Raw genomic sequence first — 49,345 nt, forward strand, 5'->3', positions numbered from 1 at the left:
TGAGGTCCGCTTGCTCTCGCGAGGTCGCTTCTCTTTGTATGCGCCATTGTAGCACGTGTGTAGCCCTGGTCGTAAGGGCCATGATGACTTGACGTCATCCCCACCTTCCTCCAGTTTATCACTGGCAGTCTCCTTTGAGTTCCCGGCCGGACCGCTGGCAACAAAGGATAAGGGTTGCGCTCGTTGCGGGACTTAACCCAACATTTCACAACACGAGCTGACGACAGCCATGCAGCACCTGTCTCACAGTTCCCGAAGGCACCATCCCATCTCTGGAATGTTCTGTGGATGTCAAGACCAGGTAAGGTTCTTCGCGTTGCATCGAATTAAACCACATGCTCCACCGCTTGTGCGGGCCCCCGTCAATTCATTTGAGTTTTAACCTTGCGGCCGTACTCCCCAGGCGGTCGACTTAACGCGTTAGCTCCGGAAGCCACGCCTCAAGGGCACAACCTCCAAGTCGACATCGTTTACGGCGTGGACTACCAGGGTATCTAATCCTGTTTGCTCCCCACGCTTTCGCACCTGAGCGTCAGTCTTCGTCCAGGGGGCCGCCTTCGCCACCGGTATTCCTCCAGATCTCTACGCATTTCACCGCTACACCTGGAATTCTACCCCCCTCTACGAGACTCAAGCTTGCCAGTATCAGATGCAGTTCCCAGGTTGAGCCCGGGGATTTCACATCTGACTTAACAAACCGCCTGCGTGCGCTTTACGCCCAGTAATTCCGATTAACGCTTGCACCCTCCGTATTACCGCGGCTGCTGGCACGGAGTTAGCCGGTGCTTCTTCTGCGGGTAACGTCAATGAGCAAAGGTATTAACTTTACTCCCTTCCTCCCCGCTGAAAGTACTTTACAACCCGAAGGCCTTCTTCATACACGCGGCATGGCTGCATCAGGCTTGCGCCCATTGTGCAATATTCCCCACTGCTGCCTCCCGTAGGAGTCTGGACCGTGTCTCAGTTCCAGTGTGGCTGGTCATCCTCTCAGACCAGCTAGAGATCGTCGCCTAGGTGGGCCGTTACCCCGCCTACTAGCTAATCCCATCTGGGCACATCCGATGGCAAGAGGCCCGAAGGTCCCCCTCTTTGGTCTTGCGACGTTATGCGGTATTAGCTACCGTTTCCAGTAGTTATCCCCCTCCATCGGGCAGTTTCCCAGACATTACTCACCCGTCCGCCACTCGTCAGCAAAGAAGCAAGCTTCTTTCTGTTACCGTTCGACTTGCATGTGTTAGGCCTGCCGCCAGCGTTCAATCTGAGCCATGATCAAACTCTTCAATTTAAAAGTTTGATGCTCAAAGAATTAAACTTCGTAATGAATTACGTGTTCACTCTTGAGACTTGGTATTCATTTAGCGTCTTGCGACGTTAAGAATCCGTATCTTCGAGTGCCCACACAGATTGTCTGATAAATTGTTAAAGAGCAGTGCCGCTTCGCTTTTTCTCAGCGGCGCGGGGTGTGCATAATACACTTTCCCGCTACAGAGTCAAGCATTTTTTCGCTTTTCTCTGTCGAAGTTCTCAGGAGAACCCCGCTGACCCGGCGGCTTATTTGCCGTTGTTCCGTGTCAGTGGTGGCGCATTATAGGGAGTTATTCCGGCCTGACAAGCGAAAAATATAAAAACTTTATCGTTCGCTCAATTTTCAGGCAAAACACCCCGAGCATGGTCTTTTCCGTCTAACTTATAGACAGAAACGAGCCCCGAAGGACTCGTTTTATCATTTACTGGACGGCGACAATGCGGTCTTCATTAACTTCCAGGCGAATGACTTTGCCAGGAACCAATTCACCAGACAGTATTTGCTGCGCCAGCGGGTTTTCGATCTGTTGCTGGATAGCACGTTTCAGAGGACGTGCACCATAAACCGGATCGTAACCATTCTCGCTCAGCAGTTTCAGTGCCTCGTCAGAAATGTGGATTTCATAACCACGTTCTTCCAGACGTTTGTACAGACGTTTCAACTGGATCTGGGCAATCGAAGCGATATGTTGTTCACCCAACGGGTGGAAGACCACAACTTCATCAATACGGTTTATGAATTCCGGACGGAAGTTATGGCTAACCACGCCGAGCACCAGCTCTTTCATGCGCGCATAATCCAGTTCACCGAAACGTTCCTGGATCAGATCGGAGCCGAGGTTAGAGGTCATAATGACCACCGTATTACGGAAATCGACCGTTCTCCCCTGCCCATCAGTCAGACGTCCGTCATCCAGAACCTGCAACAGAATGTTGAATACATCCGGATGCGCTTTTTCCACTTCATCCAGCAGAATGACGGAATAAGGACGACGACGCACCGCTTCAGTCAGGTAGCCACCTTCTTCATAACCCACATATCCCGGAGGTGCACCAACCAGACGAGACACCGAGTGTTTCTCCATAAACTCGGACATATCGATACGAACCATCGCCTCGTCACTGTCGAACATAAAATTCGCCAGCGCCTTACAGAGTTCGGTTTTACCTACACCCGTTGGACCGAGGAACAAGAACGAACCAATCGGGCGATTAGGATCCGCAAGCCCCGCACGGCTACGACGAATGGCGTTAGATACCGCATCAACGGCTTCGTTTTGGCCAATAACACGATGGTGCAGTTCTTGCTCCATACGCAGCAGTTTTTCGCGCTCACTTTCCATCATGCGAGAAACAGGAATGCCCGTCCAACGCGCCAACACTTCAGCAATTTCTGCGTCAGTCACTTTATTACGCAACAGACGCATGGTTTTGCCTTCGAGCTGTGTAGCCGCTTCCAGTTGTTTTTCGAGCTCCGGAATTTTGCCGTATTGCAGTTCGGACATCCGCGCCAGATCACCTACACGGCGCGCCTGTTCAATGGCGATTTTCGCCTGTTCCAGTTCGGCTTTAATGGTCTGGGTGCCAGAGAGTGACGCTTTCTCTGCTTTCCACTCCTCTTCTAACTCAGAGTACTGGCGTTCTTTGTCACTCAGTTCTTCATTGAGCATATCCAGACGTTTTTTACTGGCTTCATCAGACTCTTTCATTAACGCCTGTTGTTCCAGCTTAAGCTGGATAATTCGACGATCGAGTCGGTCAAGCTCTTCCGGTTTTGAGTCAATCTGCATACGGATACTGGATGCCGCTTCATCGATCAGGTCGATGGCTTTATCTGGCAACTGACGGTCAGCAATGTAGCGATGAGACAACGTCGCCGCTGCAACAATTGCCGGGTCAGTAATTTGCACATGGTGGTGCAGCTCGTAACGTTCTTTCAGGCCACGCAGAATAGCAATGGTGTCTTCCACCGTTGGCTCGGCAACAAACACTTTCTGGAAACGACGTTCCAGCGCCGCATCTTTTTCAATGTACTGGCGATATTCATCAAGGGTGGTCGCGCCCACGCAGTGCAGTTCACCACGGGCCAGTGCCGGTTTCAGCATATTCCCGGCGTCCATTGCGCCATCGGCTTTACCTGCGCCCACCATGGTGTGCAGCTCATCGATAAACAGAATGACGTTGCCTTCCTGTTTCGACAGATCGTTCAGCACGCCTTTCAGACGTTCTTCAAACTCACCACGATATTTCGCCCCAGCCACCAGCGCGCCCATATCCAGCGCCAGTACGCGGCGGCCTTTCAGCCCTTCCGGTACTTCGCCATTGATAATACGCTGCGCCAAACCTTCAACGATGGCGGTTTTACCGACACCAGGTTCACCGATCAGTACCGGGTTATTTTTAGTACGGCGTTGCAGTACCTGAATGGTACGACGAATTTCTTCATCACGACCAATTACCGGATCGAGTTTACCTTGTTCGGCACGTTCGGTAAGGTCAATGGTATATTTTTTCAAAGCCTGACGTTGGTCTTCGGCTCCTTGATCATTCACGCTTTCACCTCCACGCATTTGTTCAATCGCTTGAGTAATGTTGGCGGTGGTCGCCCCTGCTGCTTTCAGGATGTCGGCCAGCGTGCCGCGAGACTCAAGTGCCGCCAGAACAAACAGTTCTGACGAGATAAAGTTATCACCACGTTTTTGCGCCAGCTTGTCGCAAAGATTAAGAACGCGCACCAGATCCTGTGAAGGCTGGACATCGCCCCCTGTACCTTCAACCTGCGGTAAACGATTTAATGCCTGATTGATATCTGTGCGCAATTGGCCAGCATTAATGCCAGCGGATGTTAATAAAGGACTAACCGAACCCCCTTCCTGATTCAGCAGGGCGCTCATTAAATGAAGTGGTTCGATGAATTGGTTGTCGTGCCCGAGTGCAAGTGATTGGGCATCGGCAAGAGCAAGCTGGAATTTGTTAGTAAGACGATCCAGACGCATAACTCCTCCCATAACGGATCAAAGTTGCTACTGGAGATTAAATGAGGTCATCCCTCAATTATTCAAGGTTATTGACCAGATTAATGTGAAAAGAAAATCACGCGTACCGGATCGTCTTGATTCTTTAGGTTATATCAGCCAAATGAAACTTGCCATACGACCCGTGCACTTGTCGCGACGATAAGAGAAGAAAGTCTCATTTTCAGTGTATGTACAGCGATTACCACCGAAAATTTGTTCAACACCGACGTTCGCCAGACGCTGCCGGGCAAGCAGATAAATATCCGCCAGATATTTATCACCACGCTGAATGAAAGCCTCGCTCGCTTTGGCATCTACTGCCATAAATGCCTCGCGAACCTCCGGCCCCACTTCAAAGGCGCGCGGACCAATTGCAGGTCCCAGCCAGGCAAGAATGTTTTCTGGCTTATCAGCAAAACAAGAAACTGTCTCCTCCAGCACACCAGCGCAAAGTCCACGCCAGCCAGCATGAGCAGCGGCGACTTCCGTTCCCGCACGGTTGCAAAACAGCACAGGCAGGCAGTCGGCAGTCATCACAGCGCAAACCGTGCCAGGTGTGTTGCTATAAGATGCATCCGCCCGTTTAGAGGCATAAGGTTCGCCAGTAAGCCTTAGAACATCTTTCCCATGTACCTGCTCAAGCCACACCGGTTTTGAAGGCAAATTGCCCGCAGCAAAAAGTCGCCTGCGATTCTCCTCAACGTGTTCCGGGTTATCACCACAATGGGCCCCCAGATTGAGAGAATCGTAAGGCGGTAAGCTAACGCCGCCAATACGGGTAGAGCTACAGGCCGCAACACCTTTTGGCAACGGCCACTGCGGGACAATCAACTTACTCATAACCAGTCCACTTCATCCTTATGCTCTTCGAAATCGGCGCGCATCACCTCAATCAGTTCAACCATATCTTGTGGGATAGGCGCGTGCCATTCCATTTCGATACCGGAAATCGGGTGATAGAGACGTAGCATCGTTGCGTGAAGCGCCTGACGATCAAACTTACGCAGCGTGGAGATAAACGCTTCCGACGCCCCCTTCGGCGGACGCGGGCGACCACCATAAACCGGATCACCCACCAGCGGATGAGTGATATGCGCCATATGCACGCGGATCTGATGCGTACGTCCTGTTTCGAGACGCAACCGCAGACGCGTGTGCACACGGAAGTGTTCCATGATGCGATAGTGAGTGACCGCTGGTTTGCCCATCGGATGCACCGCCATATGGGTGCGTTTGGTGGGATGGCGGCTGATTGGCTCGTCCACCGTGCCACCCGCAGTCATATGACCAATCGCTACGGCTTCGTACTCACGGGTAATTTCACGCCGTTGCAGAGACTCCACCAAACGCGTCTGAGCTGGAACCGTTTTTGCCACAACCATCAAACCCGTCGTGTCTTTATCCAGACGATGGACAATGCCCGCACGCGGAACATCTGCAATTGGCGGATAGTAATGAAGCAACGCATTCAACACCGTGCCATCAGGGTTACCCGCGCCAGGATGTACAACCAGGTCGCGCGGTTTATTAATAACAATGATGTCTTCATCTTCATAGACGATATCCAGTGGGATATCCTGCGGTTCAAAACGCGCTTCTTCTTCAATTTCGGCGTTGATGGCAACCTGCTCGCCACCCAATACTTTTTCTTTCGGCTTATCACAAACTTTGCCGTTAACCAGCACGCGCTGGTCGAGGATCCATTCTTTTATCCGCGAACGTGAATAATCCGGGAACATTTCGGCCAAAGCTTGATCTAAGCGTTGACCGAGTTGGTTTTCGGACACTGTTGCAGTGAGTTGTACTCGTTGTGCCATATATACTGCTTCTTCGTTTATCGTTGGGGTTTTACGGCTTTGCCGTTTAATATAGTGTGCTATTGTAGCTGGTCTTAACCGGGAGCAGGAACAGAGAATCTCCCGTAATACATTTTGAGGAAAGTCAAAACGTCATGACGCGCATGAAATATCTGGTGGCAGCCGCCACATTAAGCCTGTTTTTGGCGGGTTGCTCGGGTTCAAAGGAAGAAGTACCTGATAATCCGCCAAATGAAATTTACGCGACTGCACAACAAAAGCTGCAGGACGGTAACTGGAGACAGGCAATAACGCAACTGGAAGCGTTAGATAATCGCTATCCGTTTGGTCCGTATTCACAGCAGGTGCAGTTGGATCTCATCTACGCCTATTATAAAAACGCCGATCTGCCGTTAGCACAGGCTGCCATCGATCGTTTTATTCGCCTGAACCCGACCCATCCGAATATCGATTATGTCATGTATATGCGTGGCCTGACCAATATGGCACTGGATGACAGTGCGCTACAAGGATTCTTTGGCGTTGACCGTAGCGATCGCGATCCTCAACATGCTCGAGCTGCGTTTAGTGACTTTTCCAAATTAGTTCGCGGCTATCCGAACAGTCAGTACACCACCGATGCCACCAAACGTCTGGTGTTCCTGAAAGATCGCCTGGCGAAATATGAATACTCTGTTGCCGAGTACTATACAGAACGCGGCGCATGGGTTGCTGTCGTTAACCGTGTAGAAGGCATGCTGCGCGATTTCCCGGATACTCAGGCTACACGTGATGCTCTGCCACTAATGGAAAATGCTTACCGTCAGATGCAGATGAATGCACAAGCTGAAAAAGTCGCGAAAATCATCGCCGCAAACAGCAGCAATACATAACAGAATTCTGAAACACAAAACGGCAGCCCTTGAGCTCTAATGCCGATCAGTTAAGGATCAGTTGACCGATCCAGTGGCTGTGTAAGAATCCGGAAACGCTCACTCGTTTCCGGATTTTTTTATGCTCATTGGACAGGCACTTGATTTGGTATCCCGTTACGATTCTCTGCGTAACCCACTGACTTCTCTGGGGGATTACCTCGACCCCGAACTCATCTCTCGTTGCCTTGCCGAATCAGGTACTGTAACGCTACGCAAGCGCCGTCTTCCCCTCGAAATGATGGTCTGGTGTATTGTTGGCATGGCGCTTGAGCGTAAAGAACCTCTTCACCAGATTGTGAATCGCCTGGACATCATGCTACCGGGCAATCGCCCCTTCGTTGCCCCCAGTGCCGCTATTCAGGCCCGCCAGCGCCTGGGAAGTGAGGCTGTCCGCCGCGTGTTCACGAAAACAGCGCAGCTCTGGCATAACGCCACGCCGCATCCGCACTGGTGCGGCCTGACCCTGCTGGCCATCGATGGTGTGTTCTGGCGCACACCGGATACACCAGAGAACGATGCAGCCTTCCCCCGCCAGACACATGCCGGGAACCCGGCGCTCTACCCGCAGGTCAAAATGGTCTGCCAGATGGAACTGACCAGCCATCTGCTGACGGCTGCAGCCTTCGGCACGATGAAGAACAGCGAAAATGAGCTTGCTGAGCAACTTATAGAACAAACCGGCGATAACACCCTGACGTTAATGGATAAAGGTTATTACTCACTGGGACTGTTAAATGCCTGGAGCCAGGCGGGAGAACACCGCCACTGGATGATCCCTCTCAGAAAGGGAGCGCAATATGAAGAGATCAGAAAACTGGGTAAAGGCGATCATCTGGTGAAGCTGAAAACCAGCCCGCAGGCACGAAAAAAGTGGCCGGGACTGGGAAATGAGGTGACAGCCCGCCTGCTGACCGTGACGCGCAAAGGAAAAGTCTGCCATCTGCTGACGTCGATGACGGACGCCATGCGCTTCCCCGGAGGAGAAATGGCGGAGCTGTACAGTCATCGCTGGGAAATCGAACTGGGATACAGGGAGATAAAACAGACGATGCAACTGAGCAGGCTGACGCTGAGAAGTAAAAAGCCGGAGCTTGTGGAGCAAGAGCTGTGGGGTGTCTTACTGGCTTATAATCTGGTGAGATATCAGATGATTAAAATGGCGGAACATCTGAAAGGTTACTGGCCGAATCAACTGAGTTTCTCAGAATCATGCGGAATGGTGATGAGAATGCTGATGACATTGCAGGGCGCTTCACCGGGACGTATACCGGAGCTGATGCGCGATCTTGCAAGTATGGGACAACTAGTGAAATTACCGACAAGAAGGGAAAGGGCCTTCCCGAGAGTGGTAAAGGAGAGGCCCTGGAAATACCCCACAGCCCCGAAAAAGAGCCAGTCAGTTGCTTAACTGACTGGCATTACAGCCCTTGAGCTGCCGTTTTTTTATTCTGTAACGCGTGTAACTGAAGCGATTTAGTCGCGATCGATCTCATCAAATATGGCTCGCTTTGAGACATTCCTCAAGTAAAAAAACACTTCTTCCTGCGATTTCTCACAAAAAAACTTCGTTGACAAAAAGTGACAAAATTATGAGATTTCCATCACACATTTTGACATCAGGAACGGTATGCTGAATTCACCAAGACGGGAAGACAAGAGGTAAAATTTATGACAATGAACATTACCAGTAAACAAATGGAAATTACTCCGGCCATCCGCCAACATGTCGAAGACCGTCTCGCCAAACTGGAAAAATGGCAAACACATCTGATTAATCCACATATCATTCTGTCCAAAGAGCCACAAGGGTTCGTTGCTGACGCCACTATCAATACACCTAACGGCGTTCTTGTTGCCAGTGGTAAACATGAAGATATGTACACCGCAATTAACGAATTGATCAACAAGCTGGAACGGCAGCTCAATAAACTGCAGCACAAAGGCGAAGCACGTCGTGCCGCAACATCGGTGAAAGACGCCAACTTTGTCGAAGAAGTTGAAGAAGAGTAGTCCTTTATATTGAGTGTATCGCCAACGCGCCTTCGGGCGCGTTTTTTGTTGACAGCGTGAAAACAGTGCGGGTACTGTACTGAAGTCGCTTAAGGAAACAAATATGAAACACACTCTGTTCTTCTTCGCATTCTTTTTTACCTTCCCCTGAATGGGAGGCGTTTCGTCGTGTGAAACAGAATGCGAAGACGAACAATAAGGCCTCCCAAACCGGGGGGCCTTTTTTATTGATAACAAAAAAGGCAACACTATGACATCGGAAAACCCGTTACTGGCGCTGCGTGAGAAAATCAGCTCGCTGGATGAAAAATTACTGGCGCTACTGGCAGAGCGGCGCGAACTTGCTGTCGAGGTGGGAAAAGCCAAACTGCTCTCTCATCGCCCGGTACGTGATATCGATCGTGAACGCGATTTACTGGAAAAACTGATTACACTCGGTAAAACGCACCATCTGGATGCGCACTACATTACCCGTCTGTTCCAGCTTATCATTGAAGATTCCGTATTGACCCAGCAGGCACTGCTCCAGCAGCATCTCAATAAAATTAATCCGCACTCTGCCCGCATTGCTTTTCTTGGCCCGAAAGGTTCCTACTCACACCTTGCCGCCCGTCAGTATGCTGCCCGTCACTTCGAGCAATTTATTGAAAGTGGTTGTGCCAAATTTGCTGATATTTTTAATCAGGTGGAAACAGGTCAGGCCGACTATGCCGTCGTACCGATTGAAAATACCAGCTCCGGTGCCATTAACGATGTCTACGATCTGCTGCAACATACCAGCTTATCGATTGTTGGCGAGATGACGCTGACCATTGACCACTGCCTGCTGGTTTCTGGTACTACAGATTTATCCACCATCAACACGGTCTACAGCCATCCGCAGCCATTCCAGCAATGCAGTAAATTCCTTAATCGCTATCCGCACTGGAAGATTGAATATACCGAAAGTACGTCCGCGGCGATGGAAAAGGTTGCACAGGCAAAATCACCGCATGTTGCTGCATTGGGGAGCGAGGCAGGCGGCACTTTGTACGGCTTACAGGTGTTGGAGCGCATTGAGGCAAATCAGCGACAAAACTTCACCCGATTTGTCGTGCTGGCGCGTAAAGCCATTAACGTTTCAGACCAGGTTCCGGCAAAAACCACGCTGTTAATGGCCACCGGACAACAAGCCGGTGCACTGGTTGAAGCACTGCTGGTGCTGCGCAATCATAATCTGATCATGACCCGTCTGGAATCACGTCCGATTCACGGTAATCCGTGGGAAGAGATGTTTTATCTGGATATTCAGGCCAACCTTGAATCAGCAGAAATGCAAAAAGCATTGAAAGAGTTAGGTGAAATCACCCGTTCGATGAAGGTGTTGGGCTGTTACCCAAGCGAGAATGTGGTGCCTGTCGATCCTGCATGATGAAGCCGTGCCGGATGTGATACGTATCACCCGGCACAAAATTATTACTGCCGGTTGTCGTTTGCCTGACGCAATAACACACGGCTTTCACTCTGGAAGCGTTGCGCGTAATCACCGAACCAGTGCTCAACCTTGCGGAAACTGTCAATAAACGCCTGCTTATCGCCCTGCTCCAGCAACTCAATCGCCTCGCCAAAACGTTTATAGTAACGTTTGATCAGCGCCAGATTACGTTCTGACGACATGATGATGTCGGCATAAAGCTGCGGATCCTGGGCAAACAGTCGCCCGACCATCGCCAGTTCAAGGCGATAAATGGGCGAAGAGAGCGCCAGAAGTTGCTCAAGCTGAACATTTTCTTCTGCCAGATGCAGGCCATAAGCAAAAGTAGCAAAGTGGCGCAACGCCTGGATAAACGCCATATTCTGATCGTGCTCCACGGCGCTAATGCGATGTAACCGTGCGCCCCAGACCTGAATTTGCTCCAGAAACCATTGATACGCTTCCGGCTGGCGGCCATCACACCAGACAACGACCTGTTTCGCCAGGCTACCGCTGTCCGGGCCGAACATCGGGTGTAGCCCCAGCACCGGACCATCATGCGCCGCCAGCATGGCCTGCAACGGTCCATTTTTCACCGATGCCAGATCAACCAGAATACAGTCTTGCGGTAAACGCGGCAATTTTCCTATGACCTGCTCAGTAACATGAATCGGCACACTAACAATCACCATTCCGGCATCGGCAACAATCTCAGCCGCACGTTCCCAATCATGTTGTTCAAGGATCCGCACCTGATAACCCGAGAGTGTCAGCATCTTCTCGAACAATCGCCCCATCTGACCGCCACCGCCGACGATAACCACCGGGCGCAACGTAGGACAAAGCGTTTTAAAGCCTTTGTCGTTCTCGCTGGAGTAAGATTCACGCATCACCCGACGCAGGATGTCTTCAATGAGATCCGGCGGCACTCCGAGAGCTTCAGCCTCGGCGCGCCGCGAGGCCAGCATGGATGCCTCACGCTCCGGAACATAAATAGGCAACCCAAAACGGCTCTTCACCTCTCCGACTTCGGCAACCAGTTCCAGACGCTTCGCTAATAAATTCAGCAGCTCTTTATCGACTTCATCAATTTGATCGCGTAATGCGGTCAACTCAGCAACCATAATAAACCTCTTAAGCCACGCGTGCCGTCAACTGTCCGTTGAGATCATGATGAATCTCACGCAGCAAGGCATCTGTCATTTCCCAGCTAATGCAGGCATCGGTAACGGATACACCGTATTTCATTGCGCTGCGCGGTTGCTCGGAAGACTGATTGCCTTCGTGGATATTACTTTCGATCATCAGACCAATAATTGAGCGATTGCCATCTTTGATTTGGGCAACCACGGACTCTGCTACCGCAGGTTGGCGGCGATAATCTTTATTGGAATTACCGTGGCTGCAATCTACCATTAGTGAGGGACGCAGTCCCGCCTGTTCCATCTCTTTTTCACATTGCGCAATATCCGCAGGGCTATAATTCGGTGCTTTGCCGCCGCGCAGGATCACATGTCCGTCCGGATTACCTTGCGTTTGTAGCAACGCAACCTGCCCTGCCTGGTTAATACCGACAAAACGGTGTGGCTGGGCGGCAGCTCGCATGGCGTTAATTGCCGTTGCCAGACTGCCATCGGTGCCGTTTTTAAAACCAACCGGCATAGACAGGCCAGATGCCATTTCACGGTGTGTTTGCGATTCTGTGGTGCGAGCACCAATTGCAGACCAGCTAAACAGATCACCAAGATATTGCGGGCTGTTTGGATCTAACGCCTCCGTCGCCAACGGCAGCCCCATGTTCACCAGTTCAAGCAGCAACTTACGCGCAATTTGCAGCCCGGCTTCTACGTCAAAAGAGCCATCCATATGCGGATCGTTAATTAACCCTTTCCAGCCGACAGTAGTACGGGGTTTTTCAAAATAGACGCGCATCACCAGATAGAGGTTATCGCTAACCTCTTCGGCAAGAGCTTTAAATCGACGAGCATATTCCAGAGCCGTTTCAGGATCATGAATGGAACAAGGACCACACACTACCAGCAGACGAGGATCGCGCCCGGCGATAATATCTGAAATGGTTTTACGCGAATCGGCAATCTTGGCTTCTTGTTGCAGGCTTAATGGAAAAGCGGCCTTCAATTGTTCCGGGGTCATCAGAACCTGTTCATCGGTAATGTGTACGTTATTCAGCGCGTCTTTTTGCATGATGGTGATCCTGTTTATGCTCGTTTGCGATAGTTGATCCTCAGCGAGGATGACGTAACGATAACATAACAAGTAAAGATTTCAATCCAAATTTCGTAAATAATAGTTTACACATGCAGTTTTAATGCTTCTTAGACAATTAATTTCGTAAAAACAAATTTACACCACTATCAAAAACAATCCGCTATGCTTTGAAAAAGGAGAAAAAATGATGAAAAAATTTATCGGTCCCCTGTTGGCCTTAGTGATTAGCGGTTGCCAGATTGATCCTTATACTCACGCGCCAACCTTGACCAGTACCGACTGGTATGACGTTGGTATGGAAGATGCTATATCAGGCGTTGCCATAAAAGACGACGATACATTTAACGATTCACCAACAGATCGGGTGGTATACCTTAAAGGATATGCCGAAGGACAAAAGAAAACCTGCCAGCCTGATTTTACTTACGCCAGAGGGCTATCTGGTAAAAGCTTTCCCGCCAGTTGTGACACGGTGGAAAATGCCAGTCAACTGCATGAAGTATGGCAAAAAGGAGCCGATGAAAATGCCAGCACGATACGATTGAATTAATTTAAACCTCATCAATAAATTAATCATAAGATTTAACTTATTTGAATTTTAATTCTCGTTTTGATGACGAGTGCATAAAATAATGATATTTTAATGAGCATCCTAAAGAAAATTTTCGATGCGTTTCGAGCAACGGTGGTGAGGATCCCTGAATGCGCTTTTCTCACCGACCGATCTTACTACTGCTCTTTCTCCTGGCAGGATCGCCATTACTCGCTCAGGGTGCTTCTGACGTTACAAAAAATGTACGTTTGATGGTTTCCGGTATCGTCAGCTACACTCGCTGGCCTGCATTGACTGGCCCACCAAGGCTATGTATTTTTTCATCTTCACGTTTTAGCGCAGCCCTACAAGAGAACAACGCAACTTCTTTGCCTTATCTCCCCATCATCATTAACTCTAAACAAGAGGCACTGATTTCAAGCTGCGATGGCTTTTATTTTGGCAACGAGTCACCGACATTCCAGATAGAATTAATCGATGAATATCCGTCTAAGGCGTTATTATTAATAGCCGAACAAAATACCGAGTGCATTATTGGCAGCGCCTTTTGCCTGATCATCAACAATAATAATGTCAGATTTGCCGTAAACCTGGATGCCTTATCGCGTAGTGGTGTAAAGGTCAACCCGGATGTCTTAATGCTCGCACGGAAGAAAAATGATGGGTAACGATAATTCTCTTAATAAGCGCCCCACGTTTAAAAGAGCATTACGCAATATCAGCATGACCAGCGTATTTATCACTATGACGCTGATCTGGCTGCTGCTTTCCGTGACATCGGTGCTGACCCTGAAACAATACGCGCAAAAAAACCTGGCACTCACCGCAGCGACAATGACTTACAGTCTGGAAGCTGCTGTCGTTTTTGCCGATGGTCCGGCAGCCACAGAAACGTTAGCCGCGCTGGGTCAGCAGGGCCAATTTTCAACCGCAGAAGTGCGAGATAACCAGCAAAACATTCTGGCATCCTGGCATTACACCAGTAAGGCTCCGGGCGAGACATTCAGTAATTTCATTAGCCACTGGCTCTTCCCCGCTCCCGTCATTCAGCCGATTCGCCATAATGGCAAAATCATTGGAGAAGTACAGTTAACCGCTCGCGACAACTCAATCAGTCATTTTATCTGGTTATCGCTGGCTGTTCTGACGGGTTGCATTCTGCTGGCATCAGGCATTGCAATCACCCTTACCCGCCATTTGCATAACGGACTGGTGGAAGCGCTAAAAAACATCACTGACGTCGTTCATGATGTGCGCTCCAACCGCAATTTTTCCCGCCGTGTTTCGGAAGAACGAATCGCAGAATTTCACCGCTTTGCTCTCGACTTCAATAGCTTGCTGGATGAAATGGAAGAGTGGCAGCTCCGTTTGCAGGCAAAAAATGCCCAGCTTCTACGTACCGCGCTACATGATCCATTAACCGGGCTGGCGAACCGCGCTGCATTCCGCAACTGCATCAATACGTTAATGAGTGATTCTGCTGCACGAGAAACCTCAGCTTTACTTTTTCTTGATGGCGATAATTTCAAATATATCAATGACACATGAGGGCACGCGACGGGCGATCAGGTCTTGATCGAGATAGCCATACGGTTAATGGAATTTAGCGGAAAACGACATCAGTCATACCGCATAGGAGGCGACGAGTTCGCCATAGTTCTGTCTGGCGTACTGTCAGAATATGAAGTGCAGCGCATCTGTGCAGATCTCACACAAACCTTTCATCGCCCATTCAATCTCCATAACGGTCATCAGACCAGCATGACCTTAAGTATTGGATACGCCCTGACTCGTGAACACGATTCTGCCGAAAAATTACAAGAGCTGGCCGATCGTAATATGTATCAGGCCAAGCACCAGCGCGCCGAAACGCGGGTGAAATAACAAGGAAATATCTACATGATAAAGCAACTGGTAGCACCTCTGGTTTTCTCTTCTCTGATACTGGCAGGTTGCCAGGCTCCACAAGGCAAGTTTACCCCAGAGCAAGTCGCTGCTATGCAGTCTTATGGTTTTACTGAATCCGCCGGTGACTGGTCACTTGGCTTATCAGACACGATTCTGTTTGCTAAAAATGACTACAAACTACTTCCGGAAAGTCAGCAACAGATCCAAACCATGGCGGCGAAACTGGCTTCTACCGGGCTAACACATGCCCGTATGGATGGTCATACCGATAACTACGGTGAAGATAGCTACAATGAAGCCTTATCACTGAAGAGAGCGAATGTCGTCGCAGATGCCTGGGCTGAAGGTGGGCAAATTCCTCGCAGCAATCTATCTACTCAAGGCTTAGGGAAAAAATACCCCATCGCCAGCAACCAGACATCTCAGGGTCGGGCCGAGAACCGCCGCGTCGCTGTGGTGATAAGTGCGCCTTAAACTCAATTTCAGTAGATAAAAAAAGGGCCAGCCAATTGGCCAGCCCTTCTTAACAGGATGTCGCTTAAGCGAAATCTTAGTTAAGACGCTCTTTGATACGAGCAGCCTTACCAGTACGCTCACGCAGGTAGTACAGTTTAGCTTTACGAACAGCACCACGACGTTTGACAGAAATGCTGTCAACTACCGGAGAGTGAGTCTGGAAGACACGCTCAACGCCTTCGCCGTTGGAAATTTTACGAACAGTGAATGCAGAGTGCAGACCGCGGTTACGAATAGCGATAACCACGCCCTCGAATGCCTGCAGACGTTTTTTGGAACCTTCAACAACCCATACTTTCACTTCCACGGTATCACCCGGACGGAAGGAAGGTACGTCCTGCTTCATCTGCTCTTGTTCAAGTTGCTTAATAATGTTGCTCATAATTTAATCTCTTATCCTGGGTAAACTGATATCTCGGGGGCTTACGCCATCCCATCATGTTTATGTTGCTGTTGCGCGTGTTCGGTTTTGAACTCCGCCAGCAACCTTGCTTGCTCTTCAGTCAGAGCCAGGTTTTCCAGAAGTTCAGGTCTTCTAAGCCAGGTACGGCCCAGCGACTGTTTCAAACGCCAGCGACGTATCTCGGCATGGTTGCCCGACAGTAACACTGACGGAACTTCCATCCCTTCTAACACCTCAGGCCGCGTATAGTGCGGGCAATCCAGCAATCCTTCAGCAAAGGAATCTTCCGTTGCTGAGGCTTCATGTCCCAGTACCCCCGGAATAAACCGGGAGACAGAGTCAATCAACGTCATTGCTGGTAACTCACCACCACTCAGAACGTAATCCCCGATTGACCATTCTTCGTCAATTTCGGTTTGGATCACGCGCTCATCTATACCTTCGTAGCGACCGCACACCAGAATCAATTTTTGATTCGTTGCCAGTTCGCTGACGCCTGCTTGATCAAGCTTGCGCCCCTGCGGTGACAGATAGATCACCTTAGCGCCTTCACCCGCCGCGCTTTTTGCTGCATGAATGGCATCCCGTAAAGGTTGCACCATCATTAACATCCCCGGTCCGCCGCCGTAAGGACGATCGTCCACGGTACGGTGCCGGTCATGCGTGAAGTCACGAGGACTCCAGCTCTGGATGCTCAGCAGGCCATTTTTAACTGCCCGGCCAGTTACCCCGTAATCGGTAATTGCGCGGAACATTTCAGGAAACAGGCTAATTATGCCAATCCACATAGCGCCGTCTTTTACCGTTTATCCGGTGGTTTAAAAACCAGGATCCCAATCTACTTCGATTGAACGAGTAGTGAGATCGACTTTCTTGATAACCTGCCCATCGAGGAACGGTACGAGACGTTCCTTGATACCAAACGCATCTTTCAGGTTTGCCTTAATGACGAGAACGTCATTAGATCCGGTTTCCATCATGTCGACGACTTTACCGAGATCGTAGCCTTCAGTGGTCACTACCTGGCAGCCCATCAGGTCTTTCCAGTAGTAGTCACCCTCTTCAAGCTGAGGCAACTGCGAAGAATCTACGACAATTTCACAATTCGTCAGCAGGTTCGCCGCATCACGATCGTCAACGCCTTTCAGCTTGATGATCATGTCCTGATTGTGGTGCTTCCAGCTTTCCAACTGGACTTGCTGCCACTGACCCGCCTTCTGGATAAACCAGGGCTGATAGTCAAAAATGCTTTCGGCGTCTTCGGTGGAAGAAAACACTCTGAGCCACCCACGAATACCGTAAGACGAACCCATTTTTCCCAAAACGATGGGATCAACAGGTGCTTGCGCGGTGAGTTGTTTGCTCATCATGACCACCGTGACAGATTAAGCTGCTTTGTTTACTTCTTTGATCAGCGCAGCAACGCGATCAGAAATAGTTGCGCCCTGGCCAACCCAGTGAGCAATGCGATCCAGATCCAGGCGGGCGCCTTCTTCTTTTTCGCTAGCGATTGGGTTGAAGAAACCAACGCGCTCAATGAAGCGACCGTTGCGTGCATTACGGCTGTCAGCGACAACAACCTGGTAGAACGGACGCTTTTTAGCGCCGTGACGTGCTAAACGAATAGTTACCATAACATCCTCTTGTGTGAATAAAACAACCGGACCCCATCGAGGAACGGAGTCCGGTGTCATATTAAAAGCCCGAAAATTTTACTGATTTCTGGAGAAAATGCAATCAACAGTTAATAACTCTGTCGCATAAGGTCATTTAGCGACCAGGAAATCCCGGCGGCATCATCCCTTTCATGCTTCTCATCATCTTCGCCATTCCGCCCTTCTTCATCTTCTTCATCATGCGCTGCATGTCGTCGAACTGCTTCAGAAGACGGTTAACATCCTGTACCTGCATACCGCAACCGGCAGCGATACGACGTTTACGCGAACCTTTGATGATTTCTGGCTTAGCGCGCTCTTTCAGCGTCATCGAGTTGATGATGGCTTCCATACGCACCAGCACTTTATCGTCCATCTGCGACTTCACGTTCTCCGGGATCTGCCCCATACCCGGCAGTTTGCCCATCAGGCTGGCCATGCCGCCCATGTTTTTCATCTGGCGCAACTGTTCAAGGAAATCGTTGAGATCGAAGCCGTCGCCTTTTTTCAGCTTGCTGGCTAATTTCTCAGCCTGCGCGCGGTCAACTTTGCTTTCGATATCTTCGATCAGCGACAGAACATCGCCCATACCGAGAATACGGGAAGCGATGCGGTCCGGATGGAACGGTTCCAGCGCCTCTGTTTTCTCACCAACACCGAGGAATTTGATCGGTTTGCCAGTGATGTGACGAATCGAGAGCGCCGCACCGCCGCGGGCATCGCCGTCTACTTTGGTCAACACTACGCCGGTAAGCGGTAACGCTTCATTGAACGCTTTTGCCGTATTGGCGGCATCCTGACCGGTCATGGCGTCAACCACAAACAAGGTTTCAACCGGGTTAATCGAAGCGTGGACTTGTTTGATCTCGTCCATCATCGCTTCATCAACGTGCAAACGACCGGCAGTATCCACCAGCAACACGTCGTAGAATTTCAGTTTGGCTTCTTTCAGCGCCGCATTAACGATATCGACCGGCTTCTGACCAACATCTGAAGGGAAGAAATCGACGCCTACCTGTTCGGCCAGCGTCTCAAGCTGTTTGATTGCCGCCGGACGATAAACGTCGGCAGAAACCACCAGCACTTTCTTTTTGTGCTTCTCGCGCAGGAACTTACCGAGTTTACCAACGCTGGTTGTTTTACCGGCACCTTGCAGACCCGCCATCAGCACCACCGCAGGCGGTTGCGCAGCCAGGTTCAGGGTCTGGTTCTCTTCGCCCATCGCCGCAACCAGTTCGTTACGGACGATTTTGACGAACTCCTGCCCCGGCGTCAGGCTCTTGTTAACTTCATGACCAACCGCTTTCTCTTTTACGCGATTGATAAACTCACGCACTACCGGCAGAGCGACGTCCGCCTCCAGCAGCGCCATGCGCACTTCGCGCAGCGTATCTTTAACGTTGTCTTCAGTAAGGCGTCCACGGCCACTGATATTGCGCAGCGTGCGCGACAAACGATCGGTTAAATTATCAAACATTGTCTCTCGCCTGGGGTGGAAACGGTTGGCCGCAATCGCGACACATCATCAGTATTTTGCCGCAGTATAACATGAAGGCGTCTTTGTTGTTATGCAACGGTTGGAGCCGCGTTCACCTGACGCTATACTGCTTTTCTTTCTCATTGCTCAAACTGTCGACATTACTATGCCCGTTTTTGCTCTGCTCGCGCTCGTCGCCTACTCTGTCAGTCTCGCACTGATTATTCCCGGTCTGCTGCAAAAAAACGGCGGCTGGCGGCGAATGGCTATTATTTCTGCGGTCATCGCGCTGGTTTGCCACGCTATTGCTCTTGAAGCCCGCATACTGCCCGGCGGTGATAGCGGACAAAACCTTAGCCTGTTGAATGTCGGTTCGTTGGTCAGCCTGATGATCTGTACGGTGATGACCATTGTGGCCTCACGTAACCGTGGCTGGCTGCTGCTGCCGATTGTTTACGCCTTTGCGCTCATCAACCTGGCGCTGGCGACCTTCATGCCCAATGAATACATCACCCACCTGGAAGCAACACCCGGGATGCTGATGCACATTGGCTTATCGCTCTTTTCCTACGCCACGCTGATTATCGCTGCCCTGTACGCGCTGCAACTGGCATGGATTGATTACCAACTGAAGAACAAGAAGTTGGCGTTTAATCAGGAAATGCCTCCACTGATGAGTATTGAACGTAAAATGTTCCACATCACGCAAATTGGTGTGGTGCTATTGACGCTCACTCTCTGTACAGGCCTGTTCTACATGCACAACTTATTTAGCATGGAAAATATCGACAAGGCCGTGCTCTCTATTGTGGCGTGGTTTGTCTATATTGTGCTGCTGTGGGGGCATTATCATGAAGGATGGCGTGGACGCCGCGTTGTCTGGTTTAACGTCGCCGGCGCAGTCATTCTGACACTGGCCTATTTTGGCAGCCGAATTGTCCAGCAGTTAATCAGCTAAACCAGAAAAGGAGCTTCCCCTGGAACATATCTCTACTACCACGTTGATCATAATTTTGATCATCATGGTGGTCATTTCAGCCTATTTTTCCGGCTCCGAAACCGGAATGATGACACTCAACCGCTATCGCCTGCGACATATGGCGAAGCAGGGTAATCGCTCGGCTAAACGGGTCGAAAAATTACTGCGCAAACCTGACCGCCTGATAAGCCTGGTGTTAATCGGCAATAACCTGGTCAATATTCTCGCTTCCGCACTGGGCACCATTGTCGGAATGCGCTTGTACGGTGATGCAGGCGTGGCGATTGCGACCGGCGTGCTGACCTTCGTGGTGCTGGTTTTTGCCGAAGTATTGCCGAAAACCATTGCCGCGCTGTACCCGGAAAAAGTCGCCTATCCGAGTAGTTTTCTGCTGGCTCCGCTGCAAATTTTGATGATGCCACTGGTCTGGCTACTGAACGCCATCACCCGTATGCTGATGCGTATGATGGGTATCAAAACCGATATCGTAGTCAGCGGCTCTTTAAGCAAAGAGGAGTTGCGCACCATTGTGCACGAATCACGCTCACAAATTTCCCGCCGCAATCAGGATATGCTGCTATCGGTGCTCGATCTGGAAAAAATGACCGTTGATGACATCATGGTGCCGCGCAGTGAAATCATCGGCATCGATATCAACGACGACTGGAAATCGATTCTCCGTCAACTCTCCCACTCTCCTCACGGGCGCATCGTGCTGTACCGCGACTCTCTGGACGACGCCATTAGTATGCTGCGAGTACGTGAAGCCTGGCGGCTGATGTCGGAGAAAAAAGAGTTCACTAAAGAAACCATGCTGCGCGCTGCGGACGAAATTTATTTTGTTCCGGAAGGCACGCCGCTCAGTACACAATTAGTTAAATTTCAACGCAATAAAAAGAAAGTTGGTCTGGTCGTCAACGAATACGGAGATATTCAGGGGCTGGTCACAGTTGAAGATATTCTTGAAGAGATTGTCGGTGATTTCACCACGTCGATGTCACCAACGCTTGCCGAAGAGGTCACACCGCAAAACGACGGTTCGGTGATTATCGATGGCACCGCCAACGTGCGAGAAATTAACAAAGCCTTTAACTGGCATCTACCGGAAGATGATGCCCGCACGGTTAATGGCGTTATTCTGGAGGCGCTGGAAGAGATCCCTGTCGCAGGCACCCGCGTGCGTATTGGCGAGTACGATATAGATATCCTCGACGTTCAGGACAATATGATTAAGCAGGTAAAAGTTTTTCCTGTAAAACCGCTACGTGAAAGCGTGGCGGAGTAACGAAAACGGCCCGGCATTCATATGCAGGGCCGTAACTCATTACGAAGGCAGAAATTAAGCTTAAGCTTTCGCTTTCGCGACAGTAACCATCGCCGCACGAATCGTACGACCGTTCAGCGTATAACCCTTCTGCATGATGCCCAGTACGTTACCCGGCGCAACGTCATCAGATTCCACCATTGCGATGGCCTGATGCACGTTTGGATCCAGCGGTACGTTCGTTTCGGCAATGACATCAACGCCAAATTTACGTACTACATCCAGCATCGACTTCAGCGTCAGCTCAATACCTTCAACCATCGCAGACATATCCGGGTTAGCTTTATCAGCCACTTCCAGCGCACGATCCAGACTATCAATCACCGGCAGCAATTCGTTGATGAATTTCTCCAGCGCAAATTTATGCGCTTTTTCGATATCCAGTTCAGTACGACGACGCAGGTTTTCCATTTCCGCTTTTACGCGCAAAATACCGTCCCGTTCACGGGTCTGGGCTTCAGCCAGCTGAGCTTCGAGATTCGCAATTTTTTCATCGCGCGGATCCACCTGCTCAGCAGAAGCTTCTGGCTCAACTGCCTCAATCTCTTCGTGCTGATCCATGATAATTTCTTCCGGGGCTTGCCCCTCAGGCGTTTTCTGTTCTTTACTACTCATGAATTTCTCCGCGTTTTTTTCGCATTCATCTCGCTAACTTGGCTTATTATGGGGATCAGTTTCAGGGTTTCAAGGGAAGCACTCACATTGTCATCAATCTTCACAACAAGGACCTCGGAAAAATGAATAATCATTTCAAGTGTATTGGCATTGTGGGACACCCACGGCACCCTACTGCACTGACAACACATGAAATGCTCTACCGCTGGTTGTGCACAAAAGGTTACGAGGTCATCGTTGAGCAGCAAATCGCTCATGAACTGCAACTGAAGAATGTGAAAACTGGCACACTCGCGGAGATTGGACAACTGGCTGATCTCGCGGTAGTTGTTGGTGGCGACGGTAATATGCTGGGCGCGGCGCGCACGCTCGCCCGCTACGACATTAAAGTCATTGGCATCAACCGTGGCAACCTGGGTTTCCTGACTGACCTTGACCCCGATAACGCCCAACAACAGTTAGCCGATGTGCTGGAGGGCCACTACATCAGCGAAAAACGTTTTTTGCTGGAAGCACAAGTCTGCCAGCAAGATTGCCAGAAGCGCATCAGCACAGCGATTAACGAAGTAGTGCTTCACCCAGGTAAAGTAGCGCATATGATTGAGTTCGAAGTGTATATCGACGAGATCTTTGCGTTTTCTCAGCGCTCCGATGGACTGATTATTTCTACGCCTACAGGTTCTACCGCCTATTCCCTCTCGGCGGGCGGCCCGATTCTGACACCATCACTGGATGCAATTACCCTGGTGCCAATGTTCCCGCATACACTCTCGGCGCGCCCGCTGGTCATTAACAGCAGCAGCACAATTCGCCTGCGCTTTTCGCACCGCCGTAGCGATCTGGAAATTAGCTGCGACAGCCAGATCGCGCTACCGATTCAGGAAGGTGAAGATGTCCTGATTCGTCGTTGTGATTACCATCTGAATCTGATTCATCCAAAAGATTACAGCTATTTCAATACATTAAGCACTAAGCTCGGCTGGTCAAAAAAATTATTTTAATTTTACACCAGCCTCTTTACTGTATATAAAACCAGTTTATACTGTACACAATAACAGTAATGGTTTTTCATACAGGAAAACGACTATGTTGGCACAACTGACCATCAGCAACTTTGCTATTGTTCGTGAGCTTGAGATTGATTTTCACAGCGGTATGACCGTAATAACCGGTGAGACCGGCGCAGGCAAATCTATTGCAATAGATGCGCTCGGCCTTTGTCTCGGTGGTCGCGCTGAAGCCGACATGGTGCGTACCGGCGCTGCTCGCGCAGACCTGTGCGCTCGTTTTTCTCTTAAAGATACGCCAGCGGCTCTGCGCTGGCTGGAAGAAAACCAACTGGAAGATGGCCGCGAATGCCTGCTTCGTCGCGTGATCAGTAGCGATGGCCGCTCCCGTGGTTTCATCAACGGCACGGCCGTTCCTCTGTCACAACTGCGCGAACTGGGTCAGTTGCTCATCCAGATCCACGGTCAGCATGCTCATCAGTTACTCACCAAAGCCGAGCACCAAAAATTCCTGCTTGATGGCTACGCCAATGAAACTTCTCTGCTCCAGGAAATGACCGCTCGTTATCAGTTGTGGCATCAAAGCTGCCGCGACCTGGCGCATCATCAACAGTTAAGTCAGGAACGCGCCGCTCGCGCGGAACTGCTGCAATATCAGTTAAAAGAACTGAACGAATTTAATCCGCAGCCCGGTGAGTTTGAACAAATCGACGAAGAGTACAAGCGTCTGGCTAACAGCGGTCAATTGCTGACTACAAGCCAGAATGCACTAGCATTAATGGCCGACGGCGAAGATGCAAACCTGCAAAGTCAGCTTTATACAGCAAAACAATTGGTTAGCGAACTGATTGGTATGGACAGCAAACTGTCCGGTGTACTTGATATGCTGGAAGAGGCCACAATCCAGATAGCTGAAGCCAGTGACGAATTACGCCACTACTGCGATCGTCTGGATCTCGACCCTAACCGGTTGTTCGAACTTGAACAACGTATCTCAAAACAGATTTCACTGGCACGTAAACACCACGTCAGCCCGGAAGCATTGCCACAATATTATCAATCACTGCTGGAAGAACAACAGCAACTCGACGATCAGGCCGACTCGCAAGAAACTCTCGCGCTGGCCGTAACTAAACACCATCAGCAGGCGCTGGAAACGGCACGCGCGTTACACCAACAACGCCAGCACTATGCAGCAGAACTTGCGCACCTGATCACCGACAGTATGCACGCACTCTCCATGCCGCATGGGCAATTTACGATTGATGTGAAATTTGATGAGCATCACCTGAGCGCTGACGGTGCCGACCGCATTGAGTTTCGGGTTACCACCAACCCTGGTCAGCCAATGCAGCCTATCGCCAAAGTCGCATCCGGTGGTGAATTGTCGCGTATCGCCCTGGCGATTCAGGTTATTACAGCGCGTAAAATGGAAACGCCAGCGCTCATTTTCGATGAAGTGGATGTGGGGATCAGCGGCCCGACTGCAGCAGTCGTCGGCAAACTGCTACGTCAGCTTGGCGAATCAACCCAGGTAATGTGTGTTACCCACCTGCCACAAGTCGCAGGATGCGGTCATCAACACTATTTTGTCAGCAAAGAAACAGATGGCGCGATGACAGAAACACATATGCAATCACTGGATAAAAAGGCGCGGTTACAGGAGTTGGCGCGCTTACTTGGTGGTAGCGAAGTTACCCGCAACACCCTGGCGAACGCGAAAGAACTGCTTGCGGCGTAAACTTTTTTACTGCTTCACGGTCAGAGTAGACAGCAAAACGCCGTAAGACCCGACAGCAAAAGGTTTTAAAGTGACGAAAGGTCTATTATCATCGGCATATTACAGATGAGCCACGTACTGCTCGGGCCCGAAAAGGAATCAAATCACTATGCGCTGTAAAACGCTGACTGCTGCCGCAGCAGTACTATTGATGTTGACCGCAGGCTGTTCCACTCTGGAGCGGGTGGTTTACCGTCCTGACATCAACCAGGGGAACTATCTGACCGCTAACGACGTATCCAAAATACGCGTTGGCATGACGCAACAACAAGTTGCGTACGCATTGGGTACACCGCTGATGTCCGATCCATTTGGTACGAATACCTGGTTCTATGTCTTCCGCCAACAACCAGGTCATGAAGGTGTAACGCAGCAAACGCTGACGCTGACCTTTAACAGCAGCGGTGTGTTGACCAATATTGATAACAAACCCGCACTGAGTGGCAACGAATAAAATTTGCTGTTTATAGCGATCAAAAAGGTGCTCGCTGAGCACCTTTTTTCTGCCTGCTATTTATTCGCTGACTTCTCTGCCCGCTGCCTGCGAAGCTCTTTCGGATCGGCAATCAATGGTCGATAAATCTCTACACGATCGCCATCGCGCACGATATCACTCAGTTTTGCCGGACGACTGTAAATGCCGACTTTATTTTTAGTTAAATCGATATCTGTACGCAATTCCAGCAAACCGCTGGCGCGAATCGCCTCTTCAACCGTCGCTCCCTCCTGCAACATCACACGTTGCAGGTACTGCTTCTCTGGTAACGCGTAAGCTACCTCAACGGCAATTTTACCTGGCACTATAAACCTCTTTTGCTCGCACAGTGAAAGCCTGCACCATATTAGTCGCCAGCTCTTTAAACACGCGACCAAAGGCGAGTTCAATCAGCTTATTAGTAAACTCAAAATCGAGATGAAACTCGATACGGCACGCCTCCTGGCTCAGCGGCGTAAACTTCCAACCGCCGATCAACTTCTTGAACGGCCCATCAACCAGATTCATGAGGATACTTTGGTTACTGGTCAACTGATTCCGGGTAGTAAACGTTTTGCTGATCCCAGCCTTAGAGACATCTACCGCAGCGGTCATCTGCCCAGGAGTGGACTCCAGAATCCGACTTCCGGTACAACCCGGCAAAAACTGAGGATAAGACTGAACGTCATTCACTAACTGATACATTTGCTCCGCGCTGTAGGGTACGAGTGCGGTCCGGCTAATTTGAGGCATAACAAATTCCATCAACAAAAAACCAACAAATAATATCATTTATCCTGCTGTAAAAAAAACGCTATCCCGGCACTGGGTAACATCGGGTTCATGCTAAGATAGAGCCTTGTCCCCCGCAGGATTAATATGGGGTGTTTTCGATTTCAGATTACCGATGATTCACGACGCTTATGACGAAGAAAAAAGCACATAAACCTGGTTCAGCAACCATAGCGCTCAACAAGCGCGCCCGTCACGAATACTTTATTGAAGAAGAGTTTGAAGCGGGACTCGCCCTGCAAGGCTGGGAAGTTAAATCCCTGCGCGCAGGAAAAGCCAATATTAGCGACAGCTATGTTCTTCTGCGCGACGGAGAAGCATTCCTGTTTGGCGCAAATATCACGCCGATGGCTGTGGCTTCCACGCATGTGGTGTGCGATCCTACTCGTACTCGCAAGCTACTTCTCAACCAGCGCGAACTGGACTCATTGTACGGTCGCGTAAATCGTGAAGGCTATACCGTAGTGGCGCTCTCCCTGTACTGGAAAAATGCCTGGTGCAAAGTAAAAATTGGTGTCGCGAAAGGTAAGAAACAACACGATAAACGTTCTGACATCAAAGAACGTGAATGGCAGGTGGATAAAGCACGTATCATGAAAAACGCTCACCGTTAAACCTACATAACATATACTGATCAGCCCCTCACCGCGCCTCCCCTCTCCGGTGGCGCGAATGAACATCTTGTTGATAATCATATTTAACACAGATGTAGTCATCCCCATGCTTAATCGAATAAAAATCATGCTACGCAGGCGCTAAATCCTTGACGATGTCGCCATTGGGGCTGGTCATGGCGCTCACAAATCTGGTATACTCGCCGTTACACATTGGGGCTGATTCTGGATTCGACGGGATTTGCGAAACCCAAGGTGCATGCCGAGGGGCGGTTGGCCTCGTAAAAAGCCGCAAAAAATAGTCGCAAACGACGAAAACTACGCTTTAGCAGCTTAATAACCTGCTTAGAGCCCTCTCTCCCTAGCCTCCGCTCTTAGGACGGGGATCAAGAGAGGTCAAACCCAAAAGAGATCGCGTGGAAGCCCTGCCTGGGGTTGAAGCGTTAAAACTTAATCAGGCTAGTTTGTTAGTGGCGTGTCTGTCCGCAGCTGGCAAGCGAATGTAAAGACTGACTAAGCATGTAGTACCGAGGATGTAGGAATTTCGGACGCGGGTTCAACTCCCGCCAGCTCCACCAATCATGATTAGACGGTGTAAGAACAACACCAACAAAAACAGGAAGTTAGAAGTCTCAGCAGGACACCGACCAGACGGTGAGGAGACAAAAAAGGATACGCAAAGGAGCCGCGGCTCTTTAGTGACATAGAAGTCCGCTTATGCGGGCTTTTTTATTTTTTCATCTGCTTAATTTGGCTGTGCTTCATCTATCCCCTCAACAAGCACCATTCTTTTCGTTCACAGCTTCCATATATCAACCAGCCACGAATGCCTTTCAGCCATAAAAAATGAATGTCTATTATGAGCTCTGAGTTCAACGGGTCGATGCAACGCTATCCTTAATCAAGGAGGACGTTGCTCTTCTGAAATGCAAAAGGGGCTCTAAATGTGAATGGCACGATTATGCGGGATACTTACATAATGTATGGAGACTACGCATTATTCTCCCCCCTGCCAAACAGGTGAAGAACTAAAACTCACCTGTTTACAACAGGTTATTTCAAATTAACTCAATCGTGTATTAAATCGCAGGACACGTTTGTTTTGAAGTTTGAAATCACACCCAATACTCACCTCCTATAACCATCACTAACTTATTATTTTAAATAATTATTTCTCTAAAAAAGCATCTATAACTCACCTCACCATATGTTAATAAAATATTGTTTTTGATCACAATAAGAAAACAATATGTCTCTTTTGTGCGCATTTTTCAGAAATGTAGATATTTTTAGATTATGGCTACGAAGTGAGCATCGCCATGTCACCCTACATCTCATAGAGGATTGCTTCTGATGAATGCACTGACCGCCGTACAAACCAATACTGTCGATTCAGGCCAGGACTATAGCGGATTCACCCTCATACCGTCGGCGCAATCCCCGCGTCTGCTGGAACTCACCTTCACCGAACAGACGACCAAACAGTTTCTCGAACAGGTTGCCGAGTGGCCCGTGCAGGCGCTGGAGTACAAATCGTTTCTGCGTTTTCGGGTGGGCAAAATTCTCGACGATCTGTGTGCAAACCAACTACAGCCGCTGCTGTTGAAGACGTTGCTAAACCGCGCTGAAGGTGCGCTGTTGATCAATGCGGTAGGTGTCGATGATGTGAAGCAGGCGGATGAGATGGTGAAGCTGGCGACGGCGGTGGCGCATCTGATTGGTCGCTCAAATTTCGATGCGATGAGCGGTCAGTATTATGCGCGTTTTGTGGTGAAAAATGTCGATAACTCAGACAGCTATCTGCGCCAGCCGCACCGCGTGATGGAGTTGCATAACGACGGCACCTATGTCGAAGAGATCACTGATTACGTGCTGATGATGAAAATCGACGAACAAAACATGCAGGGCGGAAATTCGCTGCTGCTGCATCTCGATGACTGGGAACATCTGGACCACTTTTTCAGCCACCCGCTGGCGCGCCGTCCGATGCGTTTTGCCGCACCGCCAAGTAAAAACGTCAGCAAAGATGTCTTCCATCCGGTGTTCGACGTCGATCAGCAGGGGCGCCCGGTGATGCGCTATATCGACCAGTTCGTCCAGCCGAAAGACTTCGAAGAAGGCGTATGGTTGAGCGAGCTTTCCGACGCCATTGAAACCAGCAAAGGCATTCTGTCTGTCCCCGTTCCCGTTGGCAAATTCCTGTTGATTAACAACCTGTTCTGGCTGCACGGTCGCGACCGCTTTACCGCGCATCCGGATCTGCGTCGCGAACTGATGCGCCAGCGTGGCTATTTCGCTTACGCCACTAACCACTACCAGACGCATCAGTAAGCGCAAAGGAATTGAGCGGATGTATGATTTTGTGATTATTGGCGGCGGCATCATCGGCATGTCGACCGCCATGCAACTGATTGATGTCTATCCGGACGCCCGCATTGCGTTGCTGGAAAAAGAGTCCGGCCCGGCCTGTCACCAGACGGGCCACAACAGCGGTGTGATCCATGCCGGGGTCTATTACACGCCCGGCAGCCTGAAGGCGAAATTTTGCCTGGCGGGAAACCGCGCCACCAAAGCCTTTTGCGATCAAAACGGCATTCGCTACGACAACTGCGGCAAGATGCTGGTCGCCACGTCCGCTCTCGAAATGGAACGGATGCGCGCGTTGTGGAAACGCACGGCGGCGAACGGGATCGAGCGCGAATGGTTAAACGCCGACGAACTGCGCGAGCGCGAACCGAATATCACCGGGCTTGGCGGTATTTTTGTGCCGTCCAGCGGCATTGTCAGCTATCGCGAAGTGACGGCGGCGATGGCAAAAATCTTCCAGGCCAGAGGCGGTGAGATTATCTATAACGCCGAAGTCAGCGCGCTCAGTGAGCATAAAAACGGCGTGGTGATACGTACCCGTCAGGGCGACGAATATGAAGCATCGACTCTGATTAGCTGTTCCGGACTAATGGCTGACCGGCTGGTGAAAATGCTCGGCCTCGAACCGGGCTTTATCATCTGCCCGTTCCGTGGCGAGTATTTCCGCCTTGCGCCGGAGCATAACCAGATTGTTAACCATCTGATTTACCCCATCCCCGACCCGGCGATGCCATTTTTGGGCGTTCATCTCACCCGGATGATCGACGGCAGCGTGACCGTCGGGCCAAACGCGGTGCTGGCTTTCAAACGCGAAGGCTATCGCAAGCGCGACTTCTCATTTAGCGACACGCTGGAGATTTTGGGCTCTTCGGGGATTCGCCGGGTGCTACAAAACCACCTACGCTCAGGACTGGGCGAGATGAAAAACTCGCTGTGCAAAAGCGGCTATTTGCGGCTGGTGCAAAAGTATTGTCCCCGGCTTTCGTTAAGCGATCTCCAGCCCTGGCCCGCCGGTGTGCGGGCGCAGGCGGTATCGCCGGACGGCAAGCTGATTGACGATTTTCTGTTTGTCACCACCCCGCGCACGATCCACACCTGCAATGCGCCCTCCCCGGCAGCGACATCAGCAATTCCTATTGGTGCGCATATTGTCAGCAAGGTACAAACGCTGCTGGCAAGCCAGAGTAACCCCGGACGCACGCTGCGAGCGGCACGTAGTGTGGATGCCTTACACGCCGCATTTAATCAATAACCTTTGAAAACAGGATGTAGCGATGAAACTTAACGACAGTAACTTATTCCGCCAGCAGGCGTTGATTAACGGGGAATGGCTGGACGCCAACAATGGCGAGGTCATCGATGTCACCAATCCGGCGAACGGCGACAAGCTGGGTAGCGTGCCGAAAATGGGTGCTGATGAAACCCGTGCCGCTATCGACGCCGCCAACCGCGCCCTGCCCGCCTGGCGTGCGCTCACCGCCAAAGAACGTGCCACCATTCTGCGCAACTGGTTCAATTTGATGATGGAGCATCAGGACGATTTAGCGCGCCTGATGACCCTCGAACAGGGCAAACCGCTGGCTGAAGCGAAAGGCGAAATCAGCTACGCCGCCTCCTTTATTGAGTGGTTTGCCGAAGAAGGCAAACGTATTTATGGCGACACTATTCCCGGTCATCAGGCCGATAAGCGCCTGATTGTGATCAAGCAGCCGATTGGCGTTACTGCGGCCATCACGCCGTGGAACTTCCCGGCGGCGATGATTACCCGCAAAGCCGGTCCGGCACTGGCGGCAGGCTGCACGATGGTGCTGAAGCCCGCCAGTCAGACGCCGTTCTCTGCGCTAGCGCTGGCAGAGCTGGCGATCCGCGCGGGTATTCCGGCTGGCGTGTTTAACGTGGTCACCGGTTCGGCGGGCGCGGTCGGTAACGAACTGACCAGCAACCCGCTGGTGCGCAAGCTGTCGTTTACCGGCTCGACCGAAATTGGCCGCCAGTTAATGGAACAGTGCGCGAAAGATATCAAAAAAGTGTCACTGGAGCTCGGCGGCAACGCGCCGTTTATCGTCTTTGACGATGCCGATCTCGATAAAGCCGTGGAAGGCGCGCTGGCCTCGAAATTCCGCAACGCCGGGCAAACCTGCGTCTGCGCCAACCGTTTATACGTGCAGGACGGCGTGTATGACCGCTTTGCCGAAAAATTGCAGCAGGCGGTGAGCAAACTGCAAATCGGTGATGGACTGGAAAAAGGCGTCACCATCGGACCGCTGATCGATGAAAAAGCGGTAGCAAAAGTGGAAGAGCATATTGCCGATGCGCTGGAGAAAGGCGCGCGCGTGGTTTGCGGCGGTAAAGCGCACGAACGCGGCGGCAACTTCTTCCAGCCGACCATACTGGTGGACGTTCCGGCCAACGCCAAAGTGTCGAAAGAAGAGACGTTCGGCCCCCTCGCCCCGCTATTCCGCTTTAAAGACGAAGCCGATGTGATTGCGCAGGCCAATGACACCGAGTTTGGCCTTGCCGCCTACTTCTACGCTCGTGATTTAAGCCGCGTCTTCCGCGTGGGCGAGGCGCTGGAGTACGGCATCGTCGGCATCAATACCGGCATTATTTCCAATGAAGTGGCCCCGTTCGGCGGCATTAAAGCCTCGGGTCTGGGTCGTGAAGGTTCGAAGTATGGCATCGAAGATTACTTAGAAATCAAATACATGTGCATCGGTCTTTAACTGGAGAACGCGAATGAGCAGCAATAAAGAGTTAATGCAGCGCCGCAGTCAGGCGATCCCCCGTGGCGTCGGGCAAATTCACCCGATTTTCGCTGACCGGGCGGAAAACTGCCGGGTGTGGGACGTTGAAGGCCGTGAGTATCTTGATTTCGCGGGCGGGATTGCAGTGCTCAACACCGGGCACCTGCATCCAAAAGTGGTTGCGGCGGTGGAAGCGCAGTTGAAAAAACTGTCGCATACCTGCTTCCAGGTGCTGGCTTACGAGCCGTATCTGGAGTTGTGCGAGATTATGAATCAGAAGGTGCCGGGCGATTTCGCCAAAAAAACGCTGTTGGTCACCACGGGTTCGGAAGCGGTGGAAAACGCGGTAAAAATCGCCCGCGCCGCCACCAAACGCAGCGGCACCATCGCCTTTAGCGGTGCGTATCACGGGCGCACGCACTACACGCTGGCGCTGACCGGCAAGGTGAATCCGTACTCTGCGGGTATGGGGCTGATGCCGGGCCATGTTTATCGCGCGCTTTACCCTTGCCCACTGCATGGCATCAGTGAAGATGACGCTATCGCCAGTATCCACCGAATCTTCAAAAATGACGCTGCGCCGGAAGATATCGCCGCCATCGTGATTGAGCCGGTTCAGGGCGAAGGCGGTTTCTACGCCGCGACGCCAGCCTTTATGCAACGTTTACGCGCGCTGTGTGACGAGCATGGGATCATGCTGATTGCCGATGAAGTCCAGAGCGGCGCGGGACGTACCGGTACGCTGTTTGCGATGGAGCAAATGGGCGTTGCACCGGATCTCACCACCTTTGCGAAATCGATCGCGGGCGGCTTCCCGCTGGCGGGCGTCACCGGACGTGCCGAAGTGATGGACGCCGTCGCACCAGGTGGTCTGGGCGGCACTTATGCGGGTAACCCGATTGCCTGCGTGGCGGCGATGGAAGTATTGAAGGTGTTCGAGCAGGAAAATCTGCTGCAAAAAGCCAACGATCTGGGGCAGAAACTGAAAGACGGGTTGTTGGCAATAGCCGAAAAACACCCTGAGATCAGCGATGTGCGCGGGTTGGGGGCGATGATTGCGATCGAGTTGTTTGAAAATGGCGATCACGACAAACCGGATGCGAAACTCACCGCCGAGATCGTAGCGCGCGCCCGCGATAAAGGTCTGATTCTTCTCTCCTGCGGCCCTTATTACAACGTACTGCGCATCCTTGTCCCCCTCACCATTGAAGATGCTCAGATCCGTCAGGGTCTGGAAATCATCAGCCAGTGTTTTGCTGAGGCGAAGCAGTAGCACCGCACCATGCCGGAGGCGACGCTTCGCGTCTTGTCCGGCCTACGGAAATCCAGGTCGGATAAGGCGTTTACGCCGCATCCGACAATCTGTACGTAAACAGGAATAAATCTATGTCGGCCGGATAAGGCGGAGCCGCTCTCCGGCAAAAAGAGTTAATAACAATTAAACGCGTGACCCGACGCGGGAAATGTCGGGGCGCTCTCCCAAGTGACACACTTTCGAGAGGATTCAGGATGGGGCAATCATCGCAACCACATGAGTTAGGCGGCGGGCTGAAATCACGCCACGTCACCATGTTGTCTATTGCCGGTGTTATCGGCGCAAGTCTGTTTGTCGGTTCCAGCGTCGCTATAGCCGAAGCGGGTCCGGCGGTATTGCTGGCCTATCTGTTCGCCGGATTACTGGTGGTTATGATTATGCGAATGCTGGCGGAAATGGCGGTTGCTACGCCCGACACCGGCTCCTTTTCCACCTATGCCGATAAAGCCATTGGCCGCTGGGCGGGCTATACCATCGGCTGGCTGTACTGGTGGTTTTGGGTACTGGTTATCCCGCTGGAAGCCAACATTGCCGCCATGATCCTGCATTCATGGGTTCCCGGTATTCCCATCTGGTTATTTTCCCTCGTTATTACCCTCGCCTTAACCGGAAGTAATTTATTAAGCGTCAAAAACTACGGCGAATTTGAGTTCTGGTTAGCGATATGCAAAGTGATTGCTATCCTGGCGTTTATTTTCCTTGGTGCAGTGGCGATTAGCGGTTTTTATCCTTATGCCGAAGTGAGTGGTATCTCAAGATTATGGGATAGCGGCGGCTTTATGCCGAATGGTTTTGGTGCGGTATTAAGCGCGATGCTTATCACCATGTTCTCGTTTATGGGCGCGGAAATTGTCACCATCGCGGCAGCAGAATCCGACACGCCGGATAAACATATTGTTCGCGCCACCAACTCGGTTATCTGGCGTATCTCTATTTTCTATTTGTGTTCTATTTTTGTCGTCGTGGCTCTCATCCCGTGGAATATGCCAGGACTGAAAACCGTGGGTTCCTACCGTTCCGTGCTGGAGCTGCTGAATATTCCGCACGCAAAATTCATTATGGATTGCGTTATTTTGCTATCAGTGACCAGTTGCCTGAACTCAGCGCTGTATACCGCCTCGCGAATGCTTTACTCACTGAGCCGTCGCGGTGATGCACCTGCAGTAATGGGCAAAATCAACCGCAGTAAAACACCTTACGTGGCTGTATTACTCTCGACCGGTGCGGCGTTTTTAACGGTGGTGGTGAACTATTACGCGCCTGCGAAAGTGTTTAAATTCCTGATCGACAGCTCCGGCGCCATCGCCCTGCTGGTTTATTTAGTCATCGCCGTTTCACAATTGCGGATGCGTAAAATTCTGCTGGCAGAAGGCGGCGAAATTCGCCTGCGCATGTGGCTTTATCCGTGGCTTACCTGGCTGGTGATTAGCTTTATTACCTTTGTATTGGTGGTGATGTTATTCCGTCCGGCACAGCAACTCGAGGTCATTTCCACCGGCTTATTAGCAATAGGGATTATCTGTACCGTGCCAATTATGGCGCGCTGGAAAAAGCTAATAATGTGGCAAAAATTACCCGCGCATAATACGCATTAACGTTGAGCTGGAGTCACACCATGACCATTACGTCTCTGGATGGCTATCGCTGGCTGAAGAACGATATTATTCGCGGCCATTTTCAGCCGGATGAAAAACTGCGAATGAGTTTGCTGACGTCGCGCTATTCACTCGGCGTCGGGCCGTTGCGGGAAGCCCTTTCGCAACTGGTAGCGGAACGACTGGTCACGGTGGTGAATCAAAAAGGATATCGGGTGGCGTCTATGTCAGAGCAGGAACTGCTCGATATTTTCGATGCCCGCGCCAATATGGAAGCGATGCTGGTGAGTCTGGCGATTGCCCGTGGCAGTGATGAATGGGAAGCTGACATTCTCGCGAAAGCACATTTGCTTGGTAAACTGGAAGCCTCTGACGCCAGCGAGCAAATGCTTGATGAGTGGGACCAGCGCCATCAGGCATTTCATACTGCGATTGTGGCTGGCTGCGGTTCCCACTATTTACTGCAAATGCGCGAGCGTTTGTTTGATCTGGCGGCACGCTACAGATTCATCTGGCTGCGGCAAACAGTGCTTTCAGTAGAAATGCTGGAAGATAAACGCGATCAGCATCAAATTTTAACCGACGCTGTGCTGGCGCGAGATACTGCGCGCGCCAGTGAGTTAATGCGTCAACATTTGCTGACGCCGATTCCGATTATCCAGCAGGCGATGGCGGGATAACGATCACTCTTCAGGAATACGCAAAACCTGCCCTGGATAAATTTTATCCGGGCTTTTTAGCATCGGTTTATTCGCTTCGAAGATTTTATTGTAGAGATTGGCGTTGCCGTAAACCTGTTTGGAAATGGCACTCAGGGTGTCGCCAGACTTAACGGTATAAAACTGGCTGGCAGTTGCTGGCGTCGCCGTTTTTACCTGATCGTCCACGCTGGCAATACCGGAAATATTCCCCACTGCAACAAGGATTTTTTCCTTCGCTTCCTGACTTAAGCCGTCACCTGTGACTGTCGCTTTACCATCGACAATCTGAATATTCACTTTATCGGCATCGGGAATACCGGTTTTGTTCAGATGCTCTTGCACCTTCTTCGCCTGATCGTCTTTATCATGCTGACCGGTGACGGTATCCCAGAGCTTTTCTCCTGCCTCTTTCACAAAATTGAACAGACCCATAGCTACCTCATTCGTTAATGGAAACACTCAGAAAGTGTAGCAGAGGAACGCGGCGCGTTTACGCCGCGTGGGTGAGCAGAGGATTAATCGCGGGTTTGCACCCAAAAAGCGTGAATTAAACCAGGAATATAACCAAGCAACGTCAGCAGGATATTAATGATGAACGCCCAACCAAATCCTTTACCTAACAGCACGCCGAGCGGTGGCAAAATGATGGTGATGACGATTCTCCAGAAACCCATATTTACTCCCTATAAGAAAATTAATCATTGTTTAAAAAGAGATTTCACCTCTTAAGCGTAGTGATTTTAGCGGAGCCTGGCCGTTTCAGCCTACGCTTTTACCCTCATTTACGCTGCTTACGCTGGTATACGTTGCATTTTTAGTTTAGAGTTTACTTAATTTAGCAAATACTTAAATAACTATGACTGAACTAGCCCAACTACAGGCCAGCGCCGAACAGGCCGCGGCCTTGCTGAAAGCGATGAGTCACCCCAAACGGCTGCTGATTCTATGCATGCTTTGTGGTTCACCCGGCACCAGCGCCGGTGAACTGGCTCGCATTACCGGACTTAGCGCCTCTGCAACGTCACAGCATCTCGCTCGTATGCGTGACGAAGGGCTTATCGACAGCCAACGGGATGCGCAGCGCGTTCTTTATTCGATAAAAAATGAGGCGGTAAATGCCATTATCGCCACCCTGAAAAATGTCTATTGTCCGTAAGGAGTGACCATGGCTTTGACAACAATTTCGCCGCATGACGCACAAGAATTAATCGCGCACGGTGCAAAGTTAATCGATATTCGCGATGCCGACGAATATCTTCGTGAACATATTCCAGAAGCCTCTCTGGCACCGATATCTGTGCTGGAACAGTCTGGTCTCCCGGCAAAATTACGTAGCGAGCAAATTATATTCCACTGTCAGGCGGGAAAACGAACCAGTAATAATGCGCAAAAATTAGAAGCGATTGCCTCCCCCGCAGATATTTTTTTACTGGAAGGCGGAATTGATGGCTGGAAAAAAGCAGGATTTCCAGTAGCTGAAAATAAATCCCAGCCTTTGCCATTAATGCGTCAGGTGCAGATCGCTGCTGGTGGTTTAATATTAATCGGCGTCGTACTGGGTTATGCCGTTAATAGCAGCTTCTTCTTATTAAGTGGATTTGTCGGTGTTGGATTAATGTTTGCAGGAATCAGCGGTTTTTGTGGGATGGCAAGGCTGTTAGATAAGATGCCGTGGAATCAGCGAGCTTGAGTAATGACGCCGGACGCGCCATCGTGGCGACATCCGGCAACAGTGATTAGATCAGGAAATCGTCGAGAGATTTACCTTCTGCCAGAGCCTGAGCGATCGGCTTCGGTGTACGACCCTGACCGGTCCAGGTTTTGGTTTCACCATTAAAATCGGTGAATTGGTATTTCGCCGGACGCGGCTGGCGTTTTTTACCTGCACGCGGTGCAGCAGTATTATTACCAAATAACTCTTCCGGATTAATTCCGTCAGCCTTCATCAGCTCCAGCCAGGTGCTAATTTTCTCCTGGCGCTCAGCCAGTTCACGCTGCTGCTGTTCTTCTTCTTCACGTCTTTCTTTAGTGACAACCCTGAATTTTTCGAGCATTTCTTCAAGAACGTCAATGGAGAATTCGCGAGCCATCGCACGAAGGGTGCGGATGTTATTTAAACTTTGTAACATTACAGACATAATAAAGAAAACCTTTTAACGCCAAAACAAAAAAGTATTTCGCCGCGTAGTGTAAGCGATCGTTTATTATATTTCCACAAAATTTAATCTATTTACAATCGCCAGTGATATTATTTCAAGCGTTATTTCCAGATAGATTAATAATTATTTCAGATTATATATTAGCCATTTAGCTTAGTCATTCCAGCCATTAGCAAATAGTCAGGTGCTCTCTGTCTCATCGACACTAATGGCAAATCAACAACCTCCGCATAAATATACAGAAAGAACGAATAAAACAACAATTCAACACCTAAAATTTTATGCTGGCATTAGTCGCTTTAAGTCGCTAAAAATTCCAGATAGAGTAAAAGCGCTACTTACGCCGGATTGCCTACACTTTGCAGCATTATCTCCCTTAGTCTTCCCCGCCGAACATGTCAAAATACCAACATAACAATATGATTTTAAATCATATTATTAGAATAAGCATTTAAAAATCCATAATGTACAAAAAACACGCCATCGCGGAATATTTTATCTACGAAAACAAAATAAATAAAAATTTTTCACTAATTGATTACTTGCATCCAGCGATATACGCTATGCAAATATGAAACAGGCAGCTCAGAGCACTGCATTCATTTTCATTCATATCCGATTTCGCTTTTATTAAGGAGCATTGGCATGTTCTCACCGCAGTCACGCTTGCGTCATGCAGTTGCAGACACGTTCGCGATGGTTGTTTACTGTTCTGTCGTGAACATGTGTATTGAAGTTTTCCTCTCCGGAATGAGCTTCGAGCAGTCTCTTTACTCCAGGTTAGTGGCAATTCCGGTGAACATCTTAATTGCATGGCCATACGGCATGTACCGGGATCTGTTTATGCGCGCGGCACGCAAAGTTAGCCAGTCTGGATGGATAAAAAATCTGGCAGATATTCTGGCTTATGTGACGTTTCAGTCACCGGTGTATATGGCGATCTTGCTGGTAGTGGGCGCAGACTGGCACCAGATTATGGCTGCGGTCAGTTCAAACATCGTTGTTTCGATGTTGATGGGGGCGGTCTATGGCTACTTCCTCGATTACTGCCGCCGGCTATTTAAAGTCAGCCGTTACCAGCAGGTAAAAGCCTGACTCTTCTTTTCGCGACTGGCAATGCCAGTCGCGTCTTTAATTGGTTTCGCCAAACAAGCCATGCAAATAACGTTCAAGCGCAACACGCGAACTAAAACCATGCGGAATACCGTAATGCTCGTGTCGCTCGCCCGCAAAGTAGAGCGGAAATTGCTGGTAATGATCGCAGGTTTTAATATCAGAAGCGGGTTCTGCCAGCGTCGAACTACGCTCTTTTAATGTTGGATGAATTACCAGTGCGGTACGTCCCATTCGTGCTTCGCGATTAACATAAACATAATGTTCCCCACGGCGGTAACCGTATGCTTTCTGGGTTACCACATCGACGGTAAAACCGACTTTCTCAAGTACGCGAGCTACCTCGTCTGGTCGTAAATACATATTTTATCCTCGTGATTATCTACCGCGGGCCTACCTTACCTGATTGAGCATTCACAACGCTTTCAGAAAAGTCCATAAAGCCGCGATGAGTCTCAGCAAAGAAAATTATGGTCTACACTGAAAATTACATCGAATTCAAAGGGGGATCATATGTTTAACCGACCTAACCGCAACGACGTCGATGATGGCGTGCAGGATATTCAGAATGATGTCAATCAATTAGCTGATAGCCTCGAATCTGTATTGAAGTCCTGGGGTAGCGACGCCAAAGGGGAAGCCGAAGCTGCACGCAGTAAAGCACAGGCGCTACTGAAAGAAACCAGAGCGCGGATGCATGGTCGTACTCGCGTCCAACAAGCCGCACGTGATGCCGTGGGTTGCGCTGATTCTTTTGTTCGTGAAAGACCCTGGTGTAGCGTGGGTACAGCGGCGGCGGTAGGGATTTTTATCGGTGCACTGTTAGGTATGCGCAAATCGTAGTGGAACAATGATAATAAATACACGTCCCTGGCCCCGAAGCCTGACTTCGGGGTTTTTAACTTAAGGCATCGCGTAATTGTTGTGCCACCTGCTGCGCCATGCTTTCGCTAACGATATTGGTAAACGAGAGCAGCAATCCTCCTTTCCCGGTTGACCGAATACGCCAGGTACTTAATGCCTGCACCGCAAGGCCAGCGGCATTAGCTTTACGCGCGTAGGCAATATCATCGCCCATCATGCTGATAACCATCTGGATTCCCCCTTTTTGCGGTACAACCTGAAATCCCTGTTGCGTAAGCGCCTGCTCAATCCACTGCCGACGCTGAGCATAGTGCTGACGCATTTTCTTCAGATGCCTCCAGAAATGCCCATCACGAATGAAATCTGCCAGAGTGTTCTGCCATAGAACAGGCACAGCACATGGCTCCAGCGATGCCTGTTGGCGGAATTGCGCAATCTGCTCCACCGGCACCACCAGCCACGCACAGCGCAGTGCCGGGAAAAGCGATTTGCTAAATGTTCCGGCATAAATCACCCGCTGCGGCGCATCGAGACTTTTCAGCGCCGGTAACGGCTTACCGTGATAGCGGAACTCACTGTCGTAATCATCTTCAATAACCCATGCCTGACTACGCTCTGCCCATTCCAGCACCTGGTGCCTGCGCGCCAAAGAGAGCGCAACACCCAGCGGGCTTTGATGTGCCGGAGTGATCAGAGCAAAACGCGCATCAGGATAATTTTGTATTCCGCTTGTGACATCCAGTCCGTTGTCGTCAACAGGCACAGGAAAAACGTTCACACCGTGGCGAGTGACAATCGGACGAATCAGTGGAAAACCGGGATCTTCCATCCACATCCCGTCTCCCGGTTCCGCCAGTGCACGCAAAATTAAGCTCATCGATGCCGCATAACCGTGTGTGATAAATACCTGCTCAGGCTGGCTCTCAATTCCGCGCGAGACACGTAGATAATCAACAATTGCCTCGCGCAACGCCGCCTCGCCGCAGACATCGCCTAACGCCAAATTAAAACGCGTCTGGGTTCGCAGGCGACGGCCCATCACCCGCGCCCACAGCTCACGCGGAAAGAGATCGAGTGCGGGTAATCCCATTTGAAACGGCAACGGCTGCTCGCTTTCACCGGCAAAGACGACGACATCAGAAGATGATTTTTGTGGATGTATCTGTTCGCTGACAAAGGTGCCTGCCTGCCCCCGCCTGACCAGCCAGCCCTGTGCCACCAGCTCAGCATAAGCATTTTCGACTGTGGAGCGAGACACGCCCAGTTCCTGCGACCAGGTTCGGCTGGAAGGTAGCCTTGCGCCAGGTTTCAGTTCCCCTTGCTCAATAGCCGTTTTTAACTGACGGGCGATTTCCTGATAACGCGGCATATGGTCTGCTTTTTTACGTAATTTATGGCTCTCTTTGACAGTCCATTATAGTGCTACATTGCGGGCGTTAATAAGAGGAGAAACTGTATGACTACATTACGTCAACCCTACTACGAACTTAGCCCGGCAGTGTATAACGCACTGGTGCAGGCCAAAACGGCGCTGGAAAATAGTACGCTGGATACCACTCTGATGGAGTTAGTTTATTTACGCGTCTCACAAATCAACGGCTGCGCATTTTGTCTGGAGATGCACAGTAAAGCATTACGCAAATCCGGTGTGCCGCAGAACAAACTGGACGCCCTGGCAGGCTGGCGCGTAAGCCATCATTTTGACGATCGCGAGCGGGCGGCGCTGGCATGGGCGGAATCGGTGACCGATATTGCCCGAACCCATGCAGAAGATGACGTTTATCAGCCTCTGCTTAAGTACTTCAGCGCAGCAGAGATCAGCGACTTAACGTTTGCCATCGGGCTGATGAATTGTTTTAACCGCCTGGCGGTTTCCATGCGGATGTAATTTGCTGTTGCCGGGGGCTCGCCCGGCAACAAAACACAAAATCCCCTACCCCGTTGAGCCACTCAACGGCGGTATCAATAATCTAAAATTCCCATATCTTGTATGGTTGAATCTTTTTTCAACTACATCTAGTATCTCTGTATCAACAGAGAGACAACCCGACGCGTATCATCGCGCCGTATCTTCATTTTAAACGGAAATACGAATCATGCGCATTACTATTTACACTCGTAACGATTGCGTTCAATGCCACGCCACCAAACGAGCAATGGAAAACCGTGGCTTTGACTTTGAGATGATTAATGTCGATCGCGATCCTGAAGCGGCAGAGGCGTTACGTGCCCAGGGCTTTCGCCAGTTGCCGGTAGTGATTGCAGGTGATCTTAGCTGGTCTGGCTTTCGTCCGGACATGATCAACCGCCTGCATCCAGCGCCACACGCAGCCAGCGCATGAGTCAGCTCGTCTACTTCTCCAGTAGCTCCGAAAACACACATCGCTTTATCAAACGTTTAGGGCTGCCCGCCGTGCGCATTCCGCTCAATGAGCGGGAACGGATTCAGGTAGACGAGCCTTACATCCTGATCGTGCCCTCTTACGGCGGTGGCGGTACGGCTGGCGCTGTGCCACGGCAGGTGATTCGCTTTTTAAACGACGAACATAACCGGGCGTTGCTTCGCGGCGTTATTGCTTCGGGTAATCGCAATTTTGGTGAGGCGTATGGCCGCGCCGGAGATGTGATTGCCCGGAAATGCGACGTGCCGTGGCTATACCGCTTTGAACTCATGGGTACGCAAAGCGATATCGAAAACGTTCGTAAAGGAGTAACCGAATTTTGGCAACGACAACCGCAGACCGCCTGACGCAGGAAACGATGGATTACCACGCCCTGAATGCGATGCTTAACCTTTACGATAGCGCGGGTCGCATTCAGTTCGATAAAGATCGCCAGGCAGTAGACGCTTTTATGGCGACACATGTACGCCCGAACAGTGTGACTTTTAGCAGCCAGCAGCAGCGCCTGAACTGGCTGGTCAACGAAGGTTACTATGATGAAAGCGTCCTCAACCGCTACTCTCGCAACTTTGTCATTACGCTGTTTGCCCATGCACACGCCAGTGGTTTTCGTTTCCAGACGTTCCTCGGTGCATGGAAGTTTTACACCAGCTATACGCTGAAGACTTTCGACGGTAAACGTTATCTGGAAGATTTTGCCGATCGGGTCACGATGGTGGCGCTAACGCTGGCGCAAGGTGATGAGACGCTGGCGACGCAGCTAACCGATGAGATGCTATCAGGACGCTTTCAGCCCGCCACGCCAACATTCCTCAACTGTGGTAAACAGCAGCGAGGCGAACTGGTTTCCTGTTTTCTGCTACGTATTGAAGACAATATGGAGTCGATTGGTCGGGCGGTTAATTCCGCACTACAACTGTCGAAACGCGGCGGCGGCGTGGCGTTTTTGCTGTCGAATCTGCGGGAAGCGGGTGCACCGATTAAACGTATTGAAAATCAATCTTCTGGCGTGATTCCGGTGATGAAAATGCTGGAAGACGCATTTTCCTATGCCAACCAGCTCGGCGCTCGTCAGGGGGCTGGGGCTGTATATCTGCACGCACACCATCCCGATATTCTGCGTTTTCTCGACACAAAACGGGAAAATGCCGATGAAAAAATCCGCATTAAAACGTTGTCGCTGGGGGTAGTGATCCCGGATGTCACCTTCCATCTGGCGAAAGAGAATGCGCAGATGGCGCTGTTTTCGCCCTATGACGTTGAGCGAGTTTACGGCAAGCCGTTTGCTGATATCGCCATCAACGAACACTATGACGAACTGGTTGCCGATGAACGCATCCGCAAAAAATACATCAACGCCCGTGATTTCTTCCAGCGGCTGGCGGAGATCCAGTTTGAGTCCGGCTATCCCTACATCATGTATGAAGATACGGTTAACCGTGCTAACCCTATTGCCGGGCGCATAAATATGAGTAATCTCTGCTCAGAAATTTTGCAGGTTAACAGCGCCTCAGCGTATGACGAGAATCTCGACTATGCTCGCACAGGCCATGATATTTCCTGCAATTTAGGCTCGTTGAATATTGCTCACACTATGGATTCGCCAGACTTTGCCCGCACGGTAGAGACAGCCGTGCGCGGTCTGACGGCGGTGTCAGATATGAGTCATATCCGCAGCGTGCCGTCCATCGAAGCCGGAAATGCCGCCTCGCACGCCATCGGCCTGGGGCAGATGAATCTGCACGGCTATCTGGCGCGTGAGGGTATCGTTTACGGCTCGCCGGAAGCACTGGATTTTACCAATCTCTATTTCTACACCATCACCTGGCACGCCCTGCGCACTTCGATGTTGCTGGCGCGCGAACGTGGTGAAACCTTCGCCGGATTCAAACAGTCACGCTATGCCAGTGGTGAATATTTTAGCCAATATCTGCAAGGGAACTGGCAGCCGAAAACGGCGAAAGTTGGCGAACTGTTTGCCCGTAGCGGTATTACGTTACCTACCCGTGAGATGTGGGCGCAACTGCGCGACGACGTGATGCACTACGGCATTTACAACCAGAATCTTCAGGCGGTGCCGCCAACCGGTTCTATCTCTTATATCAACCATGCTACGTCGAGTATTCACCCGATTGTGGCGAAAGTGGAAATTCGCAAAGAGGGTAAAACCGGGCGCGTTTACTACCCTGCCCCGTTTATGACTAATGAGAATCTGGCGTTGTATCAGGACGCTTACGAAATTGGCGCGGAAAAGATTATCGACACCTACGCCGAAGCGACTCGCCATGTCGATCAGGGGCTGTCGCTGACGCTGTTTTTCCCCGATACCGCCACCACTCGCGATATCAATAAAGCGCAGATTTACGCCTGGCGCAAAGGTATCAAAACGCTCTATTACATCCGCCTGCGTCAGATGGCGCTGGAAGGCACTGAAATTGAAGGCTGCGTCTCCTGCGCACTTTAAGGAATATCTATGAAACTCTCTCATATCAGCGCCATCAACTGGAACAAGATTACTGACGATAAAGATCTGGAAGTATGGAATCGCCTGACCAGCAATTTCTGGCTACCGGAAAAAGTGCCACTGTCGAACGATATTCCCGCGTGGCAAACGTTAAGTACCATCGAACAACAACTGACGATGCGCGTTTTTACTGGCCTGACGCTGCTCGACACGCTGCAAAACGTTATCGGCGCGCCTTCGTTGATACCCGATGCACTCACGCCCCATGAAGAAGCAGTGTTGTCGAATATCAGCTTTATGGAAGCCGTTCATGCCCGCTCTTACAGCTCTATTTTCTCGACGCTGTGCCAGACAAAAGAGGTTGATGCCGCCTATGCCTGGAGTGAAGAAAATGCGCCGTTGCAACGAAAAGCACAGATTATTCAGCAATATTATCGCGGTGATAGCCCGCTGAAAAAGAAAATCGCCAGTGTCTTTCTTGAATCATTTTTGTTCTATTCCGGCTTCTGGCTGCCAATGTATTTTTCCAGTCGCGGAAAGCTGACCAATACCGCCGATTTGATCCGCCTGATTATCCGCGATGAAGCAGTACACGGTTATTACATTGGCTATAAATATCAGAAAAGCCTGGAAAAAATCTCCCAGGCACAACGTGAAGAATTAAAGAGTTTCGCCTTCGATTTATTGCTGGAGCTTTACGACAACGAGTTGCAATACACCGATGAGCTGTACGCCGAAACAACATGGGCTGACGATGTGAAAGCGTTTCTCTGTTACAACGCCAATAAAGCCTTAATGAATCTGGGATACGAGCCGTTATTTCCAGCAGAAATGGCAGAAGTAAATCCGGCAATCCTTGCCGCGCTTTCACCGAATGCCGACGAAAATCACGATTTCTTTTCCGGCTCTGGTTCCTCTTATGTGATGGGAAAAGCGGTCGAAACAGAAGACGAAGACTGGAATTTTTGACGAGGTTATTTTTCAAAAATATCACCACCCACAGCAGGGAAATAATTCCAGTTAAACAGCTTTTTATCACGCAAATATTTTGTGGTGATCTACACTGACTCTCTGTTGCATTATTCGCCTGAAACCACAATATTCAGGCGTTTTTTCGCTATCTATAACAAAAAATATCAACTTTTCTCGATTTGCTCTCAGCCCTTATATCACGGGAAACTCCGGCAATTTGCTCGCATCAATATTCATGACACATTTGCCCTCAGGGGTTGCCTCAGATTCTCAGTATGTTAGGGTAGAAAAAAGTGACTATTTCCATTGGGTAATATATCGACATAAACAAATAACAGGAATCTTTCTATTGCATGGCAATTAAATTAGAAATTAAAAATCTTTATAAAATATTTGGTGAGCATCCACAGCGAGCTTTCAAATATATCGAACAAGGACTTTCAAAAGAACAAATTCTGGAAAAAACTGGGCTATCGCTTGGCGTAAAAGACGCCAGTCTGGCCATTGAAGAAGGCGAGATATTTGTCATCATGGGATTATCCGGTTCGGGTAAATCCACAATGGTACGCCTTCTCAATCGCCTGATTGAACCCACCCGCGGACAAGTGCTGATTGACGGTGTAGATATTGCAAAAATATCCGACGCCGAACTCCGTGAGGTGCGCAGAAAAAAGATTGCGATGGTCTTTCAGTCCTTTGCCTTAATGCCGCATATGACCGTGCTGGACAATACCGCGTTTGGCATGGAACTAGCCGGAATTAACGCCGAAGAGCGTCGGGAAAAAGCCATTGATGCACTACGTCAGGTAGGTCTGGAAAATTATGCCCACAGCTACCCGGACGAACTCTCTGGTGGAATGCGTCAACGTGTTGGATTAGCCCGTGCATTAGCCATTAATCCGGATATTTTATTAATGGATGAAGCCTTCTCGGCGCTCGATCCATTAATTCGCACCGAGATGCAGGATGAACTGGTAAAATTACAGGCGAAACATCAGCGCACCATTGTCTTTATTTCTCACGATCTCGATGAAGCTATGCGTATTGGCGACCGAATTGCCATTATGCAAAATGGCGAAGTGGTACAGGTCGGCACACCGGATGAAATTCTCAATAATCCGGCGAATGATTATGTCCGCACCTTCTTCCGCGGCGTTGATATTAGTCAGGTATTCAGCGCGAAAGATATTGCCCGCCGCAGCCCGAATGGTTTAATTCGTAAAACCCCCGGCTTCGGTCCGCGTTCGGCACTGAAATTATTACAGGATGAAGATCGCGAATATGGCTACGTCATCGAACGCGGTAATAAATTTGTCGGCGCAGTCTCTATCGATTCGTTAAAAGCAGCATTAACGCAGCAGCAAGGTCTTGATGCGGCGCTGATTGATGCGCCGTTAGCGGTCGATGCGCAAACGCCTCTTAGCGAGTTGCTCTCTCATGTCGGACAGGCACCCTGTGCGGTGCCCGTGGTCGACGAGGACCAACAGTATGTCGGCATCATTTCGAAAGGAATGCTGCTGCGCGCTTTAGATCGTGAGGGGGTAAATAATGGCTGATCAAAATAATCCGTGGGATACCACGCCAGCGGCAGACAGCGCCGCACAATCCGCAGATGCCTGGGGTACACCGGCTGCGGCACCGACTGACGGCGGCGGCGCTGACTGGCTGACCAGTACGCCTGCACCAAATGTCGAGCATTTTAATATTCTCGATCCGTTTCATAAGACGCTGATCCCACTCGACAGTTGGGTAACTGAAGGGATCGACTGGGTCGTTACCCATTTCCGCCCCCTCTTCCAGGGCGTGCGCGTTCCGGTGGATTATATCCTCAACGGTTTCCAGCAACTGCTGCTGGGGATGCCCGCGCCTGTGGCAATTATCGTTTTCGCCCTGATAGCCTGGCAAATTTCCGGTGTCGGAATGGGCGTGGCGACGCTGGTTTCACTGATTGCTATCGGCGCGATCGGCGCATGGTCGCAGGCAATGGTGACTTTGGCGCTGGTGTTAACCGCCCTGCTATTCTGTATTGTCATCGGTTTGCCGCTGGGGATCTGGCTGGCAAGAAGCCCACGGGCAGCAAAAATCATCCGTCCACTGCTTGATGCCATGCAGACGACGCCAGCGTTTGTCTATCTGGTACCAATCGTCATGCTGTTTGGTATCGGCAACGTTCCGGGCGTGGTGGTGACCATCATCTTTGCTCTGCCGCCTATTATCCGTCTGACCATTTTGGGGATTAACCAGGTTCCGGCGGATCTGATTGAAGCCTCGCGCTCATTCGGTGCCAGCCCGCGCCAGATGCTGTTCAAAGTTCAGTTACCGCTGGCGATGCCGACCATTATGGCGGGCGTCAACCAGACGCTGATGCTGGCCCTTTCTATGGTGGTCATCGCCTCGATGATTGCCGTCGGCGGGCTGGGTCAAATGGTACTGCGCGGTATCGGGCGTCTGGATATGGGGCTTGCCACCGTTGGCGGCGTCGGTATTGTCATCCTCGCCATTATCCTCGATCGCCTGACACAGGCCGTGGGGCGCGACTCACGTAGTCGCGGCAACCGTCGCTGGTACACCACTGGCCCTGTCGGTCTGCTGACCCGTCCGTTCATTAAATAACTCTGCACCTGCCCGGTGACGCCGGGCATTGCCACCCTGCCAAAAAAAGGAATAACAATGCGACATAGCGTACTTTTTGCGACAGCGTTTGCCACGCTTATCTCTACACAAACTTTTGCTGCCGATCTGCCGGGCAAAGGTATTACCGTTAATCCGGTTCAGAGCACCATTACCGAAGAAACCTTCCAGACATTGCTGGTCAGCCGTGCGCTGGAAAAATTAGGTTATACCGTCAACAAACCCAGCGAAGTGGATTACAACGTTGGTTATACGTCACTGGCTTCCGGCGATGCGACCTTTACCGCTGTGAACTGGACGCCGCTGCATGACAACATGTATGAGGCTGCCGGTGGCGATAAGAAGTTTTATCGCGAAGGGACATTTGTTAACGGCGCTGCGCAGGGATACCTGATCGATAAGAAAACGGCCGACCAGTACAAAATTACCCACATCGCGCAGCTAAAAGATCCGAAGATTGCCAAACTGTTTGATACCAACGGCGATGGCAAAGCGGATTTAACTGGCTGTAACCCCGGCTGGGGCTGCGAAGGCGCTATCAACTACCAGCTTGCCGCTTATGATCTGACGAATACCGTAACCCATAATCAGGGGAACTACGCGGCGATGATGGCCGACACCATCAGCCGTTACAAAGAGGGCAAGCCGGTGTTTTACTACACCTGGACACCGTACTGGGTGAGTAACGAACTGAAGCCGGGGAAAGATGTAGTCTGGTTGCAGGTGCCGTTCTCCGCACTGCCGGGTGATAAAAACGCCGATACCAAACTGCCGAATGGCGCAAATTACGGCTTCCCTGTTAGCACCATGCATATCGTTGCCAACAAAGCCTGGGCCGAGAAAAACCCGGCGGCAGCGAAACTGTTCGCCATTATGCAGTTGCCGGTTGCGGACATTAACGCCCAGAACGCCATTATGCATGACGGCAAAGCCTCAGAAGGCGATATTCAGGGCCACGTTGATGGCTGGATCAAAGCCCACCAGCAGCAGTTTGATGGCTGGGTGAATGAGGCGCTGGCAGCGCAGAAGTAGTTTTTATTCGGGCGGATAGGGTGTTTACGCCGTATCCGCCATTCTGTGCACAATGCCTGATGCGACGCTGGCGCGTCTTATCAGGCCTACAAACCACACTCATTTCGTAGGGCGGAAAGGCGTTTTCGCCGCATCCGCCTTCT

50 protein-coding genes, 1 rRNA gene, 1 other RNA gene, 1 pseudogene and 1 other annotated feature are annotated in these 49,345 nt (G+C 50.6%); of the genes and pseudogenes, 34 read left to right on the forward strand and 19 right to left on the reverse strand.

Annotation, left to right across the window (positions count from 1 at the left end; translation table 11 throughout):
- The 4 genes from A1SC_RS11530 to rluD form a co-directional block, all read right to left on the reverse strand.
- Positions 1-1,285 (reverse strand): 16S ribosomal RNA (locus A1SC_RS11530); the annotation flags it as partial.
- Between the two features lie 442 nt (positions 1,286-1,727).
- The gene (gene clpB / locus A1SC_RS11525; RefSeq protein WP_001516905.1) at positions 1,728-4,301 is read right to left on the reverse strand and encodes an ATP-dependent chaperone ClpB; all 2,574 of its coding nucleotides are present in this window, start codon (positions 4,299-4,301) and stop codon (positions 1,728-1,730) included.
- A gap of 129 nt (positions 4,302-4,430) precedes the next feature.
- Positions 4,431-5,162 carry a purine nucleoside phosphorylase YfiH gene (yfiH, locus tag A1SC_RS11520; RefSeq protein WP_000040161.1) on the reverse strand — a complete coding sequence of 244 codons (732 nt, stop codon included), beginning with the start codon at positions 5,160-5,162 and terminating at the stop codon, positions 4,431-4,433.
- Entirely contained in the window at positions 5,159-6,139 is a 981-nt protein-coding gene (gene rluD / locus A1SC_RS11515; RefSeq protein ID WP_000079112.1) for a 23S rRNA pseudouridine(1911/1915/1917) synthase RluD, read from the reverse strand. Before rluD ends, yfiH begins: the two co-directional genes overlap by 4 nt.
- Before the next feature lie 134 nt (positions 6,140-6,273).
- Between rluD and bamD the strand changes: the two genes are divergently transcribed.
- The 5 genes from bamD (at position 6,274) to pheA (ending at position 10,474) form a co-directional block, all read left to right on the forward strand.
- A complete protein-coding gene (gene bamD, locus A1SC_RS11510) occupies positions 6,274-7,011 on the forward strand; it encodes an outer membrane protein assembly factor BamD (RefSeq protein ID WP_000197680.1) in 738 nt (245 codons plus the stop codon).
- A 121-nt stretch (positions 7,012-7,132) separates the two neighbouring features.
- On the forward strand, positions 7,133-8,461 hold the full coding sequence (locus A1SC_RS11505) for an IS4-like element IS4 family transposase (protein ID WP_016262445.1): 1,329 nt from the start codon (positions 7,133-7,135) through the stop codon (positions 8,459-8,461).
- A 260-nt stretch (positions 8,462-8,721) separates the two neighbouring features.
- Positions 8,722-9,063 (forward strand): ribosome-associated translation inhibitor RaiA, encoded by a 342-nt coding sequence (raiA, locus tag A1SC_RS11500; RefSeq protein WP_000178461.1) that lies wholly within the window; start codon positions 8,722-8,724, stop codon positions 9,061-9,063.
- 102 nt (positions 9,064-9,165) lie between these two features.
- Positions 9,166-9,291 (forward strand) — a sequence feature (Phe leader region).
- Positions 9,167-9,214: a pheA operon leader peptide PheL gene (gene pheL / locus A1SC_RS25160; protein WP_101958059.1), complete on the forward strand. Its 48-nt coding sequence runs from the start codon at positions 9,167-9,169 to the stop codon at positions 9,212-9,214. It overlaps the preceding feature by 48 nt.
- A gap of 22 nt (positions 9,292-9,313) precedes the next feature.
- Positions 9,314-10,474 carry a bifunctional chorismate mutase/prephenate dehydratase gene (pheA, locus tag A1SC_RS11495; protein ID WP_016262446.1) on the forward strand — a complete coding sequence of 387 codons (1,161 nt, stop codon included), beginning with the start codon at positions 9,314-9,316 and terminating at the stop codon, positions 10,472-10,474.
- A gap of 44 nt (positions 10,475-10,518) precedes the next feature.
- Here the strand turns inward: pheA and tyrA are convergent, their stop codons facing one another.
- Entirely contained in the window at positions 10,519-11,640 is a 1,122-nt protein-coding gene (gene tyrA, locus A1SC_RS11490) for a bifunctional chorismate mutase/prephenate dehydrogenase (protein ID WP_000225243.1), read from the reverse strand.
- A 10-nt stretch (positions 11,641-11,650) separates the two neighbouring features.
- Positions 11,651-12,721, reverse strand: coding sequence for a 3-deoxy-7-phosphoheptulonate synthase AroF (gene aroF / locus A1SC_RS11485; RefSeq protein WP_001168033.1), 1,071 nt, complete (start codon positions 12,719-12,721; stop codon positions 11,651-11,653).
- A gap of 208 nt (positions 12,722-12,929) precedes the next feature.
- On the opposite strand from aroF, the gene A1SC_RS11480 reads away from it, so the two are divergent.
- The 4 genes and pseudogenes from A1SC_RS11480 (at position 12,930) to A1SC_RS11470 (ending at position 15,680) form a co-directional block, all read left to right on the forward strand.
- Positions 12,930-13,295, forward strand: coding sequence for a DUF2799 domain-containing protein (locus tag A1SC_RS11480; protein ID WP_000976009.1), 366 nt, complete (start codon positions 12,930-12,932; stop codon positions 13,293-13,295).
- A 152-nt stretch (positions 13,296-13,447) separates the two neighbouring features.
- Positions 13,448-13,966, forward strand: coding sequence for a regulatory sequestration protein YfiR (locus tag A1SC_RS11475; RefSeq protein WP_016249098.1), 519 nt, complete (start codon positions 13,448-13,450; stop codon positions 13,964-13,966).
- Positions 13,956-15,182, forward strand: a pseudogene (dgcN, locus tag A1SC_RS0121975) (diguanylate cyclase DgcN). The gene A1SC_RS11475 and the pseudogene dgcN overlap by 11 nt, the downstream one beginning before the upstream one ends.
- Positions 15,183-15,197: 15 nt before the next feature.
- The gene (locus A1SC_RS11470; protein WP_000595358.1) at positions 15,198-15,680 is read left to right on the forward strand and encodes an OmpA family protein; all 483 of its coding nucleotides are present in this window, start codon (positions 15,198-15,200) and stop codon (positions 15,678-15,680) included.
- 76 nt (positions 15,681-15,756) lie between these two features.
- On the opposite strand, the gene rplS is transcribed toward A1SC_RS11470, so the two are convergent.
- The 5 genes from rplS to ffh form a co-directional block, all read right to left on the reverse strand.
- Positions 15,757-16,104, reverse strand: a complete 348-nt coding sequence (gene rplS, locus A1SC_RS11465; RefSeq protein ID WP_000065253.1) for a 50S ribosomal protein L19 — start codon at positions 16,102-16,104, stop codon at positions 15,757-15,759.
- A gap of 41 nt (positions 16,105-16,145) precedes the next feature.
- Positions 16,146-16,913 (reverse strand): tRNA (guanosine(37)-N1)-methyltransferase TrmD, encoded by a 768-nt coding sequence (gene trmD, locus A1SC_RS11460; RefSeq protein WP_000264785.1) that lies wholly within the window; start codon positions 16,911-16,913, stop codon positions 16,146-16,148.
- Between the two features lie 30 nt (positions 16,914-16,943).
- A complete protein-coding gene (rimM, locus tag A1SC_RS11455; RefSeq protein ID WP_000043335.1) occupies positions 16,944-17,492 on the reverse strand; it encodes a ribosome maturation factor RimM in 549 nt (182 codons plus the stop codon).
- Between the two features lie 18 nt (positions 17,493-17,510).
- Positions 17,511-17,759 (reverse strand): 30S ribosomal protein S16, encoded by a 249-nt coding sequence (rpsP, locus tag A1SC_RS11450; protein WP_001371138.1) that lies wholly within the window; start codon positions 17,757-17,759, stop codon positions 17,511-17,513.
- Positions 17,760-17,895: 136 nt separating this feature from the next.
- Entirely contained in the window at positions 17,896-19,257 is a 1,362-nt protein-coding gene (ffh, locus tag A1SC_RS11445; RefSeq protein WP_000460036.1) for a signal recognition particle protein, read from the reverse strand.
- A gap of 166 nt (positions 19,258-19,423) precedes the next feature.
- On the opposite strand from ffh, the gene A1SC_RS11440 reads away from it, so the two are divergent.
- Both A1SC_RS11440 and A1SC_RS11435 read left to right on the forward strand, forming a co-directional pair.
- Entirely contained in the window at positions 19,424-20,215 is a 792-nt protein-coding gene (locus tag A1SC_RS11440) for a cytochrome C assembly family protein (RefSeq protein ID WP_010376639.1), read from the forward strand.
- 19 nt (positions 20,216-20,234) lie between these two features.
- A complete protein-coding gene (locus tag A1SC_RS11435; RefSeq protein WP_010723175.1) occupies positions 20,235-21,521 on the forward strand; it encodes an HlyC/CorC family transporter in 1,287 nt (428 codons plus the stop codon).
- Positions 21,522-21,581: 60 nt separating this feature from the next.
- Here the strand turns inward: A1SC_RS11435 and grpE are convergent, their stop codons facing one another.
- Positions 21,582-22,175 (reverse strand): nucleotide exchange factor GrpE, encoded by a 594-nt coding sequence (grpE, locus tag A1SC_RS11430; RefSeq protein WP_001366580.1) that lies wholly within the window; start codon positions 22,173-22,175, stop codon positions 21,582-21,584.
- A gap of 122 nt (positions 22,176-22,297) precedes the next feature.
- On the opposite strand from grpE, the gene nadK reads away from it, so the two are divergent.
- From nadK to bamE, 3 genes are all read left to right on the forward strand, one after another.
- Entirely contained in the window at positions 22,298-23,176 is an 879-nt protein-coding gene (gene nadK, locus A1SC_RS11425) for an NAD(+) kinase (protein WP_001059172.1), read from the forward strand.
- A gap of 85 nt (positions 23,177-23,261) precedes the next feature.
- Complete coding sequence (gene recN, locus A1SC_RS11420; RefSeq protein WP_001516912.1) at positions 23,262-24,923, forward strand: DNA repair protein RecN; 1,662 nt, start codon at positions 23,262-23,264, stop codon at positions 24,921-24,923.
- A 148-nt stretch (positions 24,924-25,071) separates the two neighbouring features.
- The gene (gene bamE, locus A1SC_RS11415; RefSeq protein ID WP_001203438.1) at positions 25,072-25,416 is read left to right on the forward strand and encodes an outer membrane protein assembly factor BamE; all 345 of its coding nucleotides are present in this window, start codon (positions 25,072-25,074) and stop codon (positions 25,414-25,416) included.
- Between the two features lie 56 nt (positions 25,417-25,472).
- On the opposite strand, the gene A1SC_RS11410 is transcribed toward bamE, so the two are convergent.
- Together A1SC_RS11410 and ratA are read right to left on the reverse strand one after the other, a co-directional pair.
- Positions 25,473-25,763 carry an RnfH family protein gene (locus A1SC_RS11410; protein ID WP_001117829.1) on the reverse strand — a complete coding sequence of 97 codons (291 nt, stop codon included), beginning with the start codon at positions 25,761-25,763 and terminating at the stop codon, positions 25,473-25,475.
- Positions 25,753-26,190, reverse strand: coding sequence for a type II toxin-antitoxin system toxin RatA (ratA, locus tag A1SC_RS11405; RefSeq protein ID WP_010376629.1), 438 nt, complete (start codon positions 26,188-26,190; stop codon positions 25,753-25,755). Before ratA ends, A1SC_RS11410 begins: the two co-directional genes overlap by 11 nt.
- Before the next feature lie 170 nt (positions 26,191-26,360).
- Between ratA and smpB the strand changes: the two genes are divergently transcribed.
- From smpB to csiR, 8 genes are all read left to right on the forward strand, one after another.
- Positions 26,361-26,843, forward strand: a complete 483-nt coding sequence (gene smpB, locus A1SC_RS11400) for an SsrA-binding protein SmpB (RefSeq protein ID WP_000162574.1) — start codon at positions 26,361-26,363, stop codon at positions 26,841-26,843.
- Positions 26,844-27,058: 215 nt separating this feature from the next.
- Positions 27,059-27,421: a transfer-messenger RNA gene (gene ssrA, locus A1SC_RS22905) on the forward strand.
- A gap of 775 nt (positions 27,422-28,196) precedes the next feature.
- Positions 28,197-29,174, forward strand: coding sequence for a glutarate dioxygenase GlaH (glaH, locus tag A1SC_RS11395; protein WP_010377831.1), 978 nt, complete (start codon positions 28,197-28,199; stop codon positions 29,172-29,174).
- Positions 29,175-29,193: 19 nt separating this feature from the next.
- Positions 29,194-30,462: an L-2-hydroxyglutarate oxidase gene (gene lhgO, locus A1SC_RS11390; protein ID WP_016249102.1), complete on the forward strand. Its 1,269-nt coding sequence runs from the start codon at positions 29,194-29,196 to the stop codon at positions 30,460-30,462.
- Between the two features lie 22 nt (positions 30,463-30,484).
- On the forward strand, positions 30,485-31,933 hold the full coding sequence (gene gabD / locus A1SC_RS11385) for an NADP-dependent succinate-semialdehyde dehydrogenase (protein WP_001516915.1): 1,449 nt from the start codon (positions 30,485-30,487) through the stop codon (positions 31,931-31,933).
- 13 nt (positions 31,934-31,946) lie between these two features.
- Complete coding sequence (gabT, locus tag A1SC_RS11380; protein ID WP_016262449.1) at positions 31,947-33,227, forward strand: 4-aminobutyrate--2-oxoglutarate transaminase; 1,281 nt, start codon at positions 31,947-31,949, stop codon at positions 33,225-33,227.
- 236 nt (positions 33,228-33,463) lie between these two features.
- The gene (gene gabP, locus A1SC_RS11375) at positions 33,464-34,864 is read left to right on the forward strand and encodes a GABA permease (RefSeq protein WP_000531675.1); all 1,401 of its coding nucleotides are present in this window, start codon (positions 33,464-33,466) and stop codon (positions 34,862-34,864) included.
- A 20-nt stretch (positions 34,865-34,884) separates the two neighbouring features.
- Positions 34,885-35,544, forward strand: a complete 660-nt coding sequence (gene csiR / locus A1SC_RS11370; RefSeq protein ID WP_001516917.1) for a DNA-binding transcriptional regulator CsiR — start codon at positions 34,885-34,887, stop codon at positions 35,542-35,544.
- Between the two features lie 3 nt (positions 35,545-35,547).
- On the opposite strand, the gene kbp is transcribed toward csiR, so the two are convergent.
- Together kbp and A1SC_RS11360 are read right to left on the reverse strand one after the other, a co-directional pair.
- On the reverse strand, positions 35,548-35,997 hold the full coding sequence (gene kbp / locus A1SC_RS11365; RefSeq protein ID WP_000522431.1) for a potassium binding protein Kbp: 450 nt from the start codon (positions 35,995-35,997) through the stop codon (positions 35,548-35,550).
- Between the two features lie 83 nt (positions 35,998-36,080).
- Entirely contained in the window at positions 36,081-36,239 is a 159-nt protein-coding gene (locus A1SC_RS11360; RefSeq protein ID WP_000508177.1) for a YqaE/Pmp3 family membrane protein, read from the reverse strand.
- 182 nt (positions 36,240-36,421) lie between these two features.
- On the opposite strand from A1SC_RS11360, the gene A1SC_RS11355 reads away from it, so the two are divergent.
- Positions 36,422-36,721, forward strand: a complete 300-nt coding sequence (locus A1SC_RS11355; RefSeq protein WP_016262450.1) for an ArsR/SmtB family transcription factor — start codon at positions 36,422-36,424, stop codon at positions 36,719-36,721.
- Between the two features lie 9 nt (positions 36,722-36,730).
- Positions 36,731-37,255 (forward strand): rhodanese family protein, encoded by a 525-nt coding sequence (locus A1SC_RS11350; RefSeq protein ID WP_001229434.1) that lies wholly within the window; start codon positions 36,731-36,733, stop codon positions 37,253-37,255.
- Between the two features lie 46 nt (positions 37,256-37,301).
- Here the strand turns inward: A1SC_RS11350 and stpA are convergent, their stop codons facing one another.
- Positions 37,302-37,703: a DNA-binding protein StpA gene (stpA, locus tag A1SC_RS11345; RefSeq protein WP_000115376.1), complete on the reverse strand. Its 402-nt coding sequence runs from the start codon at positions 37,701-37,703 to the stop codon at positions 37,302-37,304.
- A 666-nt stretch (positions 37,704-38,369) separates the two neighbouring features.
- Here stpA and alaE point away from each other — a divergent pair.
- Positions 38,370-38,819 (forward strand): L-alanine exporter AlaE, encoded by a 450-nt coding sequence (alaE, locus tag A1SC_RS11340; protein ID WP_000492662.1) that lies wholly within the window; start codon positions 38,370-38,372, stop codon positions 38,817-38,819.
- A gap of 36 nt (positions 38,820-38,855) precedes the next feature.
- Here alaE and A1SC_RS11335 read toward each other — a convergent pair whose 3' ends face one another.
- Entirely contained in the window at positions 38,856-39,200 is a 345-nt protein-coding gene (locus tag A1SC_RS11335) for a DUF2002 family protein (protein ID WP_000281311.1), read from the reverse strand.
- 150 nt (positions 39,201-39,350) lie between these two features.
- Between A1SC_RS11335 and A1SC_RS11330 the strand changes: the two genes are divergently transcribed.
- The gene (locus tag A1SC_RS11330) at positions 39,351-39,680 is read left to right on the forward strand and encodes an ElaB/YgaM/YqjD family protein (RefSeq protein ID WP_000483312.1); all 330 of its coding nucleotides are present in this window, start codon (positions 39,351-39,353) and stop codon (positions 39,678-39,680) included.
- A 55-nt stretch (positions 39,681-39,735) separates the two neighbouring features.
- Here the strand turns inward: A1SC_RS11330 and A1SC_RS11325 are convergent, their stop codons facing one another.
- Complete coding sequence (locus A1SC_RS11325) at positions 39,736-41,070, reverse strand: MocR-like pyridoxine biosynthesis transcription factor PdxR (RefSeq protein ID WP_016249104.1); 1,335 nt, start codon at positions 41,068-41,070, stop codon at positions 39,736-39,738.
- Positions 41,071-41,157: 87 nt separating this feature from the next.
- On the opposite strand from A1SC_RS11325, the gene A1SC_RS11320 reads away from it, so the two are divergent.
- The 8 genes from A1SC_RS11320 to proX all read left to right on the forward strand — a co-directional run bounded on the left by A1SC_RS11320 (position 41,158) and on the right by proX (position 49,202).
- On the forward strand, positions 41,158-41,589 hold the full coding sequence (locus tag A1SC_RS11320; protein WP_000209798.1) for a carboxymuconolactone decarboxylase family protein: 432 nt from the start codon (positions 41,158-41,160) through the stop codon (positions 41,587-41,589).
- A gap of 208 nt (positions 41,590-41,797) precedes the next feature.
- Positions 41,798-42,043, forward strand: coding sequence for a glutaredoxin-like protein NrdH (gene nrdH, locus A1SC_RS11315; RefSeq protein WP_001223225.1), 246 nt, complete (start codon positions 41,798-41,800; stop codon positions 42,041-42,043).
- Positions 42,040-42,450, forward strand: a complete 411-nt coding sequence (gene nrdI / locus A1SC_RS11310) for a class Ib ribonucleoside-diphosphate reductase assembly flavoprotein NrdI (protein ID WP_001516921.1) — start codon at positions 42,040-42,042, stop codon at positions 42,448-42,450. Before nrdH ends, nrdI begins: the two co-directional genes overlap by 4 nt.
- Entirely contained in the window at positions 42,423-44,567 is a 2,145-nt protein-coding gene (gene nrdE, locus A1SC_RS11305) for a class 1b ribonucleoside-diphosphate reductase subunit alpha (RefSeq protein WP_016262451.1), read from the forward strand. Before nrdI ends, nrdE begins: the two co-directional genes overlap by 28 nt.
- Positions 44,568-44,576: 9 nt before the next feature.
- Entirely contained in the window at positions 44,577-45,536 is a 960-nt protein-coding gene (gene nrdF / locus A1SC_RS11300; protein WP_016249105.1) for a class 1b ribonucleoside-diphosphate reductase subunit beta, read from the forward strand.
- Between the two features lie 356 nt (positions 45,537-45,892).
- On the forward strand, positions 45,893-47,095 hold the full coding sequence (proV, locus tag A1SC_RS11295; protein WP_000985481.1) for a glycine betaine/L-proline ABC transporter ATP-binding protein ProV: 1,203 nt from the start codon (positions 45,893-45,895) through the stop codon (positions 47,093-47,095).
- Positions 47,088-48,152, forward strand: a complete 1,065-nt coding sequence (proW, locus tag A1SC_RS11290) for a glycine betaine/L-proline ABC transporter permease ProW (RefSeq protein WP_000774962.1) — start codon at positions 47,088-47,090, stop codon at positions 48,150-48,152. The genes proV and proW overlap by 8 nt, the downstream gene beginning before the upstream one ends.
- A 57-nt stretch (positions 48,153-48,209) precedes the next feature.
- Complete coding sequence (proX, locus tag A1SC_RS11285; RefSeq protein WP_016262452.1) at positions 48,210-49,202, forward strand: glycine betaine/L-proline ABC transporter substrate-binding protein ProX; 993 nt, start codon at positions 48,210-48,212, stop codon at positions 49,200-49,202.
- The last annotated feature ends 143 nt before the right edge of the window (positions 49,203-49,345 follow it).

It is taken from the genome of Escherichia sp. KTE52 (genome assembly GCF_000408325.1).
GTDB lineage: Bacteria > Pseudomonadota > Gammaproteobacteria > Enterobacterales > Enterobacteriaceae > Escherichia > Escherichia marmotae.

Coding starts and splice junctions, on each gene's coding strand:
- clpB (WP_001516905.1), bottom strand. CDS start 4,301: ATGCGTCTGGATCGTCTTACTAACAAATTCCAGCTTGCTCTTGCCGAT.
- yfiH (WP_000040161.1), bottom strand. CDS start 5,162: ATGAGTAAGTTGATTGTCCCGCAGTGGCCGTTGCCAAAAGGTGTTGCG.
- rluD (WP_000079112.1), bottom strand. CDS start 6,139: ATGGCACAACGAGTACAACTCACTGCAACAGTGTCCGAAAACCAACTC.
- bamD (WP_000197680.1), top strand. CDS start 6,274: ATGACGCGCATGAAATATCTGGTGGCAGCCGCCACATTAAGCCTGTTT.
- A1SC_RS11505 (WP_016262445.1), top strand. CDS start 7,133: ATGCTCATTGGACAGGCACTTGATTTGGTATCCCGTTACGATTCTCTG.
- raiA (WP_000178461.1), top strand. CDS start 8,722: ATGACAATGAACATTACCAGTAAACAAATGGAAATTACTCCGGCCATC.
- pheA (WP_016262446.1), top strand. CDS start 9,314: ATGACATCGGAAAACCCGTTACTGGCGCTGCGTGAGAAAATCAGCTCG.
- tyrA (WP_000225243.1), bottom strand. CDS start 11,640: ATGGTTGCTGAGTTGACCGCATTACGCGATCAAATTGATGAAGTCGAT.
- aroF (WP_001168033.1), bottom strand. CDS start 12,721: ATGCAAAAAGACGCGCTGAATAACGTACACATTACCGATGAACAGGTT.
- A1SC_RS11480 (WP_000976009.1), top strand. CDS start 12,930: ATGATGAAAAAATTTATCGGTCCCCTGTTGGCCTTAGTGATTAGCGGT.
- A1SC_RS11475 (WP_016249098.1), top strand. CDS start 13,448: ATGCGCTTTTCTCACCGACCGATCTTACTACTGCTCTTTCTCCTGGCA.
- A1SC_RS11470 (WP_000595358.1), top strand. CDS start 15,198: ATGATAAAGCAACTGGTAGCACCTCTGGTTTTCTCTTCTCTGATACTG.
- rplS (WP_000065253.1), bottom strand. CDS start 16,104: ATGAGCAACATTATTAAGCAACTTGAACAAGAGCAGATGAAGCAGGAC.
- trmD (WP_000264785.1), bottom strand. CDS start 16,913: ATGTGGATTGGCATAATTAGCCTGTTTCCTGAAATGTTCCGCGCAATT.
- rimM (WP_000043335.1), bottom strand. CDS start 17,492: ATGAGCAAACAACTCACCGCGCAAGCACCTGTTGATCCCATCGTTTTG.
- rpsP (WP_001371138.1), bottom strand. CDS start 17,759: ATGGTAACTATTCGTTTAGCACGTCACGGCGCTAAAAAGCGTCCGTTC.
- ffh (WP_000460036.1), bottom strand. CDS start 19,257: ATGTTTGATAATTTAACCGATCGTTTGTCGCGCACGCTGCGCAATATC.
- A1SC_RS11440 (WP_010376639.1), top strand. CDS start 19,424: ATGCCCGTTTTTGCTCTGCTCGCGCTCGTCGCCTACTCTGTCAGTCTC.
- grpE (WP_001366580.1), bottom strand. CDS start 22,175: ATGAGTAGTAAAGAACAGAAAACGCCTGAGGGGCAAGCCCCGGAAGAA.
- nadK (WP_001059172.1), top strand. CDS start 22,298: ATGAATAATCATTTCAAGTGTATTGGCATTGTGGGACACCCACGGCAC.
- recN (WP_001516912.1), top strand. CDS start 23,262: ATGTTGGCACAACTGACCATCAGCAACTTTGCTATTGTTCGTGAGCTT.
- bamE (WP_001203438.1), top strand. CDS start 25,072: ATGCGCTGTAAAACGCTGACTGCTGCCGCAGCAGTACTATTGATGTTG.
- ratA (WP_010376629.1), bottom strand. CDS start 26,190: ATGCCTCAAATTAGCCGGACCGCACTCGTACCCTACAGCGCGGAGCAA.
- smpB (WP_000162574.1), top strand. CDS start 26,361: ATGACGAAGAAAAAAGCACATAAACCTGGTTCAGCAACCATAGCGCTC.
- glaH (WP_010377831.1), top strand. CDS start 28,197: ATGAATGCACTGACCGCCGTACAAACCAATACTGTCGATTCAGGCCAG.
- lhgO (WP_016249102.1), top strand. CDS start 29,194: ATGTATGATTTTGTGATTATTGGCGGCGGCATCATCGGCATGTCGACC.
- gabD (WP_001516915.1), top strand. CDS start 30,485: ATGAAACTTAACGACAGTAACTTATTCCGCCAGCAGGCGTTGATTAAC.
- gabT (WP_016262449.1), top strand. CDS start 31,947: ATGAGCAGCAATAAAGAGTTAATGCAGCGCCGCAGTCAGGCGATCCCC.
- gabP (WP_000531675.1), top strand. CDS start 33,464: ATGGGGCAATCATCGCAACCACATGAGTTAGGCGGCGGGCTGAAATCA.
- csiR (WP_001516917.1), top strand. CDS start 34,885: ATGACCATTACGTCTCTGGATGGCTATCGCTGGCTGAAGAACGATATT.
- kbp (WP_000522431.1), bottom strand. CDS start 35,997: ATGGGTCTGTTCAATTTTGTGAAAGAGGCAGGAGAAAAGCTCTGGGAT.
- A1SC_RS11360 (WP_000508177.1), bottom strand. CDS start 36,239: ATGGGTTTCTGGAGAATCGTCATCACCATCATTTTGCCACCGCTCGGC.
- A1SC_RS11355 (WP_016262450.1), top strand. CDS start 36,422: ATGACTGAACTAGCCCAACTACAGGCCAGCGCCGAACAGGCCGCGGCC.
- A1SC_RS11350 (WP_001229434.1), top strand. CDS start 36,731: ATGGCTTTGACAACAATTTCGCCGCATGACGCACAAGAATTAATCGCG.
- stpA (WP_000115376.1), bottom strand. CDS start 37,703: ATGTCTGTAATGTTACAAAGTTTAAATAACATCCGCACCCTTCGTGCG.
- alaE (WP_000492662.1), top strand. CDS start 38,370: ATGTTCTCACCGCAGTCACGCTTGCGTCATGCAGTTGCAGACACGTTC.
- A1SC_RS11335 (WP_000281311.1), bottom strand. CDS start 39,200: ATGTATTTACGACCAGACGAGGTAGCTCGCGTACTTGAGAAAGTCGGT.
- A1SC_RS11330 (WP_000483312.1), top strand. CDS start 39,351: ATGTTTAACCGACCTAACCGCAACGACGTCGATGATGGCGTGCAGGAT.
- A1SC_RS11325 (WP_016249104.1), bottom strand. CDS start 41,070: ATGCCGCGTTATCAGGAAATCGCCCGTCAGTTAAAAACGGCTATTGAG.
- A1SC_RS11320 (WP_000209798.1), top strand. CDS start 41,158: ATGACTACATTACGTCAACCCTACTACGAACTTAGCCCGGCAGTGTAT.
- nrdH (WP_001223225.1), top strand. CDS start 41,798: ATGCGCATTACTATTTACACTCGTAACGATTGCGTTCAATGCCACGCC.
- nrdI (WP_001516921.1), top strand. CDS start 42,040: ATGAGTCAGCTCGTCTACTTCTCCAGTAGCTCCGAAAACACACATCGC.
- nrdF (WP_016249105.1), top strand. CDS start 44,577: ATGAAACTCTCTCATATCAGCGCCATCAACTGGAACAAGATTACTGAC.
- proV (WP_000985481.1), top strand. CDS start 45,893: ATGGCAATTAAATTAGAAATTAAAAATCTTTATAAAATATTTGGTGAG.
- proW (WP_000774962.1), top strand. CDS start 47,088: ATGGCTGATCAAAATAATCCGTGGGATACCACGCCAGCGGCAGACAGC.
- proX (WP_016262452.1), top strand. CDS start 48,210: ATGCGACATAGCGTACTTTTTGCGACAGCGTTTGCCACGCTTATCTCT.